Origin of the sequence: Ralstonia sp. TCR112, assembly GCF_007997035.1 — a bacterium.
Taxonomy (GTDB): domain Bacteria; phylum Pseudomonadota; class Gammaproteobacteria; order Burkholderiales; family Burkholderiaceae; genus Ralstonia; species Ralstonia edaphi.
In genome coordinates, this window is the sequence record NZ_VOSS01000075.1 from 1 (window position 1) to 57671 (window position 57671).

Genomic DNA, 57671 nt, shown 5'->3' on the forward strand with positions numbered 1-57671 from the left:
CGCGGGCAGGCGTCGCAGCCGTTCGTCGCCAACTTGGTGACGCAGGTCGACGTGGTGGAGGCTGGCGGTCTGCCGCTGCCCGTGACCATCAACGGCAGTGAGGATCGCGCCGACCATGCCGAAAACGCCTGGGTCTGCTCGCCCATCACCACGTACGGCCGCTATGCGGCGGAAGAATCCGAGCGATTGATGCCGCGCATGCTGCGGCCGGTGCTGCGCGGCGCCATTGGCCTGGCCGATGCGTGGATGCGGCATGCGCAGCTCGACCGTGCGGTGGCCGTCAACAACTGGCTGGTCAGTACGAACCTGTATCCATCGGCGGCGGCCTTCGATCTGGAAGCGCTCGCGCGAACATGCCGCGAGCGCTGGCCGGACCGCGCGATCTGGCTGCGTTCGCTCAACACGATCCAGCACGCCGACTGGCTGCGCGCCGCCACGGCTGCCGGCTTCGATTTGATCCCCACGCGGCAGGTCTATCTGTTCCTGCAGTTGCAGCGTGCGTCGCGCGTGTCGGAACTGCGTCGCGATCTGCGGCGGGACCTCAAGCTGCTCGACGCGACGCCGCTGACCTTCGTGCCGCACGACGCCTTGACCGACACCGACTTCGCGCAGGCCGAGCGGCTCTATGCGCAGCTCTATCTCGACAAGTATTCCGCGCTGAACCCGCGTTACACCGCAGCGTTTCTTCGCGCGTGGCACGCGGCAGGGCTGCTCGAATGCGCGGGTTTTCGGGATGCGCAGGGCGTGCTGCGCGCGGTGGTCGGCGTGTTTGGGCAAGGGCCGTTGCTGACCGCGCCCATCGTCGGCTACGACACGACGTGGCCCCAGCAAGCAGGGCTGTATCGCCTGCTGATGGCGCACGTGCTGCGCCTGACCATCACGCGCGATGCCGAGTTGAACCTGAGCGCTGGCGCCGCGCACTTCAAGCGCCTGCGCGGAGGCGTGCCGGCCATCGAGATGAGCGCCGTCTACTGCAGGCATCTGCCACCCGCCACGCGCCGCGCCGTCGCCGTGCTGCGCACCCTCACCACCCGGATCGGCGTGCCGATCATGCAACGCTTTCAGTTATGACTGCCTGGAACGCCACGCTGCTGCGCGGCTGGTATCCCGTCGCCGAGGCGAACCGCCTGCGCGACAAACCGATGCACGTGACCGTGTTTGGCCGCGCGGTGGTGCTCGCGCGCTTGCCCTCCAGCGGCTTGCTTGCGCTGGACGATCGCTGCCCGCATCGGCATGTGCCGTTGTCCGACGGCCAGCTCGTTGGCGAGACACTGCAGTGCAAATACCACGGTTGGACGTTCGGCGCCGACGGCCGCTGCACCACCATGCCGGGCCTGTGCCCAGGCGCCGCCGTGCCCGCCGTGCAAGTGAATGCGTGGCAGGTGTTCGAGCACGACGGGCTGATCTGGATGAGTGCACGGCCGCCGGGCGAAGCTGCGCCTGCGGCCTTGCCGGCGTTCCTGCAGCGCTTGCCGCCCGGCAGCCGCCGCTTTCTGTGGAGCACGCTGTGGCAGGCACGCCCCGCCGACGCGCTGGAGAATTTTCTTGACCCGCTGCACACGCATCTCGTGCATCCGGGTCTCGTGCGCAGCCATGGCGCGCGCCAGCCGATGACGGTGACCGTCGCCCAGTCGGCAGATGGCCTGCAGGTCGACTACGCCGGCCAGCCGCAGCAAAGCGGTCTGCTGTACCGCCTGTTCGAATCGCCGCGCACGATGGAGCGTGCGCATTTCGGTATCGCCGCGCCTTCCACCGCCCAGCTCGAATACCGCTACGCCAACGGCAGTGCGCTGTATTTCACGCTGCACTTCACGCCCGAAGACGAGATGCGCACGCGCCTGTTCGCCACGCTGCATGTGGAAAACCGCTGGGCGCCGGCCTGGGCCGTGCGCTGGCTCGTCTGGCCGTTCCTGTATCGCGTGGCGGAGCAGGACCGCCGCATCGTGGAAGCGCAGGCCGCCAACAGCGCACGCTTTGGCCGGCAGGACGGCATGTCGACCGAACTCGATCTCGTGCGGCCGATGCTGGATGCGGTGTGGATGCCGAACGGCAAGCCGGTGGAGGCCGGCGAGCGCGTGATGCAGATGTGGCTGTAGCGCCGCGCTGCTACATCGACCGCCCGTCGAAGTGGGTGACCGGCACACTGGCCAAATCGATGTCTTCCAGACAGCGCACGTTGACGGCAATCATGGGCGTGCCGTCGGGCATGACGCCCTCGGCATACGGATGGATGCCGCAGGTGGGGCAGAAGCGGTGCTTGATGACGTGCTTGCGGAAGAGGTAGGTGCTTGCGTTGTCTTCCGGCGTCAGCAGCCGCACCTTGTCGCGCGCCACGAACCACAGCAGCGAGCCCTTGCGCTGACAGATGGAGCAGTTGCACGCCATCGCGCTTTCCGGATGGCCTTCGACTTCGAATGCGACCTTGCCGCAGTGGCAGCTTCCCTTGTGTGTCATGCCGGTCTCCTGTGATGTCGTTTTGTGGCGGGCTTGGCGCGGTCCACTATAGGCGAGCCGGTTTGGGAGCGGCGCCCCGGTTTCTCGGGAATCGCCCTAGGTCTACGCGGCCGCATGCCGATGCGACAATCGCCGCGAGTCGGTCAAGCGACCGCGCCACACGGACTGCCGCGCCTTGACGGCGGCCGCGTCATGAGGAGCCATCATGCATCGCCATCGTCCTGTTGCTGTGATTCGAGCGATTTCCGCTGCCGCTATCTTTGCCGCCGGTGTCGGCGCGTTTGCGCAAGTGCCAGAACCGGCGGCGGCATCGGCTCCGGCCTCGGCACCGCCGCTTGCGGCGCAGATCGTCAACATGGGCGGCATGACGCCGGACGAAATCGGCCCCGTCATCGCCGAGATGGGTACGCTGCGCACCAAGACGCTGGTCACGGCGGCCAACGGCACGGTGGGCGTCCAGGTCGGTACCGTCGCCAAGCACACGCATACGTACGCCGACGAAATCCAGTACGTGATGTCGGGCACGGCCACCGTCTGGCTCGACAGCGCGCCGCGGGAAGTCCGGGCGGGCGATCTGGTCGTGATTCCGCGCGGCGTGGTGCACGGAACACTGACCACCAGCCCGGATTTCAAGTCGATGGCGATCAAGCTGCCGCCGCAGCGTGCGGGCGATACGCACAAGGTGCCGTGATATCTGCGTCGTGATTGGCGACGGGTTGGCCTGGGTCAGGGAAGGATAAAAACACCATCCCTTACAATGGCGCCCTCCTCAAGAGTCCATCGCCATGTCCGCCCCGCTCGCCAACGACACCTTCCTGCGCGCCCTGCGCCGCCAGCCGACCGACTACACCCCGCTGTGGCTGATGCGCCAGGCGGGCCGCTATCTGCCTGAGTACAACGCCACGCGTGCGCGGGCCGGCAGCTTCCTCGGCTTGGCCAAGTCGCCTGCGTACGCGACGGAAGTGACGCTGCAGCCGCTGGACCGCTACCCCTTGGACGCGGCAATCCTGTTCTCCGACATCCTGACCGTGCCCGACGCCATGGGCCTGGGGCTGTCGTTCGCGCAAGGCGAGGGGCCGCGCTTTGCCAAGCCGGTGCGCACGGAAGCCGATGTGGCGGCGCTGTCCGTGCCGGACATGTCGTCGCTGCAATACGTGTTTGACGCCGTGGCGGAAATCCGCCGTGCGCTCGTCCAGGACGGCCGCCAGCGGGTGCCGCTCATCGGCTTCTCGGGCAGCCCGTGGACGCTCGCCTGCTACATGGTCGAAGGCGGCGGTTCGGACGACTTCCGCACCGTCAAGTCGATGCTCTACGCGCGCCCGGACCTGATGCACCGCATCCTGGAGATCAACGCGCAGGCCGTGATCGACTATCTGAATGCACAGATCGATGCAGGCGCACAGGCTGTGCAGGTGTTCGATACCTGGGGCGGAGCGCTGGCCGATGGCATCTACCAGGAGTTTTCGCTGGCCTACATGGCCCGCGTGGTGAAGGGTATTCGCCCCGGGGCCGACGGCCAGCGCGTGCCGGTCATCCTGTTCACCAAGGGCGGCGGCCTGTGGCTCGAAGGCATGGCCGAGACCGGTGCTGACGCGCTGGGCGTGGACTGGACCGTCAACCTGCAGCGCGCTCGCCAGCGAACGGCGGGCCGCGTCGCCTTGCAAGGCAACCTGGACCCCACCGTGCTGTTTGCCGAGCCGGAGGCGATTCGCGCGCAAGCGCGCCGCGTGCTGGAAGACTACGCAGCCGGCGGTGGCAGCGATGGCCACATCTTCAACCTCGGCCACGGCATCTCGCAGTTCACCCCGCCCGAAGCCGTATCGGTGCTGGTGGAGGAGGTGCACAGCTTCAGCCGCGCGCTGCGGTCGAAAGCGAAGTAACACGATCAAGATCAATGCTGCAGTGCGATAGCGTTTGAATCGTGCCGCAATAGTGCGTGAAGTCGGGGGCACGGGTGGAATCTTCGCCGCTTTGGTGCAGTAGGGGTGAGTGACTACTCGCGTGCCGGTGGCCCCATCTGGCCCCAACGGGGTGTCAAGCGATTTATTTCGCGCTTTCTGGTGCGTAAGCCGGCTGTCAAGACTTGACTTATGCACAAAGCTGTCGCGGCTGGTTCTTTCCGCGGCGCAACAGGGGCGGCTCTGTGCACGCACCGCATAAGTGTTTGATTTTTCTGAAAGAAAGCCGCGTGCGCGTAAATCGTGCAAGCTAGAAAAACAGCGCGTCTACCGGCCTTCGCGGGCGCAGCGGCCGACTTTTCAACAAAGTTATCCACAGGCCGTGTGGATAGGCCGGAAAACGGTCGCCGATCAGGGCGCCAAGGCATAAACCTCAAGTAGTACTTGAACATTGAACCGACCATGGCAATGGCTGTGAAGGCAAGGTGAGATGGGCAAGACGCATTTCCCAGGTGCAGGATGCGCCGCTGCATCGCAACAAACTCTTTGCAATTCAACCGTTTGCGCCAAGCATGACCACCGCCCACGTCGACGCCGCGTTTTCTGATGCCCAGGTGTCGGCTGCCATTGCGCGTGTGGTGATCGATACACCGCTCGATGCCGTGTTCGATTACCGGTGCGGGCAACCTGTGCTGGTTGGGCAGCTCGTGGTGGTGCCGTTCGGCAACAGGCGGGTGGTGGCGTTGGTGGTCGAAACTGCCGCAACCACCGATGTTCCGCAAGAAAAGCTGCGCGATGTGGAGCGGGTGCTGGCCTGGGTGCCGCCGCTCGACGCCGAATGGCGGGCGCTCGCCGAATTTGCTGCCGGTTACTACCACCGTGCGCTCGGCGAGGTGACGTTGCCCGCGTTGCCGCCGTTGTGGCGCACGCCGGGCAGCTGGGACAACCTCGCCCGGCAGGCCAACGAAACCGTCTACGTGATGTTTGAACCGGCGCGGGCCGCGTTGCTCGACAGCGTTCCGAAACGTGCGTCCGGCGCCATGCGCCTGGCCGAAGCACTGACCGGCGATGGCGAGCTGTCCACCAGCGCCGCCGTTGAATTGCACGGGCAAGCCGTCGCCAAGCTGCGGGACTGGACGACCGTCGGCTGGCTGCGCGCAGAACTGCGGCCGAAGGCGCTGCTGCCGCAACCGCTCGAGCTGCCGGCGCCTTCCGTCGCGCCCGCCCTGAACGACGAACAGGCCGCCGCCGTGGCGGCCATCGCCCAGGCCGGGGCGGCGGGTACCTTCAGCCCCTTCCTATTGTTTGGCGTGACCGGAAGCGGCAAGACCGAGGTCTACCTGCACGCCATCGCCGACGCCTTGGCGCGCGACCCCGCCGCGCAGGTCCTGATGCTGGTGCCCGAGATCAACCTGACGCCGCAGCTGGAGGCGCGCATTGCGGCGCGTTTTCCCGGCGTGCCCATGGCCGCGCTGCACAGCGGTCTGGCCGAACAGCCGCGCGCGCTGAACTGGCTGGCCGCGCATCGCGGTGAAGCGCGCATCGTGCTCGGCACGCGGCTGGCGATGCTGGCGTCGCTGCCCAACCTCGCGCTCATCCTTGTCGATGAGGAGCACGACACGTCGTACAAGCAGCAGGAGGGTCTGCGTTATTCCGCACGCGACCTGGCGCTATGGCGTGCCAAGCAGCGCAACATCCCCGTGGTACTGGGCTCTGCCACGCCGTCGCTGGAAACCTGGTGGCGCGCCGAGCAGACGGCTACGACGCGCCTGACGCTCTCGCAACGCGCGCAGGCAGAAGCGGTGCTGCCGCGCGTGTCGCTCATCGACCTGAACCTGGAGCGCCGCGCCGGGCGTGCGATTCGTGATGGGCTGTCCAAACCGCTCGTCGATGCGATTGCCGATCGCCTGGCGCGCGGCGAACAAAGCCTGCTGTTCCTCAACCGCCGCGGCTACGCGCCTGTGCTGTCCTGCGACGCCTGCGGCTGGCTGTCGGGCTGTCCGCGCTGCTCGGCGTACCTGGTGCTGCACAAGCCGGAGCGGCGCCTGCGCTGTCACCACTGCGGGTACGAATCGCGCATTCCGCATCACTGCCCCGACTGCGGCAACGTCGACATCGCCCCGCTCGGGCGCGGCACCCAGCGCATTGAAGAAACGCTCGGCGAGCTGTTTCCGCAGGCCCGCGTCGCCCGCATCGACGCCGATTCCACCCGCCGCAAGGGCAGCGCCGAAGCGCTGTTCGACACCGTGCACGAAGGCGGCGTCGACATCCTGATCGGCACGCAGATGGTCGCCAAGGGGCACGACTTCCAGCGCGTGACGCTGGTGGGCGTGGTCGCGCCCGATTCCTCGCTGTTCTCGCACGACTTCCGCGCGGGAGAGCATCTCTTTGCCTCGCTGATGCAGGTGGCGGGCCGCGCGGGCCGGGCCGGCTTGGCCGGCGAGGTGCTGATTCAGACGCGGTATCCCGACGCACCGGCGCTGCAGGCGCTGGTTCGGCACGACTACGACGGTTTTGCGCGCCAGCTGCTGCGGGAGCGCAAACAGGCCGGGCTGCCGCCGTTTGCCTATCAGGCGTTGTTGACCGCAGAGCACAAGGAAGTCGCACGCGCGCTGGAGTTTTTGGGCGCCGCGCGTTCGGCTGGTGAAGCCTTGGCCGCTGAATTGGGCGCGCCGGTGTTTTTGCATGATCCGGTGCCGATGACGATGGTGCGCCTGGCCAACCGCGAGCGGGCGCAGTTGCTGGTGGAATCGGGTTCTCGCGCGGCTTTGCAGAAGCTGTTGACTGCCTGGACTGAGGGGTTTGCGGGGATTGGCAAGACTGTGAAGGGGGTGCGGTGGCAGTTGGAGATTGATCCTTTGAGGATTTGAGCGTTGGTGGTCCACCTCCCTTTCGTTCCCTGCCGGGACCGACTCACTTTTCTTTGTCTTGCCAAAGAAAAGTAAGCAAACAGAAGGCGCGCCCGAGATGGCGAAAAGATTCCTTGAATTTGCGTAACCGGGCGGAGGTGGGGAAAACTCGCTGCGCTCAGACAGTTCCCCACCTTTTTTCCGCCCGCTTACGAAAATTCAAGGCGCCATCAAGGGCTCAACGTCAAAAGAAAAAGGCCAACCCGTCGCGAGGTTGGCCTTGTCTTTTGGGCTTGTGTCCAGATGGTGTGGCTTTTGTCCTTTGACTTTCCTGCCCTAGATGGCGCCTTGAATTTCTGTTGCAGGGAGGAAAAAGAGGGGGAAACTGTCTGAGCGAAGCGAGTTTTTCCCGTCTCCGCCCGGTTACGGAAATTCAAGGAATCTTTCGCCATCTCGGGCGCGCCTTTCTTTTGCCTACCTTTCTTTGGCCAAGACCAAAAGAAAGTAAGTCAGCCCCGGCAGGGGATGAAACAAGCGATGCACCACCAAGCCCCATCCCCAAAATACAAAAAAAACTCAAACAGCCCTAAACGCCTTCCGAGCCGCCTCAAACGTCGCATCCAAGATCGCATCATCATGCGTCGCCGACACAAACCCGGCCTCAAACGCAGACGGCGCCAGATACACACCCTGATCCAACATCGCATGGAAGAACGCATTGAAGCGACCAACATCGCTCTTGGTCACTTCAGCAAAGCTCGTCGGTACGCCTTCACGGAAGTAGATGCCGAACATGCCGCCAACGCTGTCCGCGGCAAACGGCACGCCAACTTCACGTGCGATATCGGCCAGCCCATCCACCAGCTTGCGCGTCTGCGCGGCCAGCCGGTCATGGAAACCATCCGCCGCAATCAGCCGCAACGTGGTGAGCCCGGCCGCCACGGCCAGCGGATTTCCCGACAGCGTCCCGGCCTGGTACACGTTGCCCAGCGGCGCCAGGAATCCCATGATGTCGCGGCGGCCGCCAAACGCGGCGGCCGGCATGCCCCCGCCGATGACCTTGCCCAGGCACGTCAGGTCCGGCTTGATGCCGTACAGTGCCTGCGCGCAACCGAGCGCGACGCGAAAGCCGGTCATCACCTCGTCAAAGATCAGCACGGCGCCGTGCTCGGTACACAGCGAACGCATGGCCTGGTGGAATTCGTTGCTGCCACGCACGAGGTTCATGTTGCCGGCCACCGGCTCGACGATCACGGCCGCGATTTCCTTGCCGTGGCGGGCAAAGGCCTCACGCAGCGCGGCGACGTCGTTGTACGGCAGCACCATCGTGTGCTTGACCACGTCTTCCGGCACGCCGGCGGAAGACGGCGCGTTCTGCGTCGTATCGGCAAACGTCAGCAGGCCCGAACCGGCCTTGACCAGCAGGCTGTCGGCGTGACCGTGGTAGCAGCCTTCGAACTTGACGATCAGGTCACGCCCGGTAAAGCCGCGCGCCAGGCGCAGGGCGCTCATGGTGGCCTCGGTACCCGACGACACGAGCCGCACCTGCTCGATCGACGGCACGAGCTTGCAGATTTCCTCGGCCATGACGACTTCGGCCTCGGTGGGCGCGCCAAACGAGAAGCTGTCAGCGGCGACGTCCTGCACGGCACGGACGACCTCCGGATGCGCGTGCCCGACGATCATCGGGCCCCACGAGCCGACGTAGTCGATATAGCGGGTGCGTCCGCGTCCCACAGGTACGGGCCGGCTGCCTTGGCAATGAAGCGCGGGGTGCCGCCCACCGAGCGGAAGGCGCGCACCGGCGAGTTCACCCCGCCGGGAATGGTCTTCTGGGCACGTTCAAACAGGGCAGCGCTGCGGGAGGAAGTCGACATGGAGGATGTTGGAAGAGAGCGTTGCGCCGAGCAGAACTGTGCTGGGGCGCGGTTTAAGGGCGGTTCGAGGCGATTATGTGGTGGTTTGCCGCAGATCCGGGTTGGATGCAGTCAAACAGCATGTCTGCCCGGCGCCTGTTCTGGCGTAGCCGAGCGTGATTCGGTACCATCTGGCCTGCCATTTTAATAGACGGAACCACCGAAGCTTTGCCCTATGGAACAACAGATTGAATACAAGACGTGGATGTGCCTGATTTGCGGCTGGATCTACGACGAAGAACAAGGCGCCCCGGACGACGGCATTGCGCCCGGCACGAAGTGGGAAGACGTGCCCATCAATTGGACGTGCCCGGAATGCGGCGCACGCAAGGAAGATTTCGAAATGGTGCAGATCTGATCCGGATCTGACCTGTCTCCCGTCAGCAAGTGAGTGTTTGCCCTCTTGCTGACAGCCAAGTATCAGGAAGTGACGGTTCGATGAATCGGCTCGTCGCTTCCATGCCACAAGCGCTCGGCGGACGGCCGGCGCCATTGACGGCGAATAGGTGACTTGTCACACTTCGTCAAATTCTGAGCTTCACACTTCATAAGCGGGCCGGGGGGCGTAGTTTTGAAGTCGTCGCCAGCGTGGGCCCTTTCCGTTTGGAGGGCACGCTGCGCGGCGATTTGCCGCGATCCATCCGGTCAGAATGTCGTGGCGACCCGTGGTCGCGCACTGCGAGAACATGATGCAATCCGCGCGGGTGGAACAACTGGCTGACTCCCAACCGCTGGCGAACTCTCCGCTGGCGCATTCCCTGACAGGCTGCAAGGTGCTGGTAATCGACGATTCCAGCACCATTCGCCGTACCGCGCAGATTTTCCTCACCCAGGCCGGGTGCCAGGTCGTGCTGGCCGAAGACGGCTTCGACGCACTGGCCAAGGTGGGTGACCTGAAGCCCGATCTCGTGTTCTGCGACATCCTGATGCCGAATCTCGACGGCTACCAGACCTGCTCGCTGATCAAGAAAAGCCCAAAGTTTCATGCCACGCCTGTGATCATGCTGTCTTCGCGCGACGGAATTTTCGACCGCGCGCGGGGCAAGTCGGTCGGGGCGGTGGACCATCTCGCCAAGCCGTTCTCGAAGGAAGCGCTGCTGGAGGCGGTCCAGACGCATTTGCCGGTGGCGCCAGCCGCCGCGCAGTGATGGCATCTCTCTTAACGAAGGACTGTTTGTATGGCAATCAAGAAAGTGTTGGTGGTCGATGATTCTCCGACCGAAGCGCTGCACTTGTCGGAGATTCTCGGCAAGAACGGTTTCAAGGTGACGGTCGCTGCCGATAGCGAGCAAGCCATGACCAAGCTCGAAGCCGAAACCTTCGACCTGATCCTGATGGATGTGGTGATGCCGGGCCAGAACGGCTACCAGGCGACCCGCGCCATCAAGAAGGATGAGCGCTTCCAGGGCATCCCCGTGATCATGTGCACGACCAAGGGCCTGGAGACCGACCGCGTGTGGGGCATGCGCCAGGGCGCATCGGACTACATCGTCAAGCCGGTCAAGGCCGAAGAGCTGCTCGAGAAGATCGCCAAGCTGGCGCAGTGATCCTGCGGCAGTTCGTTTAGAAGCGCGACGTCAAGACCGCGCGCAGCAAAGAACCAGCACCGGACAAGAGCCAGACGTGAACGAACAGCGCACCAACCTGACCTCCCGCCAGCGCCTGCATGAATACCAGGCGATGCTGGCCCGCCGCCTGCAGGAGGCGCGCGCCAAGTCGTCGACGGAAGGCTTTCTGGGCGTGCAGATCGGCGAGCACCACTGGCTGCTGTCGCTGACCGAAACCGGCGAGGTGCTGGACTACCAGCCGCCCGCGCGCGTGCCGCTCACGCAGCCGTGGTACCTCGGTCTCGTGAATGCGCGCGGCAATCTGCTCGGCGTGATCGATTTCGGCCTGTTCTGCGGTGAAGCGCCGACGGGTAGTGGCAGCGGCGCCAAGATCGTGGTGCTGTCCAAAGACCCGCAGCGTGCGTGCGCCATCGTCGTGCCGCGCGTGGCCGGCCTGCGCAGTCTGAGCGATCTGCAGCCCGCGGAAGCCACGGTGGAAGAGGGGCGGCCTTGGTTGGGACGCGCCTGGCGCGACGTGCACGGCACGCAGTGGCGCGAACTCGATGTGCGGCAGTTGCTGGCCGATCCGGCGTTCCTGCAGGTCGGCCGCAGCCGCGCATAAAGCGATCGGGCAATCAGGCCGTAGAGCCTTAGAGCAAACAAGAAAGATTGGGCACGCCGCAACGGGAGCGGGGTGCGCAGGGGCAAGAGGCGGTGCGTGGCGCGTGCAACAGGGCGCGCCAGGTGGCCAAGTGTATTCACAGGCACCGCCGAAGGTGCGTACCACGCCGGGTAGAACAAGGCGCGGACGCGGACGGGAAATCCATGCGGCTGATCTCGACAGAACGAGACGGCAGCATCGACAAGAAAAGAGGGTCCTATGGGGTTCAAGTGGTTCAACGCAGGTCGCCGTGCCGGTCAGGCAGGGGCGCCGGAGGTTGCAGCGGAGGGCGCGTCGGCGGCTTCCGTGCAGTTGGCGCAGTTGGACAATGCGCCCCATACGGATGACGACAATCCCGCTGGCCCGCCCACGCAGCTGGGCCGCTCGCCCATGGACGCCGTGGTCGGCTGGATGGAGCGCGTGCCGTTTGCCGCCCAGCAGCGCGTGTTCACGATCGGCCTGGTGGTCGGTCTGCTGGCCCTGCTGATCTCGGTGTACCTGGATAACCGCCAGGCCAACAACGGTTCGGTGCAGATTGAAATTGCCGGTGACACGCTGATGCACTCGCAGCGTCTGGCCAAGGCGGTGCCGGTGGCGCTGCTGGGTAACACCAACGCATTCGCGCAGCTCAAGGAAAGCCGCGCGCGTCTGCAGGAAAACCTCGATGCGCTGAAGAACGGCAATTCCGAGCGCGGCGTGCGCGCCTCGGGTGGCGAGGCCGAAGCGCTGCTCGACAAGTCGATCGAAGAGTGGAAGCGCAGCGACAAGAGCGCCCAGGCCATTCTGGCGCAGGAAAAGACGCTGGTGGCGGTGGGTAAGACGCTGAACGTGTTCAACGCGTCGAACCCCGAACTGCTGGAAGAAGCCGAGCAGATCTCGTCGATGAAGCTGCAGACCAACGCGCCGGCCCGTGAAGTGGCCGCCTCGTCGCAGCTGGTGATGTTGACGCAGCGTCTGGGTAAGAACATGAACGAGTTCCTGGCCGGCGAAGGCGTGAACCCGGAAACGGCGTTCCTGCTCGGTAAGGACACCAACACCTTCCGCGAAACCCTGAACGGCCTGCTCAACGGCTCGGAAGCACTGCGCCTGTCGGCCGCCACCGATGCCGAGACGAAGGGCTACCTGCAAGAGCTGTCGACCCGCTTCGACAACGTGCAGAAGACCACGCAGATCATTCTGGAAAACCTGCCGGGCCTGATCGCCGCCAAGCGCGCCCAGCAGCAGATCTTCAACGACAACGAAAAGCTGCGTGCCGACCTGTCGGACCTGCAGTCTGCCTATGCCGGCAGCGTGCGCAGCCGCCCGGTGACGCTCGGTGCGGTGGTGCTGTCCGCCATCCTGACCGTGGTCTGCCTGGCCGGCCTGGCCGCCCTGTACCTGCGCGATTCGCGTGTGCGTACGATGGAAGCAGAAGCCCGTCAGCGCGAAGCTGAAGAGCGCCGGATGGTGGAAAAGCGCAACAACGACTCCACCCAGGCTGCAATTCTGCGTCTGATGAACGAACTGCAGGACATTGCAGACGGTGACTTGACCAAGCAGGCCACCGTGTCGGAAGACATTACTGGCGCCATCGCCGACTCGGTGAACTACACCGTGGAAGAACTGCGCGAGCTGGTCGGCCGGGTGCAGCAGACGGCCGAGCAGGTGACGCAGGCATCGTCGGCGGTGCAGACCACGTCGGAAAGCCTCGTGGCCGCATCGGAAGAACAGTCGCGCCAGATTCGCCAGACCGGCCAGTCGGTGGTGGAGATGGCGGACCGCATTACGCAGGTCTCGCGCGGCGCTGCCGAATCGGCCAACGTTGCACGCGCCTCGCTGGCCGCTGCGGAGCAAGGTCAGCAAGCCGTGCAGAACGCCATCACGGGCATGAACGACATCCGTGACCAGATTCAGGAAACCTCGAAGCGGATCAAGCGCCTGGGCGAATCGTCGCAGGAGATCGGTGAAATCGTGGAGCTGATCTCGGACATTACCGAGCAGACCAACGTGCTGGCACTGAACGCTGCCATCCAGGCGGCATCCGCTGGTGAAGCCGGCCGCGGCTTCTCGGTGGTGGCAGAAGAAGTGCAGCGCCTGGCAGAACGTTCCGCCGAGGCAGCCAAGCAGATCGGCGCGCTGATCCGCACGATTCAGACCGACACGCAAGACGCGGTGCACGCCATGGAGCGCAGCACGGCGGGTGTGGTGGAAGGGGCGAAGCTGTCCGATAACGCCGGTGCCGCACTGGTGGAGATCGGTCGCGTGTCGCGCCAGCTTGCCGAACTGATTGAGAGCATTTCGCAGACGACGTCGCACGAAGCGACACTGGCTTCGGATGTTGCGCAGAACATTGAACAGATCCTGCACATCACGGAACAGACGTCGACCGGTACGCGCCAGACCGCGCAGTCGGTGCGCCAGCTCACGCAGCTTGCCGAAGAACTGCGTGACTCGGTGGCGCGGTTCCGCATCGCCTGATCTCGTCACCTCTGGATTTCGGGCGGGAACGCCGAAGGGGCCACCCCGGGGCAATCGCGGCAACCGCCACCTGCTTTTTGGAAGCACACATGCGTCATCAATCTTCCGCCCAGCCCGAATCCGCCTCTGTCGAGGCGGTGGGAGCCGCCGCCGGGCGTCAGAATTCCGTCCCGAAGCCCGCTGTGCCCGCGCGTGATCTTTCCGCGCTGGCGTGGGTGGCGCCTAACATGCGCGCCGCGCTGGACGATGCCGTGCGCGAGTTCGGCGAATATGCGGCCGATGTGATCGCCGATCCGGAGGTCATCGGTGCGCGCGATACGACGTCGCTGCGCCTGGCCGGCCAGTATCTGCACCAGGCCGCCGGCGCGCTGCTGATCGTCGGCCTGCGTGGTGTCGACGTGTATTGCCAGGCCGCCAAGCGGCTGCTCGAGGCTGTCGATGCAGGCACCGTCGCCGCCGACGCCCAGACGCTGGACGTGTTCTCGCGCGCCGTGCAGGCGCTGCAGGAATACGTGGCCGACCTGATGGCCGGCATGGCCGAAGAGCCGCTGCGCCTGTTCCAGCCGTATCAAGCCGTGCTCGCCCGCCTGGGCGAGGAACGCATTCACCCGGCCGACCTGTGGGCTGATGAACTGCGCCACCTGCCGGCGCTGCTGCTGCCCTCGCGCGATCTGCCGGGGCTGGCGCGTCTGCGTCGCAAGTTCGAACTCGCATTGCTGACTGCGCTGCGTGCGCCGGCCTCCAACGCCGACGGTGCACAGGTGGACCCGTCCGCCGCCGCTGCGGCCTATGCTCCGCTGGAAGACCTGCTGCATGGCATCCGCGCGCTGGAGCGTGAACCGCGCCGCGCCGGGGACGATCTGCAGCGCGATCTGTGGCTCGTGCTGGCCCTGACCTTTGGCGCCCTGCGTGCCGGCCTCGTGCCGGCCGATATGACCGCCAAGCGCCTCGCGGCACGCGTCAACCTGCTGTTGCGCCAGTATTCGCACAACAACGTCCACCTGCCGCAAGGCCTGCTGACCGACGCGCTGTATTTGCTCGCCGGCATGGCGTACAGCAACGCGCCCGCAACGCCGGTAGGCGACGATACGCTGGGCCAGGACATCGTGGCCTGCGTGCAGGCCTTTGCGATTCCGCCCACGCATGCGCCTGCCGGCGCACTGCACACACGCCAGTACTACGCATTGCTGCCGACCGACGCCAGCGACACGCTGCAACGCGTCGGCCGCTCGCTCGAAACGCTGAGCCAACAACCCGCGCCTGCTGCCGACGAGCTCGACGCTGCACTGCAGACGCTGGCGCTGCATGCCAATGCGCTGGGCCAGCCGGCTCTGTCCGACCTGTCGAACCGCCTGACCGAAGCGGCTGGGCAGGACGTGGCGCCCACACTACAATTCCTGTCGCGCATGCTTGCGCGCCCCTGGGCCCTGCATGGCGAATCTGGCGACTTGCGCAGCGCGTGGTTTGCCGCCCGCTGCAGCGAGCTGGCCGAACACGCCCGCGCCACGCAAGACGGTCACGCCGTGCCGGCGCCGGCCTGGTTGACGCTGCTGGCCGAAGAAGCTGCACAACGCCGCACGCGCGCCGAGCAGGTTCGCGCGCTGCAAACGCTATTGGCCTCTGCCGAAACGCACCTCGACGCTTTCGAGCGCGAGGGCGAAGAAAGCGGCGGCCTGCAGGAAGCGGCCCGCCTGTTCGGCGAGATGCAGAGCGCCTTTGCCGCACTCGACGCCTATGAGGCCGTGCACGCCACGGAAGCCGCGCAATCGACCATCAACGCGCTGCAAGCGGCAGGCGAGGGTGCCACGGCTGATCGCGAACGCTACCTGGCTGCGCTGGCCGCCAACGTCAGCGGTTTGCAGGCCCTGCTCGATGCGCTATCCGGCGGCACGGAGTTGACCGGCGGCCAGATCGACGAGATCGTCATCGAAGGCCAGCTGACGCCGACGGAGCGCGAAACCGCATGGCGCGAGTTCGCCTTCGATACCGAATCCGGCATGCTGGCCCGCCGCGAGCCGCAATCCGAAACGCAGGCCGATGCAGACATCGCCAATGCCGATGCCGCATCGCCGCTGCAATCGCTGCTCGATCGTCTGCTGGCCAAGCAGCCGGTCGACCCGGCCGACCCGCTCGCCGCGGAGTTGCGCACGGCGCTGCAGGAGGCGCGTGACGCCGCCGCCATCGACGACGATCCGGCGCGCCGCCGTCGCCTGGAAGAGGCGCTGGCCCAGTTCGACGCGTGGCAGGTTGGCAGCGTCGGCGCGCTTGAACGCATGCAGGCCGCATTGGCCGCACCGGCCGCCGTGCCTACCGCTGCCGCCGCGCCTGCGCCTGCTGCCGTGCGGGATACGCAATCCATCGATGCCGAGCTGCTCGACATCTTCCTGTCTGAAGCAGAAGAAGTGCTGGCCGGCGTGCGCGCCGATCTGCAGGGCTTGCAGGCCGCTGCCGACATGGGAACGGGCGGCCTGGCTGCCGGCTCTGATCTCGACTTGCTGACGCATCTGCGTCGCGCGTTCCACACGCTCAAGGGATCGGGCCGGATGGTCGGCCTCACGCGCTATGGCGAAGCTGCGTGGGCCATCGAGCAGGTGATGAATGTCTGGCTCGCCGAAAGCCGTGTGCCGACGCATGACCTCGCCGCGCTGCTGACGCGCGCCGAGTCGGAGCTGTCGACGTGGGCCGCTGCCATTGCGCAATCACCGCAAGCCGATCACGCGATTGAACCGCTGGTTGCCGCCGCAGAGCGTGTGCGCCATGGCGGCCCGTTCGTGTGGCTGGAGGCCGTGCCTGAAGCGCAGGCCGCTCCGGAACACGTTGCGCCCCAAACACCCGAAGTACCGGCCGTGGAAACCGCATCGCATGACGTCGATGCGGTGCAGCCGCTGGAGTTGGCTGCGCCGGATGTGCCCGTTGCGGAAGCCGAAGAACCGGCCGCTTTCACGTGGGATGACGAACCTGCGCTGCCCGAAGTCGAGGCGCCGATGCCCGAGGCCACCGCACCGGTGATCGAGCATGAGGCAGTCGAGCCGGTTGCCGGGCCCGTCGAAGAGACGCTTCAGGAAGCGGCCGCTGAACCGGTTGCCGCCGCCGATGCTGACGCCGATGCCAAGGTGATCCCGTTCCCGTTCGCGCAGACGGGCGAGCCGGAGGAAGCCCCGCACGACGATGGCGTGAAGGAGATTGGTCCGGTCCGCATCAGCGTCGCGCTGTACAACGTCTACCTGCAGGAAGCCGATGATCTGATCCGGCGCCTGGGCGTGGATTTCTCGGAGTGGCGCCACGAAGGCCGCACGCCGCCGAGCGAGCTGGCCCTGCGCGCCGCGCACACGCTGCAAGGCAGCTCCGCCGTGGTCGAACTGGAGCCCGTGCGCCAGTTGGCTGGCGCGCTGGAGCAGGTGCTGCTGAACCTGAACAGCCGCCCGGTGGCGATGCATCCGGGCGACTTCCGCCTGCTCGATCAAGCCGTCGAGCGCATGCGCGGCATGCTGCATCAATTTGCCGCCAGCCTCTGGCCCGACGCCGACGAGCCCCTGCGCCGCAGCCTGGACGAACTCTGCGAGCGCCTGCTCGTGCGTCCGCGCCTGCCGCTGGAGCCGGCGCCTGCCGCCTTTACCGAAGCCGAACAAGCCGAGAACGAAACCGCTGGACTGGCTGGCGAGCCTGCGTTCGAGCCGGCGGAAGTCACGCCGACGTTCGTGCCGTCGCTGGTGCCCGTGCACGAGCCGCCGGTCGCCGAGCCGGCCGTGGGCGAACTGGTCCGCCAGGCGCCGACCGATGCGCTCGACCCCGCGCTGCTGGAAATCTTCCTGGAGGAAGCGCACGTTGCGCTGCCCGAACTGGGCCAGCACCTGCGTGCCTGGGAAGCCGCGCCGCAGGACCGCAATGCCGCCGGCCTGCTGCTGCGCAATCTGCACACCGTCAAGGGCAGTGCGCGCATGGCTGGCGCCATGACGCTGGGTCAGGCCGCGCACGAAATGGAAAGCGCGATTGAAGGCGGCCTGCGCCAGAACCGCGTGGACGACGCGCTGTTCCGCAAGCTTTACGTCTGGTTTGACCGCATTCAGGCGCACGTTGATGCGCTCGGCGCGGGCAACGTGCTGCCGCTCGATGCCGGCCTTGCCGATGCAGCCGATGCGCAGCAGACGGCCGCCGATGCGCAGGCATCGTCTTCCGCGTCGATGCTGCCGGCAGTTGCAGTCTCGACCAGCGTTGATCTGACCGGCACGCGCAGCCCCGAAGCCGAGGCGCTGGAAGTGGCCGAACGTCAGCGCGCGATGGTGCGCGTGCAGGCGCGGGCGCTCGATTCGCTCATCAACGATGCAGGTGAAGTCGGTGCGGCGCGTGCGCGCCTGGAGTCGGAAGTCGATGCGCTCAAGACCTATCTGTCGGAACTGAACGACAACGTGGCGCGTTTGCGCGCGCAGGTGCGCGAGATCGAAATCCAGGCCGAAACGCAGATGGAGTCGCGCATTGCCGATGCCGCTGCGCACGATGAATCGTTCGACCCGCTGGAGTTCGACCGTTTCACGCGCTTGCAGGAACTTACGCGGATGATGGCCGAGTCCGTCAACGACGTGGCGACGGTGCAGCAGAACTTGTTCCGCGGTTTTGATCAGGCGTCGCTCGATCTGGAAACGCAGGCGCGCCTCACGCGCGGTCTGCAGCGCAGCCTGATGCGTGCGCGCATGGTGCAGTTCGATACCGTGGCCGACCGTCTGTATCGTGTGGCCCGCCAGGCCGCGGCGGAAACCGGCAAGGAAGTCCGGCTGTTCATCAAGGGCGGTACGGTGGAACTGGATCGCAGCGTGCTGGACCGCATGGGCGGCCCGCTCGAACACATGATCCGGAACGCCGTCGCGCACGGTATTGAATCCGCCGATGAGCGCCGCGCCAAGGGAAAGGCTCCCGCCGGCGAACTGACGCTGGAAGTGCAGCAGGAAGGTAACGAAGTCGTGCTGCACTTCGTCGACGACGGTGCCGGGCTCAATCTCGACCGCATCCGCGCCCGTGCATTGGAGCGTCAACTGCTGGCCGCCGATGAGGAAGCCAGCGACGCGCGCCTCACCGAGATGATCTTTACGCCGGGTTTCTCCACTGCCGATCAGGTGTCGGAACTGGCCGGCCGCGGCGTCGGCATGGACGTGGTGCGTGCGGAAACCGTGGCCCTGGGCGGCCGGATCTCGCTGCAGACCACGCCGGAAGTCGGCACGCGCTTCACCATCCACCTGCCGCTCACCACCGCGATCACGCAGGTGCTGCTGGTGCGTGTGAGCGAGCGTGTGTACGCGATTCCGTCGGGCATGATCGACCACGTGCAGCAGTTGCGCCCGCAGGCGCTGGCCGAGGCGTACAACGCGGCCGCGCTGCAGCTGCCGACCGGGCCTGTGCCATTCCACTACTTTGGTGCGCTGCTTGAAGAAGCGACGTCTGTCACGGGTGGGCGCAAGTACTCGCCGGCCGTGGTGGTGCGCAACGGTGCCGAGCGCGCCGCCGTGCACGTCGACGAAGTGATCGGCAACCGCGAAGTGGTGGTCAAGCACATCGGCCCGCACCTCGCGCGTCTGGAAGGGATTGCCGGTGCCACCACGTTGGGCGACGGCGAGATCGTGCTGATCTACAACCCCGTGGTGCTCACGCAGCGCTTCGAGCGCGAAGCCGCCGCACGCAGCCTGTCCGATCAGGAAACGACGGGCGCCGTGGCAGAGCTGCACCGCGATGGCAGCACCGATGCCGTGCCTGGCCTGGGGACACAGCCGATCGTCATGGTGGTCGACGATTCGCTCACCGTGCGCAAGGTCACGCAGCGTCTGCTCACGCGCTCCGGCTACCAGGCCGTGCTCGCACGTGACGGTGTGGATGCGCTGCGTCAGTTGCAGGAGATCACGCCTGACGCGATGCTCGTCGACATCGAAATGCCGCACATGGACGGCTTCGACCTCACGCGCAACGTACGTGCGGACGAACGCATCGGCGCCACGCCGATCATCATGATCACCTCGCGTACGGCGGACAAGCACCGCCGTTACGCAGCGGAGATCGGCGTGAACGTCTACCTCGGTAAGCCGTACAACGAAGAGGAACTGCTGCAGCATCTGCGCAACCTCATCGGCGAGCGTGCGCCGGCGGCCAACGCCGGCTGACGACACGCCTCGCAGAAACAACAACGGGCCGGTAACACACCGGCGTTGTTTTTGGCGCGTGGCGATCTTCAATCGTCGGGGCTGGCCTTGCTGAGTGCCGCGGCCTCGGCGCCCGATGTGCGATGTGCCTTGGTGACGGCGTAGCGATCGAGCGTCGCGGCGCGCGCGGCCGCATGATCGACGATGGGCAGCGGATACGTCTCCCCCAGTACCACGCCTGCTTCCTTCAACACATTGGCCGGCGCTGTCCATGGCGCATGGATGTACTTGTCGGGCAGCTTCGCCAGTTGCGGAAGGTACTTGCGGATGAAGCGGCCTTGCGGATCGAACTTCTCCGATTGCGTGACCGGGTTGAAGATGCGGAACCACGGCTGCGCATCGCACCCGCTGGACGCCGCCCATTGCCAACCGCCGTTGTTGGCGGAAAAGTCGAAATCGTTGAGCACGTCAGCAAAATACTGTTCGCCGCGCCGCCAGTCGATGCCAAGGTCCTTGATGAGAAAACTGGCCGCCACCATGCGCAGGCGGTTGTGCATGTAGCCGCTCTGGAAAATCTGCAGCATGGCCGCATCGACCAGCGGATAGCCGGTGCGCGCATCCTTCCAGGCTTGGAAGCGCGCGTCGCCAGTGTCGCCGTCTACCCAGCGGATGCGATCGAATTCCGGATGGAACGCAGCGCCGTCGGCCAGATCGGGGCGATGGTGCAGGATCATGAAATAGAAATCCCGCCAGACCAGCTCCGACAGCCACGTCGCCGCGCCCCGGCTGCCGCGCAGCATGGCGGCGTGGGCGCGCGCGGCCAGCGTGCGGATCGACACGGTGCCAAAGCGCAAATGCGTTGACAGATAGCTGGGTCCGCGCACGGCAGGAAAGTCGCGGCGCGCATGGTAGTCGTCCATGCGCTCTTCAAACTCGTCGAGCAAGGTTTGCCCGCCCGACATGCCGCTGGGCAGGGCGATTTCCGACAGGTTGGTGCGTGCGAAGCCCATCGCTTCCAGCGCGGGCGTAGCCTGCGCGAGCGCCTGCGGCGGCTTGGCCAGCGCGCCGAAGTACGGCTCTGTGGGATACGCCCGCAAGTCAAACGGCGTCAGCGCGGCTAACCAGGCATTCTTGTAAGGCGTGAAGACGCCGTACGGTTTGCCTTGCCCGTTCAGGATTTCGTCGCGCTCGAAGATCACCTGATCCTTGAAGTCGAACCAGGCGCACGGCTGCTGGGCGAGCACTTTGCGCACCGCCTCATCGCGGGCCTGCGCGGATGGTTCTTCGTCATGGTTGGCGAAGACGGCCTCGATGTTCAACTTGCGGGCGATGTCGGGAATGGCTTGGCGAGGGTGGTCATGCACGACGATGAGGTCGCCGCCGGCCTCGCGCAGCGCGCTGCGCAGTTCCTCGACCGATGCGCGGATGAATTCGATGCGGCGGTCGGCCTTGAGCCCGCGCGCGAGCAGCGCGTCGAGGATGTCGCGGTCGAACACGAACACGCAATAGACCTGGCGGCAGTGCCGCAGGGCATAATGCAGCGCCGCGTGGTCGAAGTGCCGCAGATCGCGCCGGAACCACACCAGGCCTCGCTGGAAGTGCGCTCCGATGTTGTACGGCTGGCGGCTTGGGGCGGTTGAGGGCATCGGATGGAAATCGGTTGCTCTTTAGACTGGCGGAGCGTATCGCAAAAATCGCCCCTTTTTGTCTTGTTCACGTTGTTGTCATGGCTGATTCCTCTGCTCGTCTTCCGCTGTATCGCATCCTGCAATCCCAAGGCTTCGGCACGCGCCGCTATTGCAAGGACCTCGTCCTCGCTGGCCTGGTATTCATCAACGGCGTCGAGATGGAGAACCCCGACGCATTGGTCGATACCGCCGGCTTGGTGCTGGATGTCGACGGCGAGCGCTGGGTGTATCACGCCCGCGCCTATCTGATGCTGAACAAGCCGGCTGGCGTCGAGTGCTCGCAAAAGCCGAAACATCATCCGAGCGTGTACACGCTGCTGCCGGTGCCGTTGCGCGAGCGCGCCGTGCAGTGCGTCGGGCGGCTCGACCAGGACACCACGGGGCTGCTGCTGCTGACCGACGACGGCCAGTTCGTTCACACCATCACCAGCCCGCGTCACCAGGTGCCCAAGGTGTATGAAATCACCACCGCCGAGCCCGTGACCGATGCGCAGATCGCTCAGCTGTGCGCCGGCGTGCTGCTGGCTGACGAAAATGAAAACGTTGCCGCCGCCTGGGCCGAGCGCGTAGACACGCACCACCTGCGCATGGCGCTCACCCAGGGCAAATACCACCAAGTGAAACGCATGGTGGCCGCCGCCGGCAACCACGTGGCCGGATTGCACCGCAGCGCCATCGGCGGGTTGTCGCTCGGCGATCTGGCGCCTGGCGAGTGGCGCTGGCTGGAAGCCGTCGATCTGGAAGCGCTGAACACCACGCCGCCGCATGCAACCGAGTCAAGTGCCTGAGGCGGCACAATGCGCAATCCCAAAAAACCTTGCGCCGAGAGCCGATTCCTCCAAATGAGAGGGGCAGCGGCCGGGGGCTTTTGGTAAACTCCCCCTCATGGCCTCGCCTGACGCACTCATCAATCTCACGAATCAGTTCCTGATCGCTATGCCCGGCATGGCGGATTCGACGTTTTCGGGCACGGTTGTGTACATGTGCGAGCACAACGAGCGCGGCGCGCTCGGGCTCGTGATCAACCGGCCTATCGACATCGACTTGGCGACGCTGTTCGACAAGATCGACCTCAAGCTCGAAATCCATCCCCTCGCAGAACAATCCGTGTACTACGGCGGTCCGGTACAGACCGAGCGCGGCTTTGTGCTGCACGACGCCACAGGCGCGTATTCGTCGTCGCTGGCGGTGCCGGGCGGGCTGGAAATGACGACCTCCAAGGATGTGCTGGAAGCCGTGGCCCAGGGCGGCGGCCCACACCGCTTCATCCTGACGCTCGGGTATGCCGGCTGGAGCGCCGGTCAACTGGAAGACGAAATCAGCCGCAACGGCTGGCTGACCGTCCAGGCCGATCCCGAGATCATCTTCAACGTGCCTCCCGAAGCGCGGTTTGCCGCGGCGCTGAACCTGCTCGGCATCAACCCCGCCATGCTGTCGGGTGAGGCCGGGCATGCCTGAGCCGGCGCGTCCGGCCCCCGCTTCCATGCCCGCAGAAGGCACCTTGCTGGCATTCGATTACGGCGAAAAGCGCATTGGCGTGGCGCTCGGCAATTCCATCACGCGCTCGGCGCGGGCGCTGGAAACCATTCCGAACCGCTCGGCCGATTTCCGCTTCGCGCAGATCAGCCGGCTGGTGGGCGAATGGCAGCCCGTCGGCTTCGTGGTCGGCATGCCCGTCCACCCCGATGGCGAAGAGCAACCGATGATCAAGCTCGCCAAGCGCTTCGGCAATCAATTGCACGGCCGCTATGGCTTGCCGGTCACCTGGGTGGACGAGCGCTATTCGTCCATCGCCGCACAGGACGCCGGAGCTTCCGACGATGTGCTCGACGCAGAAGCCGCGCGCATCATCCTCCAACAGTTTTTCGACGAACACGCATGACATCGCAAGAGATCGATGCCGAGGCGCTGTACCAGAGCCTCGTTGCACAACTGCGCACGCGGCTGGCCGACGGCCACACCTGGTCGGTGGCCGGCATTGTCAGTGGCGGCGCCTGGATCGCCAGGCGGCTGGCGCATGACCTGGGCCTGCCGGAATACGGCGTCGTCAATGTTGCGATGCACCGCGACGACTACGCCAAGAAAGGCCTGCACGCCAAGGCACAACCCACCACGCTGCCGTTCGACGTGAACGAGCGCCGCATCCTGCTGGTGGACGACGTGCTGGCCAGCGGCCGCACCATCCGCGCGGCCATCAATGAACTGTTCGACTACGGCCGCCCGGCGGCGGTGGAGCTTGCCGTGCTGGTTGATCGCGGTGAACGTCAGTTGCCCGTTGCGCCGGATTACATCGGAGAGCGCATCACGCTGCCCGCCGATGAATCGCTCGTGCTGAGCGAGGCCGGCGAGGGCGCTGCCGCGCGCTTTACCTTCACGCGCGAGCCCAAGGGCACCTGACTTCAAGCGCGCACCGCCCCTGCTTTGACCTGACCTGTACTGACCTCGTCGCCTTTCGTTTCTCCATGCCCAAGACTTTTGCCAACCCGCAGCTCACGAAAAACGGCGAGCTTAAGCACCTGCTGTCGATCGAGGGACTGTCGCGCGACATCCTCACGCACGTGCTGGACACCGCGCAGCAGTTCGTGTCCGTATCGGATTCCGACCGCGAGGTGAAGAAGGTGCCGCTGCTGCGCGGCAAGAGCGTGTTCAACCTGTTCTTCGAGAACTCCACGCGCACGCGCACGACGTTCGAGATCGCGGCCAAGCGGCTGTCGGCGGACGTGATCAATCTGAACATCAATGCGTCGTCCACGAGCAAGGGCGAGTCGCTGCTCGACACGATCAACAACCTGTCGGCGATGCAGGCGGACATGTTTGTCGTGCGGCATGCCAGTTCCGGGGCGCCGTACCTGATCGCGGAGCACGTCGCGCCGCACGTGCATGTGATCAATGCAGGCGATGGCCGTCATGCGCACCCCACGCAGGGGCTGCTCGACATGTTCACCATCCGCCACTACAAGAAGGATTTCTCCAACCTGACGGTGGCCATCGTCGGTGACATCCTGCACTCGCGCGTGGCGCGTTCCGATATCCATGCGTTGACGACGCTGGGCTGCGCCGAAGTCCGTGCCATCGGCCCGCGCACGCTGCTGCCGGGCGGCCTGGAGCACATGGGCGTGCGCGTCTTCCACAACATGGAAGAGGGCCTGAAGGGCGTGGACGTGGTCATCATGCTGCGCCTGCAGAACGAGCGCATGAGCGGTGCGCTGCTGCCGTCCGCGCAGGAGTACTTCAAGGCCTACGGCCTCACGCAGGAGCGTCTGGCGCTGGCCAAGCCGGACGCCATCGTCATGCATCCGGGCCCGATGAACCGCGGCGTGGAGATCGACTCCGCCGTGGCCGACGGCGTGCAATCGGTGATCCTGAATCAGGTGACGTTCGGCATCGCCGTGCGCATGGCGGTCATGGGCATCGTGGCTGGCAACAACGACTAAGAAAAGCAATGAAACTGCATATCAAAGGCGGCCGCCTGATCGACCCGGCCAACGGCATCGACGCCCAACAGGATCTGTACATTGCGGCGAGCAAGGTGGTCGGTGTCGGCCACGCGCCGGCGGATTTCCATGCCAACAAGACGCTCGACGCGACAGGCCTGGTGGTGTGCCCGGGCCTGATTGACCTGTCCGCGCGCCTGCGTGAGCCGGGCTTCGAATACAAGGCCACGCTCGAATCGGAAATGGCTGCGGCGATGGCCGGTGGCGTGACTTCGCTGGTGTGCCCGCCGGACACCGACCCGGTGCTGGACGAGCCGGGCCTGGTTGAGATGCTGAAGTTCCGCGCGCGCAACCTGAACCAGGCGCACGTGTATCCGCTCGGTGCGCTGACGGTGGGCCTCAAAGGCGCGGTGCTGACCGAGATGGCCGAGTTGACCGAATCGGGCTGCGTAGGCTTCTCGCAGGCTGACTCGCCGATCATCGATACGCAGGTCCTGATGCGTGCAATGCAATATGCGCAGACCTTCGGCTTTACCGTCTGGCTGCGCCCGGAAGATCCGTATCTGGGCAAGGGCGGCGTGGCTGCAAGCGGCCCGCTGGCTTCGCGCCTGGGCCTCTCCGGTGTGCCGGTGATGGCCGAGACTGTGCGCCTGCACACCATCTTCGAATTGATGCGCAGCACGGGGGCGCGCGTGCATCTTTGCCGCCTGTCGTCTGCTGCGGGCATCGATCTCGTGCGTCGCGCCAAGGCCGAAGGCCTGCCGGTGACGTGCGATGTGAACGTCCACCATATTTCTCTGACTGACGTCGACATCGGCTACTTCAATTCGCAGATGCGCTTTGTACCGCCGCTGCGCTCGGGCCGCGATCGTGACGGTATCGTGCGCGCGCTCGCCGACGGCACCATCGACGCAATCTGCTCGGATCACACGCCCGTGGATGACGACGAGAAGCTGCTGCCGTTTGCCGAAGCCACGCCCGGTGCGACCGGCCTCGAAACCCTGCTGCCGCTCACGCTGCGCTGGGCTGCCGAGCACAAGGTCGAACTGTCGAAGGCGCTGGCGCGCATCACCAGTGAGCCGGCTCGCGTGCTGGGGTTGCAGGCGGGCTCGCTGGAGGTCGGTGCGATGGCTGATGTGTGCGTGTTCGATCCGGATGCGACATGGAAGCTGGAGCCGCGCACGCTGCGCAGCCAGGGCAAGAACTCGCCGTATCTGGGCTTCGAGCTGGCCGGCCGCGTACGTGCCACGATGGTTGCAGGCCATCTTGCCTATGACGGGCATTGATCAACGCGTGACAAGCGCGCCCACCGAGATGCGCACGCCGCAGCGCAGGCATGTGCTGCGCAAACTGCGATTGCTCATGCATCTGGCGGAAGGCCTGATCACCTGCGCGCTGCTGTTCTGGTGGGTCAAGCCCGAGACCAAACGGACGCTGATCCAGCGCTGGTCGCGCAAGTTGCTCGCGCTGTTCCGCGTCTCGCTCGTCGTGCATGGGGAGCAGGTTGCGGGCAAGGAGCTGGCGGGGTCCATGCTGGTGTCCAACCACGTGTCGTGGATCGACATCTACGCGATCAACAGCTGGTACCCGCCGCGCTTCGTTGCCAAGTCGGAGATTCGCAGTTGGCCCGTGATTGGCTGGCTGTGCGCGCAGACCGGCGTGCTGTTCGTCGAGCGCGCCCGCAAGCGCGATGCGCACCGCATCATGCATGTCATTGCCGACGCGATGCGTTCAGGCGATGCCATTTGCGTGTTTCCCGAGGGCACGACGTCGGACGGGCTGCAGCTGCTGCCGTTCCACGCCAACCTGTTTCAGGCGCCCGTCAGCGCTGGCGCACCGATCCGCCCGCTGGCGCTCCGGTATCGCATTGCCGAGACGGGCGCGTTGACGACCATTCCCGCGTATATCGGCGATCTGTCGATGATGGACACAATCAACGCCATGCTGAATGGGCCGCCGTTGGTGGTGGAAGTTCTTGTAGGCCCCGCCGTGGCCCCGGAGATGGACCGCCGCGCGCTGGCCGCACATAGCCAAGAAGCCGTTGCGACCCTGATTGCCCGCGCGGGCTAAGTCGAACTGTTACTTCTTCTTGTGTGCGAGCGGGTCCTGCGCCTGTTCGCAATCCACCTGGACCACGTCACGTCCCGCCGGGGCCAGCGACAGCTTTGCCGCTGTCAGCTTGCCGCCCCACACGCAGCCAGTATCCAGGCCCATCACATCGTCGCGCATCACCAGTCCGCGCGTAGACCAATGCCCAAACACGATGGGTGTGCCGCGCGTGCGGCGGCCCGGCACGTCGAACCACGGCATGTGGCCATCCGGCGCGCCGTCTGCATCCGTCGTTTCGAACTCCATCGTGCCGTCGGGCTTGCAGAAGCGCAGGCGTGTCAGCGCGTTGATGGTCAGGCGCAGGCGGTCCATGCCGACGAGATCGTTGCTCCACTTGTCCGGGTGGTTGCCGAAGGCGTCAGCCAGGAAGGTTTTCCAATGTGGGCTGCGCAGCTCCCGCTCGACGGCGCCGGCGAGTTCCAGCACGTCGCCTGTCGTCCACTGCGGCAGGACGCCGGCGTGCACCATCAGGAACCCGTTTTCGAAGATGGCCAGCGGCTGGTGACGCAGCCATGTGATGAGTTCGTCGCTATCGGGCGCGGAGAGGATGTCGGCGATCGTGTCTCGCTTGCCGGGTTTGCGCACGCCCGCAGCTACCGCCAGCAGGTGGATATCGTGGTTACCGAGGACGGTGCGTGCGCGCCCGGCCTCGCAAAGCGCGATGACTTGGCGCAGCGTGGCGAGCGACTCTGGGCCGCGGTTGATGAGGTCGCCGACGAAGCGAAGGGGGGTGTTGGCGGGGAGAGCGGCCAGCAGCGACTGGAGGGGGGAGCAGCAGCCTTGGAGGTCGCCGATGGCGTACGAGGCGAGTGACGCGCTTGTCATGTGCAGTGAAGGGCCCGCGTGGCCCATAACGAGACGTCAAGGTCTCCGGTGTTACAACGCGCTACAAAAAGATCGGGCCGTTTAGGAGGGGTAACCCTAGGGTCGGATAGAATACGCCACTTCTCATTACATTTTAACAAAGTCCGTTGCCCTTTAATCGGGCAGGCTCGGACCAAGCCGCGTATAGAGACACGCGACAAGGAGCACAGAGGTTGTCCAATATTCTCGTCACGGGCGGTGCCGGCTTCATTGGCGGTAATTTTGTTCTGAACTGGCTGGCAAATCCGAGCGCTGATGGCATCGTCAACGTCGATAAGCTGACCTACGCGGGCAATCGCAAGACCCTGGCTGCCGTGGAAAGCGACCCGCGCCACGTGTTTTCGCACACGGATATTTGCGATCGCGCCGAGCTTGATCGCCTGTTCCAACAGTACAAGCCGCGCGCCGTGGTGCACTTCGCTGCCGAGAGCCACGTGGACCGTTCAATCCATGGCCCCGGCGAATTCATTCAAACCAATATCGTCGGCACGTTCACGCTGCTCGAAGCAGTCCGCGCCTATTGGGCCGCGCTCGACGCCGACGCCAAGGCGGCGTTCCGCTTCTTGCATGTTTCCACCGACGAAGTGTTTGGATCGCTCAGCGCTACGGACCCGCAATTCTCGGAAACCACGCCATACGCCCCCAACAGTCCTTACTCTGCTTCCAAGGCAGCCTCCGACCATTTAGTGCGCGCATATCACCACACGTATGGCCTGCCGGTGCTGACCACGAATTGTTCCAACAACTACGGGCCGTACCATTTCCCGGAAAAACTGATTCCGCTGATTATTACAAACGCACTCAGCGGCAAGCCGCTGCCGGTGTACGGGGATGGTCAAAACGTGCGCGACTGGCTCTACGTAGGTGACCACTGCGCGGCGATCCGCGAGGTGCTCGCACGCGGCCGTCTGGGCGAGACCTACAACGTGGGTGGTTGGAACGAGAAGTCCAACCTAGACGTCGTGTACACACTGTGCGATCTCCTCGATGAGCTGAAACCTAAGGCAACGGGTTCGTACCGCGATCAGATTACGTTTGTGAAGGATCGCCCCGGCCACGACCGCCGATATGCCATTGATGCGCGCAAGTTGGAGCGCGAGCTTGGCTGGAAACCCGCCGAGACCTTTGAGACGGGCCTGCGCAAGACCGTCCAATGGTATCTGGATAATCAGGTCTGGGTGCAGGACGTGGTGTCGGGCGAGTATCGCAATTGGGTGGCGAAGCAGTATGGCTGATTACGGTACAACGGGGAGACCGGTAATTTTGCTGACTGGCGCACGGGGCCAACTCGGTTTCGAACTGCGTCGGGCTCTGAGCTTGTGGGGCGATGTCGCGGCGCTGGATCGAGCGAGTCTCGATCTGGCGGACGATGTTCGGATCGCCGAAGTCATGCGAAGCCTGCGGCCGCGAATCGTTGTGAATGCAGGTGCCTACACGGCGGTTGACCGGGCTGAATCAGAACCTGAGCTCGCACGCAAGATCAACGTGGAAGGGCCTGCGGCGCTCGCTCAGGAAGCCGCGCGGCTGGGCAGCTTCTTGGTCCACTATTCGACGGATTACGTATTTGATGGTGCGAAAGAAGGGTGGTACCGCGAGTCAGATCGGCCTGATCCGTTGTCGGTGTATGGGAAAACGAAACTCGAAGGCGAGCGTTGTGTTGAGGCGAGTGGCGCGTCGCATGCCGTGATCCGTACAAGTTGGGTGTTCGGCCTGCATGGCGCCAACTTTCTGAAGACGATTGTCGGCACTGCGATGCGCCGCGATGCGTTGTCGATCGTGGCGGACCAGTTCGGCGCGCCAACACCCGCGTCACTGATTGCGGATATCACGGCGATTATGGTCGCGCGTTACCTTGCTGCCCCAGATAGGTTTCCGTCGAGTGTCTATCACGCTGCGGCGTCGGGCGAGACGACATGGCACGCGTATGCTGACTACGCATTGCGCGTGCTGCGAGCGAAAGGGGTGGCATTGCGCGTTGCGGAAGATGCGGTCCGTCCGATTCCGATGAGTGAGTATCCGAGCGCCGCGCCCCGACCGGCAAATTCGCGGCTGGATACGACAAAATTGCGGGAAACCTTCGGCATCGCATTGCCGAATTGGAAAACTGGCGTGGATTACGTTATCGAGCAGCTAGTCGAAACCGCCCAGGTCATGGCCTAACGTCGTTGTATTGCCCCATCTAGAAATCTCATGAAACGTAAAGGAATTATCCTGGCAGGTGGATCGGGCACACGCTTATATCCGATCACCCGATCGGTATCTAAGCAATTGCTGCCGGTCTATGACAAGCCAATGATTTATTACCCTCTTAGCACGCTGATGCTCGCTGGGATCAGCGATATCCTGATTATCTCAACACCACAGGATACACCGCGCTTTTCGGACATGTTAGGTGATGGTCATCGCTGGGGCCTCAATATCGGTTATGCCGTGCAGCCGACACCTGATGGCCTCGCGCAGGCATTCATCATCGGCCGTGATTTCATTGGCAACAATCCGTCTGCACTGATTCTCGGTGACAACATTTTCCACGGCCACGACCTTCACGCACTCTTAGCGGGCGCGACGTCTGCAGAAAGTGGGGCAACCGTGTTCGCCTATCACGTCCATGATCCCGAACGTTATGGTGTCGTCGAATTTGACGAATCGTTCCGGGCGATATCGCTAGAGGAAAAGCCAAAGGCGCCCCGTTCCAACTACGCGGTGACGGGCCTGTATTTCTATGACAACCAAGTGTGCGACATCGCCTCGACTATTCGGCCTTCGGCGCGTGGCGAGTTAGAGATCACCGACGTTAACCTTCACTATCTGCGTGCACAGCAGTTGAACGTGGAGATCATGGGGCGCGGTTATGCTTGGCTCGACACCGGTACCCATGATTCGCTACTGGAAGCGTCGACGTTTATCTCCACGCTGCAGAAGCGCCAGGGTTTGATGGTGGCATGTCCTGAGGAAATCGCATATCGCAACAAATGGATTTCGGTGGACGACCTCGGCCAGCTTGCGCGCGAACTTTCTAAGAACGAGTATGGCCGTTACCTTAGTCGGCTGCTCAAGGAGGCGGTAGCGTGAATTTCACCTTTGAAGCGACTGCGCTGCCCGAAGTCTTTGTGCTGGAACCTAAGTGCTTTGGAGACGCGCGGGGCTTTTTCTATGAAAGCTTTAACGCGAAGGCCTTCAAGGAAGGTACCGGCGCAGACAGGGAATTCGTTCAGGACAACCATTCTCGCTCGGCGAAGAACGTACTTCGTGGGTTGCATTATCAGATCAAGAATCCCCAAGGGAAGCTGGTGCGGGTTGTCGCTGGGCGCGTGTTCGACGTGGCCGTTGACATTCGTCGCAGTTCGCCAAATTTTGGACGTTGGGTTGGGGTTGAGCTGTCGGCGGAAAATCGCAAGCAGCTATGGGTGCCTGAGGGATTTGCGCATGGCTTCGTCGTGCTTTCAGAGTATGCCGAATTCCTGTACAAGACGACGGACTATTACGCACCTCAGTATGAGCGTTCGCTGCTCTGGAATGATCCGGCGCTGAAGATTGATTGGCCGATCATTGAGGGTGAGCCGATTCTCTCCCAGAAGGACCGGCAGGCGCTTACGTTGGCAGACGCCGAAACATTCGAGTAACACCAAGGAAAAATTAACTATGGCCATTCAACTATTTGTTCCGCACTTCCGTGTTGACGAGTGCCTTGAGGCAATTCGCGAGTGCCTAGAAAAGGGCTGGACAGGGCTGGGTTTCAAGACAAACCAGTTCGAAGAGGCATGGAAGACATACACCGGCTTGCCGTATGCGCACTTTCTAAGCTCTAACACGGTCGGGCTCCATCTGGCCTTCGAACTGTTCAAAACAAAGTATGGCTGGGCAGACGGCGACGAAGTGATCACGACGCCGCTGACATTTGTTTCATCGAACCATGCCATTCTTTACTCGAATCTGACCCCGGTATTCGCCGATGTCGATGATTCGCTGTGTCTTGATCCTGCAAGCGTAGAAGCGCGCATCACGGACAAGACGCGTGCTGTCATTTTTGTCGGTATCGGCGGCAACGTTGGTCATTACGAGCGCGTGCTGAAGCTGTGCCGCGAGCGTGGCATCAAGGTCATTCTGGACGCCGCACATATGTCCGGCAGCCGCGTCGATGGCAAGCACGTTGGCCATGATGCGGACGTGACAGTCTTCAGTTTCCAAGCGGTGAAGAATCTGCCGACTGCGGATTCGGGGATGATCTGCTTCAGCGACCCCGACGACGATGTCCGCGTGCGCAAGATGAGCTGGCTTGGTATCAACAAGGACACGTATGCTCGCACTGCGACACAGGGCGCCTATAAGTGGATGTATGACGTCGAGGAAGTCGGCTACAAATATCACGGCAACTCGATCATGGCCGCGATTGGTCTGGTGCAACTCAAGTACCTCGACAACGATAACGCATACCGTCGCCAGCTCGCACGTTGGTATGAGGAATTGCTGTCGGAGCACGCGAACATTCGTCTGATACCGATTACGAAGAATTGTGAGTCGTCGCGCCACCTGTTCCAGATCCGCGTCAAGAACAGGGACGAGCTGATGCTGGCTCTGAACGAGCACGAGATCTACCCTGGGGTCCATTACCGTGACAACACCGAGTACCGCATGTATGCGAGCGGCAAAGGCAACTGTCCGAACGCACACGCCGCGTCCAACGAAATTCTTTCGTTGCCGATGCACATGGGTGTCTCCCGCAAGGACATCGAGCAGATCGCCGAACTGATCGTCCGTTACGCGGCATGAAGCGCGCGCACGAACCGTACGTGCATGGACGCATCCGACTGCGCTTGCTTGCTGAGGACGATCTCCAGACGACGCTCGAGTGGCGCAATCGGGATGGAGTGCGAGAGCAATTCAAGAGCTCCGATCTGCTCACGTATACGCAGCATCACAGTTGGTTCGTGCGCTACACGGAAAAGCCGGATGATCTCGTATTCATCGCTGAGTTGGCTGACACCGGTGAGCGTGTCGGCCAAGTCGCCATCTACGCGATTGATCATGGAACCCGTGTGGCGGAGATCGGCCGTTTTGTCGTATCGCCTGATTTCCAAGGGCGCAAATTGATGAAAGAGGCGATCGACGTGCTGATGCGGTTCGCGGCCCGCGAACTGGCACTGACGTCGGTCTACCTTGAGGTGCTTGAATCGAATGAGCGTGCAGGAATGCTGTATCGGAAGCTCGGCTTCGAGGAGCGGGGCCGAGTCAATGGCCTGATTCGCATGGAACGGAGAATCGATGATTACGTATAACAGTGCTAGTGCGAACTCGACGATGAAGGAGTTCGTCAGTGCTGCGAAGTTGTGGCGTGTGTGGCTTCACATGGGGTTCCAGGACGTCAAGAGCCGGTTTCGTAGTTCGGCCCTTGGGCCGGGCTGGATTCTTGTCAATCTTGCGGCGGTAGTCGGCGCAGTTGGGTTGATCTACGGTCGGCTGTTCCACCAGCCATGAATGAGTTCCTTCCGTTCTTGACGCTCGGCATCGTGATTTGGACATTCATCACGTCGTCGCTTGTCGAGGGTTCGATGGCATTCGTTGTTGCAGAGGGCTACATCAAGCAATTTCCTTTCCCGAAACCGATTTATCTGTATCGGGCACTTGTCCCGTATACGGTCGTATTTACGATCGGGCTTGTTGTCTACTTTGTAGTCGTTGCGTTCTATCAGCGCCACGTCGGATGGGGCGCACTATGGGCAATCCCTGGATTCGCTCTGTTTCTCGCCATCAACTTCTTTCACGTCGTGATTGTTGCGCACGTCGGCGTCCGTTTTCGCGATCTGCCGCACTTGCTAGGCAGCCTGATGCAGATTGCGTTCTACATGACGCCGGTGATTTTCACCGTTGCGATGCTGAAAGATCGCGGGTTATCGTTCATTTACGCGTTTAATCCGCTCTACTACCAGATCGAAATCATGCGCTACCCGCTTCTTAACAGCGAGGCGCCGCCGCCTGAAGTCATCATCGTGGCGCTCGGCTATTGTGCAGTGGTGGGCACTCTTGCGATCGTCGTTGTTAAGAAGATGTCGCGGCGGATCGTGTACGTACTATGACGTCAAACTTGAATATCAGCCTGCGCAATGTGGGCGTTAGTTTCGATGTATCCGCGCGCCAGGATAGTCTCAAGTCTGTCGTGCTCAATGCCCTGCGAGGCAAACGCTCATCTGGTTCCCACGAGAAGCGTTTTGTGCATGCGCTCAAGGACGTCAATCTTGAGATCACACACGGCGAGCGCGTAGGGCTGATTGGCCTGAACGGGGCGGGCAAGAGCACGATTTTGAAAGTGATGGCGGGTATCTACCCGCCGACTTCGGGCGAGGCGCAGATCGATGGTCATGTGTCCGCGATGTTTGAGCTTGCGACGGGTTTCGAAATGACCCAAACAGGTTGGGACAACATTCGCATTCGCGGCATGCTGCTCGGCCTCACGCCCGCGCAGGTGGAAGACCGCATCGACCAGATCGCTGAATTCTCCGAGCTTGGCGAATTCCTTGACTACCCTGTCAAGACTTATTCGGCCGGTATGTTTATTCGCCTCGCCTTCTCCGTTTCCACTGCGATCAACCCAGAAATTTTGCTGCTAGACGAAGTGATGGGCGCCGGCGACGTCCAGTTCGCGAACAAGGCGAAGAAGCGGATGTACGAGTTTATGGAGCAAGGCAAGATTTTGGTGTTCTCTAGCCACAGCCTCGAAATGCTTCAGTCTTTCTGTGAGCGGGTAATTTGGCTTCGCAAGGGCGAGGTTGTGATGGATGGGCCGGCGAAGCGTGTGCTTGAAGAGTACGAAAGACGATCAGGGCAGTAACCGGCCAACGTGAGGGAAAGCAGGTTGTACGGAACCTAGTGTGGTGTATTGAAGGAATGGTGATTAATGAAAGTCGAAACAGTAACGCGTGATACATGCTGGTTTGCTGAGCAGGAGCGCTCGCAACCGGACGTATCCGTGTTGCTGTATGTAGGTGAGACAGGTGTGCAGCAGCTTGCGCGTAGCGTCGAATCAGTGCTGACGCAGACGCTTACTGCCGTCGAACTTATCGTTGTTGACGATACCGCCGACACGGCAGTCGCAGAATGGCTCGATGGCAAGCGCAATCGCGATCCGCGCATCGCATTGGTTCGCCGAGCTAAACCGATCGGTATTCCAGCTGTCGGTTGGATAGAGGCCTTTGCGCATGCCCGGGCACCCTGGATCGTCATCGCCAGAACGAGTGACGAGTTTTATGAGGATGCGCTCGAAGGGCTGCTGAACAGTGCGCGTGCCTACGCCGAAGCGATTCCGTTTGGCTTCGTAGAGACTGCAGTGCGTGACGAGGCGACCGGTAATACGACGAAAGTCTCGGCTGGAGGCGGCGGTGGCGTCTCCATGACCGTGCTGCGCACCCGCAACTTCATTGCGCGCCACGCGTTGTTGATTCCGCGCCGAGCAATTGAGACGCTCGGCTTCGTTGATCCGCACGTGCTTCTCCGCCATGCGGCCGAATGGGATTTCTGGCGCCGACTGTCTGACTGCTTTGAATTGAAGGCTGTCGATGTCGCAGTCGGGGTCACACGTGCGGTGGTGCCGGATACGGAGTTAGACGGCTGGGCGCTCGAGGAATGGATGCGGACGCCCCGTAATGATCGGTTGCTGCCCGGCCGTGTTGGGGCCTACGATCTGACCGCCTCGAATCCGGCGCACACTTGGGCAACGCGGGACGTTTGCACAGATCTCGCCACGCGTCTGGCAGATGGCAGTTCGGCTCTGGACCCACGTTCGGTGGGCAGCACGGACGGCTGCATCTTGATCGTGACTGTGCAGTACGACGCGTCGACCGCGCTTTACTTCGACATGCTCCCAGCGCCCTGGCGGCATCGCGTACGCGTCGTCATTAACGGTCCCGGGTCCGATTTCAGTGCACTCGCGCGTGCGACTGCGTTGATCGTGTCGCGTGCTATCCGGTGCTACCGCCCTTGGCTCGATGCAGCACGCGAGCTGGGTGTGCCGACCTATTACTTCCTCGATGACAACATGCCAGTACTCGCCGAATTGGGCGAGGCTAGCCTGAGCGGCGAGGATTTCACACCCCAGGCGATGCGCAAGGATCTGCGCTTGTTCGATGGCGTGTTGCTGAGTAGCGAGCCTCTGATCACGTATTTTCGCGAACGTAACCTGCATGCGCGGCTGCTGCATTTCCCAGTAGCGTGTGCAGATATCGAAAGCATGCGGGCCCAGCTAACCACTGGACGACGTGCAGCCAATGACGATGAGTTCGTGTTCGCTTTCATGGGCGGCCTGCACCGTTCGAATGCCGTGTGGGCAGTCATTTTGCCGGCGCTCGTCAAGATTGCTGAAGAAGGATACCGCATCCATTTTGTCGCGCCAGGCAGCGGCAGTGATGCGAGCATGCTCGAAGGGTTGCCGTCGACCATGCGCGTGACGCTATTGCCGTGGGACCCTGGTTACGCATTCGCGCTGCGGCGTTTTGCGGCGCTGACGCCAAATTACCTGCTGCTTGCGCCGAGCAAGACGCCCAATAACTCATACAAGACGCTGCACCCGTTGTTGACGGCAGCGCTCGTTGATGCAGTCGCCGTGCTACCCCGCATCGATCCTTACGTGGCGATAGAGGACGGCTCGATTGCGTTGATGGTTGACGAGCCGTTTGAGTGCGACGGGTGGTATGCGGTATTGCGCGAAATTGTCGAGGGCCGTACCAATGCTCAGGCGATCAAACAAGCTAACGAGGCGTTTTGCCGCAGCGCATTTTCGGGCGTGCCGAATGCTTCCGCACTGATGGAGATCGCCTCAGAAGCCCGCGGTGTGCCTTCTTGGCCAGGGCAGTCACGCCGTTTCGACGCGCTTACGCGAGCAGCTCGCGAGCTCGGTTATGACGCTGCTGCGGATAGAGCGTGGGCGAGTAGCCTGGAGGAATTGCATGCGTTGCGCCATATGCGGCGATATTCGTGGCGACATCGTGTGCTGTCGCGGCCATCGGACATGTGGGAGTACTGCGGTCCCGCCTTCTGGCCACTCAAGCGCGATACCGCCAAGTATGGCTGGCGTCGTCGTGGCGGCACGCTCGAGTTCAGCGATAGCCTGCACTGGCTCCCGTATCGCGATTATGACGTTGCGTTACCTGCCGGCATGCTCGGTGGTGTCGCATTCGCGTTCGCGACCGACGGTCACCGTTCTGGCAAGGCGACGGTCGAATTGATTTCACCAACTGGTCAGTGTGTTGCGCGGGCCGAGCGCGACTTGGCACGGGCGGACCTGAGTCAGCCGCTGCGTTTCATGTTCGCCCCCGTCGAAATCGTCGAAGGGACGGTCTGGCGCATCCGGGTGCGATGCCGCACGTCGATGCCAGTGTACGTCTACGAGATCGTGAATCGCCGCCGCCTCGGCATGTTCTATGGGCCGCCGAGCCCGTTTATGGAGATCCTCCCGCCAGATCCTCGTGCAAGGCGGGGTCTGCTTCCGGCGGTCGACATGGACGCTCGTCCAGACGCGCCGCTGATCGACATCAAGTTCGTTGTCGAAGGCGATATCCCAACCAACCAGATCATCCAGCGGCTCATCGTGGAAGCGCTCGGCGATTGCGGCGAAGTCACGCGGTTGCTGCTGCCTCAATTCACCCCCGAAGCGCTCTATGAAGGAGGGCTCGTTGTTCTCAGTCGAACGGCAAGCCCCGCGTCGCTGCCGATGCTCGACTGGATGCGCATGCACGGGATGCCCTATGTCTACTACATCGACGACAATTTCTGGGAGTTGAAGGGTGACTCTCGGATCGCGCAGTTCTATCAGAGCGCGCCTGTCCGGCACACGCTGGATAGGTCGATTCGAGAAGCCAGTTATGTCGTCGTGAATGCGCCGCGGCTCGGCGAGTACATTAAGGCGCGCTATCCGAAGGTTCGGATCGTCCAGTTGAATGCGCCGTTTGATTTTTCGCTGATCGATGATCTGCCGGCGCCGACTAAGTCTGCGGACGAAGTGCGCGTGGGCTTTGCGGGTAGCATTACCCGGGCGGACGATTTCATCGAGATCCTCCCCGCTCTCAGGCGCGTGCTTGATACCTATGCACACGTTACGCTCGTGTTCTTCGGCTATTGCCCACCCGAACTGATTGGAATGGAGCGGGTCACGTTTGTGCCACACGTGGCGTCGTATTCTGACTTCATCAAGATGAAGGCATCGTACGGTCTCGATATTGGTCTCGCGCCGATGGCCGATCTCGCGGCGAATTTATACAAGACTAACAATAAGTACCGCGAATATGGCGCGATGCGAATCGCCGGCATCTACACGAACACATCACCGTACAAGGAGAGCGTGACCAATGGAGTAACCGGCATGCTGGTCGACCATAGCGCCGACGCATGGTATCTCGCTCTGGAGAAGCTGATCGTTGACACAGCGTTTCGCAGGCAGATCGCGGAGGCAGCTTATACGGACGTTCGAACACACTATGCACAGGACGTCGTAGCGAAGCAATGGAAGGATTTCCTGCAGAGGGCCGCTGGCGAGTTGCGATCTGCAGACGTTTCGATGAAGACCGGCCGGGCAAGTGTCGCGTTTATAAGAATCCGACGCTGGCTTGGGCATACGAAGATTCGCGCGCTGGTCTGGCGTGCGCGGATTAAGGCGCAAATCGTACGTGCCGGAACATGGTTCAACCGCGTACGCAGTTAATGCGCGAAAGCCACGCCATCAAGCTTGATTGAGCATTCCTGTTTCTGGATTCTTAGCTCGAGGTATTAGATAGAAATGCCGGTCACAGTGCGAGAGCCAGGTAGCCATGGCGCCAGCGTTGGCGCAGTTGTTGTTAGCTACCACCCGGACTTTGTTGTATTCAATACGCTTCTCGAGGCGCTATCCGGGCAAGTCAATATTATATATGTGGTCGATAATGGGTCTGGCGAAGCGGCTCTTGAGGGGTTGCGAGCCCTGATTACAGGCAAAAACGTTGAGGTAATTGCTCTTCCAACTAACCGCGGAATAGCGGCGGCGCACAATATCGGGATTAGCCGCGTTGTGGAGCGAGGTCTTAAGTATGCGCTCCTCTTCGATCAGGATAGTGTCCCAGCGCCAGATATGGTGGTGCGTCTTGTAAGCGCTCACCAGAGCCTTGATGATCAGGGCGCGAACGTGGCGGCGGTCGGCCCTGTCTCGGTGGACCAACGAACTGGGACTCTGGGGAATTTTGCCCGCATTCGGGCTGCTAGTGTTCAGCAAGTGCCGTGTGCCGACACCGATGATGTTATGGAAGTAGATTTCCTGATTTCATCTGGATGTCTGATTCCTATTGATGCCCTCAATGCCATCGGAGGCATGAACGAAGATTATTTCATCGATCATGTCGATACAGAATGGTGCATTCGTGCGCGCGCCGCCGGCTGGCAGCTGTTTGGCGTATGTGGCGCGAAGCTGTCGCACGCGTTGGGTGACAGGGTAGTACGAGTTTGGCTCGGCCGGTGGAGGGAGGTGTCAGTGCACTCACCTTTGCGTGACTACTATATGTTTCGCAACACCGTGCTGATGCTGAGGCAAGTCCCGATGGCATGGAGTTGGCGTGTTGCGCATCTGCGGCGTATCGTGCTGTTTTTTATATTTTTTGGCTTGATAATTGCGCCTCGTCGAGAGCGGATCGCAATGATGATGCGAGGTATCTGGCACGGCCTTATTGGACGGATGGGAAATTACTGAGAATCTATTGTCCTCTTCTGAACAGCAATGCCTAGGGGCAAGAGAATGGACTGCACGCCGCTATCTGCGTGTGCAGCTCTTCCGCAGTCAGTAAGGTTGCGGAAACGACGCTAAACATCTAAGTGCTGCAATCTTTTCGTCGGCACCTGGCAAGGTTTCTTTCAATCATGAGCCCTCGCCCTATGGTCCTAGATCATCTTCCGGGGGGAATTCCCGTGAGTAAACGGTGATCGTGGCGGGGCCATAGTCCACTTTTCTGGCTGCTGTCGATATACCAAGCAGCGTTCATGTGCAGCGGCTCCTTTTGCGATTATCGAGTAATTTCCTTCGGTGTTGAAAAAAATTCCTTAATTTTTGCACGGATAACGCGCTTGGTAGCCATTTTACATTCAGTAGATTTGATTTCTGGGGAAGAATCGCGTAGCGTGCCTTCGGGTCCTTCAGCGGCCGTCGGATAGAATTTTGGGCCCGAGATGTAACGTAACGACTTAGACGCGATATCACTGACAGAAAATGAGAATTTTAGCGATTTCCCCGACGTCCGGATTGAGCGGCGTCGACCAGACCTTCCGCTATCTTTGCACGGGCCTCGCGTCGATGGGCGCTGAGGTCACTGCTGTACTTCCGCCAAACGCCGAAACTAAGAATGATCTTATAGTCGGAGGCGTTGATGTCGAGGAGGTCCGTCATATGCACTGGTGGTTTCCGGTTGGATTCTCAGACGAAGATGTCTCGCGAGCTGTCGATCGGTCTCGGATTAACGTCCGACAACTCCTGCGTATCATTTCTCAAATTAATCCCGACGTTGTTATCAGCAATACCAGTGTTTCGCTCGACGGGGTCATGGCAGCCATGATTTCGGGGACACCTCACGTAACACATTTGCATGCGTTATTCGTGGATAATATTTTTACGCAAATGTCGGCCAGCTTCAAAAATGCTGTGTACGGACTTCTCGCGGGCCCAGGTTCGGCAATGGTGGTTCCCGCAGCCGAAATAAAAAGACAGATCGCTGAACTGGTGCCGCACAGCGTCGACCATATCTTCCCAATTCCGAATGGAATCGACGTCGAACGGTTCCGCCCGGCTCAGCTGCAGCCGTCTGGAGAAACTCGCATCGTTTCTCTTGGTCACTTTAATGATAACAAGAACCAGTTGATGCTGGTAGATGTTGCGCGCGAAATGAAAGAGCGGGGCGTCGACAACTTTAAGTTTGTCTTGGCAGGGCCGGCTGAGACCGTCTATCTTTCGATGCTTCGGAACCGCATCGACGACAACAATGTCACGAACTATTTTGAAATATTGGACGCGCAGTCTGACGTTCTTCCCTTACTGCAATCGTCGCATATCTATACGAATAGCTCGACGACGGAAACCTTTCCCGTTTCTGTACTGGAGGCGATGGCGTCAGGTCTTCCATGCGTTTGCACCCCGACAGTGGGTGCTCGCGAAATTGTTGATTCTGGTGTAACTGGCTATATTGGCCAGAACGTTCGCGAGTTGGCCGACCACCTTATTATGCTCATCAACGATCCTGGAAAACGCAACGATATGGGTCGTGCAGCGCGGGCGAAAATCGAAACACTGTACTCGTCGGAAGTCTTCGCGCGTAAGTTCTTTGACGTCGTGCGACGCGTTGCCGGCTCAAATAGCCTTCGGCCTACACCGTGGCTTGGTAAGGTTTTTTTTGGGAAGCCGTTGCATTTTGACGTTGGGGACGTGAAACGTATTGCAATCATCATTCCGGATTGGTCTCTTACGTCTTGTGTGCTGTTAATTAAAAAGCCTTTCGAATATATCAAGGAAAGAAATTTCGATATTGATGTTTCGGTGTATTCGTACGGCGAAATTCAGAATATCAATTTGGACGAAATTGATCTTCTATACGTCTTTCGTCTATATGTCGATCCTGTTCCTACCCTGGTGAAGCAGGCGAAGTTGAAAGGGATTCCTATAATTTTCGAAACCGATGATAATTACTTTGCTCTGAAATTTGAAGCAGGTGAGGTTGTGCACGGCTCCGTGAGTAACCCGGCGTTGGAAAGCGTATTGGAGGACGCTGACACAACAATTGTCTATTCTCCGACAATGCAAGAGGATGCACTTCGCTTTACGAAATGTGTCACTCGTCTCCGACCGTATCAACTCATCGGCGACACACCGGCCAAGGGCGATAACGGGCAAATAATCGGCTTCATGGGGACGCTGAAGAAGGACGTGGATTTCGAATTTATCGTTCCTGCTCTGCAGCGCTTACTGGAGGAAAGGCCGCACCTACGACTCGAATTCTTTGGTTTCGTACCGGATGCGTTGAGCAACAATCCACGCGTATCTCAGAAGCCGTTCGACCCAAATTATGATAGCTTTATTCGGTTCTTCCGTAGCCGTCGATGGACGGTCGGTTTGGCGCCGCTGGCCGATAATGCATTCAATCGTAGCAAAACAAACAACAAGTATCGCGAGTATTCGGCCGCCGGATATGCTGGCGTGTATTCGAATGTGCCGCCGTACGCAGACTGCGTCATTGATCAGGAAACGGGATTGCTGGTCAACAACGACACTGAAGCTTGGTACGACGCTATTGTTCGGCTACTCGATGATGCAGAGTTGCGATCGAAGATAATCGACAGCGCTTATGATGACGTTAAGAAAACCTATCGATTCAAGGATCATGTTAATAGTAAGCTTGAGATTGTTAGAAAGCTTCTTGACTCGAGGGCCAGGGAGGGCGCCGGTTTAGAAGCGAGGTTCTCGCGCGCTGCAAGGATGGAAAGAACGTGGTCGGCTAAATCCACTAGTCGTCTTTGTTGGCCGGTTACTATTTCAGGAAGACCTTTCCATTCCCTGGTGATGAGTTTTAAGGGGGTGATTGCGGGTATTGAGCTGATTCCGCTTGATTTCATAAAATCTAGCGATTCGGAGATCGGCGTTGAGGTCGTGTACGAGAACGAGATCATCGCTCACGTAACTAAACCCACCGTAAGCATGGAAAGAAAGGAGCTAACTTCGTTTGCCTTTGGTAAGCCTGTGGCCGTTGATGGGGTAGTCGAAATCAGAGTATTTGCGCGATCTCCTGTTGCAAGGACGAAGATAATGGGTGTACTGGGTCGGCGTGGACCTAGGCCTCTGCTGGCATTGTTGCACTAGAAAAACGACCCCTTCATTCAGGGGGGGTGAGCACGGCACCATCTATTTGATTGCAAGGCGCAAAGGCCGGGGAGCATTTTCTGCGGCGGGTCAAGCGAGCCCAAAGGCTCGCAGCCGCATGTGACGTCTTCCTATTCGAGCACTGTAAGGTCCCATCAGCAACTGGGAAAGATATGCCAACAGGCACGCCTCAATAGGCTGGATCTGCGGCGCTAACATCCTCCGTTGGTCCAATCACATCTTGGCAACACGTGAACATTGAGGTTGGCCGCAGCTTCGATTCGTTTTTTAACGTTGATCAATGGCGTCATATCTCACGGGCTTCGTGAGAACTGAAATCGACGATGAGATACTGCTCCTGCGGGGAGCGCCGCTATCAAGCCGACCTCCTCATCCTCTAGGTTTGCAGCAATCCGCTCCTCGCCGAGTTTCTTCCCTCAATGTGAGGCAACGATTCCCCACTGACCCGCGCTGTGCAGAATCAGTTGCGTAGTTCCGGCGCGGCGCATGACAATGCGCATACAACAGAGCGGATTGCGCCAAACCAGACACTCGCAGGTGTATATCACTGCAATCTGCACGGGCTGAGAATTTTGTCTGTGTACCCCGCAAACTTTGCTACACCCTTTGGCTGGTATTTCGCCGGATGGGCACCCCACGTACTTGAGCAGTGATTTGATTGATATGTCCAATATTGGTGTCCGGGACGGTGATGCCGGAGACCACGAAAGCAGTGTCCCGGAAATCACCATCTCCATCGTGAGCCACCGCCAGGCTGCCTTGGTGAGACCGCTGCTCGCGCAATTGCGTGCATTGAGCGCCAAGGCCTCTCTACACGTCATCGTTACGCAGAATCTGCCGGAAGATAGGATTCCGGTCGAGGAATCGGACACATTTCAGGTGACATGGCTCGTGAACGCAGTGCCCGCAGGTTTCGGCGCAAACCATAACGCAGCGTTTGCGCACTGCCAATCCAATTGCTTCTTGGTGCTGAACCCAGATGTCAGGCTGGGCGACGACAGTGTTCTGCGCCTCGTTTCCCACCTCGCAGAACACCCGGGTGTCGTGGGGCCGCGTGTTGTGACGCCCTCGGGCAGTCTTGAGGATAGTGCTCGGCGAGTCCCCACTCCAGCGCGACTGGTTAGGCGCTGGCTACTGCGACGGTTCGAGCCGGATTATGATGCATCGATTCAGTTCCAGCCCGTCGATTGGATTGCTGGCATGTGCATGGCGTTCGATCGCGACAGCTTTTCGAGTGTGGGGGGGTTCGACAACCGGTTTCATTTGTATTGCGAGGATGTGGATATCTGTCTGCGGTTGCAGCTGTCAGGACTCCAGGTTTCCTGGCTGCAATCGGCCGTTGTAGTGCATGATGCGCAACGGGCAAGCCATCGCAAATGGCGTTACCTCGTCTGGCATCTGCAGAGCATGGCTCAGCTAATGACGTCGGTTGCCTATTGGCAGTTCCGCCTCCGCGGGCGACATTTTTCCTAATTCGATCTTCTATGTTCGACTTCTTTTGGGTGCCGGCAACCTCGGCCCTGGTGACGGTGATCGCTGTCTTGCTGCTGCGCCCTCTGGCCAAGCGCGGTGGTCTGCTGGACCGTCCGGGCGGCCGCAAGCGCCATGATGGCGATGTCCCACTGGTTGGCGGTCTTGCGATTCTGATCGCAGTGAGCGTTGGAGCCATTCTTTTTATGCGATCGCAGGGCTATTACGTTGCCTTGTTTGGTGGCTTGGGTGTTTTGGCTTTTGTTGGCTTGATCGATGATCTCAAAGGAATGTCTCCTTTGACCAAGCTCGGTGCGCAATTGTTCGCCGGTGTATTGATGACTTCGTGGGGCGGGGTTTTCCTGATGTCGCTGGGCGATCTCTTGGGAAAACGGGATGTCGATCTCGCAAACTGGGGGATCCCGCTGACGCTATTTGCAGTAGTCGCTGTTATCAATGCGGTCAATATGTCGGACGGGCTTGATGGGCTCGCCGGCGGGTTGTCTGCCATCGTAGTGGGCTGGCTCGCTTATCTTGCGGGGGAGGTCGGTAACAACGCCGCTCAGCGGATCTGCATGGTACTAGCCGGCGCGCTGGTTGGCTTCCTGGTGTTCAACATGCCTAACCCGTTGCGCCGCAGTCGGCGCGTATTTTTGGGGGATGCCGGAAGTCTTATGCTCGGCTTGGCGATTGTCTGGTTTGCGGTCGAGTTGTCGCAGCGTGCGTACAATTCCGGACGGCATGTGCCGCCTGTCGTGATGCTGTGGGTGGTCGGGGTGTTACTGATCGATTTGCTTGCCGTGGTGACGCGTCGCGTGTTTTCCGGACGGAACCCTTTGTCGGCCGATCGAACACACTTGCATCACATCCTTTCACGTATGGGTATGTCGCAGAATGCGGTTATCTGGGCGATTCTGGGTGGTAACGCAATCCTAGGTTTGATCGGCGTGGTGGCTTGGAAGCTTGGTGTGCCAGAGTCTTGGATGTTCCTGTCACTGCTCATTTTGACCGTGCTACATCTATTGATCATGAGCAACGCGTCGCTGTTTTTGCGCCGCGGGCGAAGGCTCTTTTCACGATGGCATAGGTAAGTCAGTGCTTCTGTAATCAACGCCCGCGCAATAGCCCTTTCATCATGCTAAAAGCGGTAGCAATCCATAGGCGTATCGAGCGCTGGGCCAACGCCTCCTTCAGGAGGATGCCTGCCGTCCCGTAATAACCCTCCCTTCGCCCCTTGGCTTGGCCCTGATGCACTCGATAGCGCAACAACGGCTCGGCCAGATTGGCGAACCTGATAGATGGGTCGCGCATAAGACGCAACCACAGGTCAAAGTCCTCGCAATATCTGACGCCTTCATAGCCACGGGCCCGTAGCAAAATTTCTTTACGAACCATTACGGTTGGGTGACAAAGCGCAAGGCGAAAAGGGAGAGCGCGACGAATGGCTAGGTCGGTTACTGGCAGCTTGCAAATACCGGATTCCGCGCCGAAGCGCTCGAACCAACTGCCTACCACGGCGACGTCCGCATGCGCATGCAGAAACTCCAATTGTTTCTGCAAACGCTCTGGATGCGCAACGTCGTCAGCATCCATACGAGCCACATACGCCCCCCTCGCTTGCATCAGCGCATAGTTGAGATTGAACGGCAGTTGTGCAATGCTGGTCTGGAACGCACGCACGCGTGAGTCGGTGCTGGCGACTTCTTGAATGACATGCCATGTCCGGTCGGTGGATCCATTCTCGACCACGATGCATTCAAGAGTGAGGTGCGACTGATGCAGAATGCTCTCGATCGCTTCCGCGATGTGCGCTTCGGCGTTATGCGCGCATAGCAGTACGGAAATCAATGGCGAGTCGGATGCCTGCGTGTCGTACATGATGGAAGCACGGTTGCTTGCGGTGAGTGGTGCGTGTCAGCGTGCACCAAACCCGGTCAGGATCGTCTGGATGGTTTTCGCGCCAATCAACAGATCGAGGGCCAAGGAGCAATGTTTGACGTAATACAAGTCATAGCTCAGTTTGGTTACTGTTTCCTCGTCGTTGCTCACATAGCCCTGTTGGACCTGTGCCCATCCTGATAATCCCGGGCGCACGAGATGGCGATACGGATAGAACGCAATCGTGTCTGAAAAGCGTTTGACCATAGGGACCTGCTCTGGCCGAGGGCCGATCATGCTCATGTCGCCCTTCAGGACGTTCCAGAGTTGTGGTAGTTCATCAAACCGATATTTGCGGATCAAGCGACCTACGCGCGTAACGCGTGGATCGGCGTCCGCTGCAAACTGAGCTGGCGCGGCTTCATCCATTCTCATGCTGCGGAACTTATACATTGTGAACGGGGCACCATATAGGCCGGCGCGCGCTTGCCTGAAGATCGCTGGCCCCGGCGACTCCAGTCGAATCGCAAAGGCCACGACGAGCGCTAGCGGTAAGGCAATAGGGAGCAGTACCAAAACGGAGGCCACGTCGATGATGCGTTTCATGAGGCCGTAGAAATAGTGATCTGCGTAGTCGTCCAGGAAGTTGTCGTCGATATGTGAGAGGCCGACGCGACCGGTCAAGAGTTCCGATAGCTTCTCGATCGAATAGATGCGGACGTGGCTTAGTTTGAGCCGGGCCAGGGTGCGTGTACGTTCCGGGTCGGAGGCGGAGAATCGGTCGACCAGTAGACCGTCACAGCCGACGGCTCCGTCCAACGATTCCAACTGCCGCAACTGACAAGATGAGCGCGCAGCCCGTGTGCCGGCTGCCATGAGCAATTGTTGCAGATGGTCGAGGTCGCTTTGGTTGGTATACCCGTAGACCGGAACGTATTGTTCTACGTAGTTGCGGTAGCCCTTCTGTATCCACAGCAGAGTCGTCACGTAACCCAGGAGGACGGCGCCTCGAGAGTAGTCCAAGTGGAATATCGCAAATAACACTAACAGGCAGATGAACGGCACCAATGTGACCGTCACCACAATACTGTTGCCCTCGATAGGCGGAATGTGAAGCGTGTTGTCTAGCAGTACAAAGGAGAGCCAGTAGGGGGCCATTGTCCAGAGAACCGTTTGTGCGAACACTGGCGTTACCCAACCCAACTGGTGAGCGAACATCGCTATAGCGAGATTGAGCGCGATGGTCACGTGGCCTGCGATCGCCCAGCCGAACATCCGGCCGCGTCGCCTGGCGGTCTCCGATCCGGTCGAATGGAACATGCGTGAGAGGAAGTTCATGGCAGACGACGGACTGGCAATTGTGACCTGCGTTGGTGTTGCGAGTCTTGCAAGACTTGCTGGTAGAGAGAGTAGGTACGCTCGACCATGTCGGAAGCGTTGAATAGCGTTTCGTACCGGCGCCGCGCGGCCGCACCGAGGGATTGCCTAAGTTCCGCGTGGGTGCAGAGTATATGTAGCGCATCTTGAACCGCGATTGTGTCATGGTGGTTGACCAGCCACCCAGATTCTCCATGCACGATTAACTCGCGAATACCCGGTAGGTCGCTGGCTAGTATGGGCAATCCAGCTCGCATCGCTTCCAGGATAGAAATCGGCAGGCCCTCATGGTCGGATAAGAGGACGAACAGCTGTGCCGTGGCCAGGACTTCGTGAACATTCTGGATATTGCCGGTGAATATCACTGGCACGGTGCACTCTGCTGCAAGCACTTCCAGGCTGGCTCGCAGCGGTCCGTCGCCAACCAGAACCACGGAGGCGTGCGAGGGGAGGGCCCCGCTGGCGGCTGCCCGAATTAGTACATCCGGACGCTTCGGCGCCGCCAACCTCGCGGTCATGATGACCCGGGTGAGTGTCGATCCGGCATTGCCCCGTGGGCCGATATCGCAAATACCGTTGCGGATTACATGAACCCGTGTTTGCCGAATCGGCAGAGCTGAGGCCATGCGGGCCTCAGCTTCGGATACGCAGATCATCTGGGTCGTCAACGGCGCCAGAATGAACTCCGCCAGTCTGGCGGCCCAACGTTGAGGCCATGGTGCAGCCGCCTTGAATCCGAACCCGTGAACGGTGTAAATGACCGGTATTTTCAGGCGGGCGCCCACTAAACGTGCAACCGCACCCCCCTTTGCGCTGTGCGCATGAATCAGGTCTGGCCGATTCGCACCCAGTACGGTACTCACACGCCGTACCGTACGCAGCAAATGGATAGGGGACAGCGAGTTGTTCAACGCGTCAATGCGACACGTGGCAGCCCCCTGCGCGGCCATTTGCCCGAATAGAGGGCCTTCGCCCCCTGCTAGGAGGACGGCATCGAGGCGGTCGCATATACCAGCATAGAGATCGCGTACGTGCGTTTGCGCGCCGCCGATCTCACTTTCCGTGATGACATAGGCCACTCGTGGCCGCCGCTCAACTGACATGCTCACGACTTGAACAGTCGAACCGGCGTCAGCAGTTGCTGTTTCACCCACGCACGTAACTTGTACTGCCACGGAATCCAACTGCCGTTGAAATGGTGCATGCTGTACGACCCAGGCCGGTAGTTGCAGAATGTATGGGTCGGATAGATATGTAGGTCGTCGCCAACGACCTGTTCAATGTCATCTAAGCGTACGCCATGGCGCTCGATCAGGTTGGCCGTGATTCGGCGGGTATTCGTGTAGAGCGATGCCGAGCCGTCCTTGCTCGAGAGAAACGCTGCCTCGTCGTATTCACCGAGCAGTTCACGAATCCACGGGTGATCTTTCTCGGCACCCATCACCGCGGTGATAGGCGAGAGCGCGCCCTTGAAGTTTTCGAAGCCGGTGAACGCCCGGTGTCCAAGAAAACGGTCGAATGAGCGGAATACTTCGACGTCGGTGTCCAAATAGATGCCGCCTTGCGTAGCTATCGCATGGAGCCGCACATAGTCGGAGACAAACGCCCACTTGCGTGCGTTGTACGCTTGTCTTACATAAAGGTTTGCCTCAACATCAAAGCGCTGCTCATTCCATTCCACGATTTCGTAGTCGGGGAGGTGACGGCTCCAGGAGGCCATGCACTGTTCGATCAGCGCGCTCTTGGGGGCGCCTCCGAACCAGCAGTAGTGGATAGTTTTCGGAATCATGCCTGCGGATCGGAAGATAACTTGCGGACGACTATAACCAGCGCAAGGAAATGGACGAGATAGGCCCCGAGGCAGCTTGCGAGCATGCCGTGGGCGCCATGGAACCTTCCGGCGGTCGCTGCGAGGCCAAGATATGCCAGAGTCCAGGTAGCATTGCATACAGCGGCGGCCCGCATGGCGTTGTGTGTGACTAGGAAGTTGCCCAGCAGCCCGTTGATCGAGAAAAAGAAACCCGTGACGGCTGCAATACGGAAGATGTCCGCTGCGTCTTGAAATTTGGGGCCATAGAGCAGCGCGATCGACGGTGCAATCATGACAAATGCAATACAGAGCAACATGATGCCGGTGAGCACGGGGAACACTCCGCGGTGTGCCCAAGCCATCATCGCCCGGCTCCCTTGCTGATGCATCACGCTGGTCAGCATAGGGAGTAGGGTGCCGGCCAGGGCCGTAGGCACGAAGGCGATCAGTTGTACCCAGAGCAGGCCCGTCTGGAACCAACTGACCTCGATGGCGTTACGCCCGACAGAGTCGAGGATCAGCAGTGCAACTGTGTGAGCAGGAAAAACCACGAGCGTTGCAGCGGATGCAGGGATAAAGAAGCCTGCAATGTCGCCCAGTGCCCTCCAGGCTCCCGTCCACTGCAAGTACATGCCATGCGATTTCAACAGGCGCCCGAGCATCAGGTGATTAAGGAACGCGACAAGCATGTTGCCGGCGACCCACGCCAGTAGAAATGCGGAAAATGAGCCTGTGCGCGCTATGGCGAACTGTAGTGCCAAGCTTGCGGCACCCGACAGCGTTTGCACCAGCGCCGAAGTGCGAAATGCTTGCAAACCGGCAAATATGCCACCCTGCACGCTGATCAGCACAGTAGTGATCAGCAGGCCGCTGAGCGCGACGATCTGCCCGTATTTGGTTTCGTCTTTGAGCAGCAGACCGGCAATCGGCTCACTGGATACACACAACAATAGCGCGAGCATGGCGCTGCACGTCACGCTGCCCAACAGGATGCCGGACATAACCTTGCTGCAACGTTGCTTGTCGGTGGCGGCCAGTTCGGCGGTAAAGCGCGTGGCCGCGAGCCCCAGGCCAAACGAGGCGACGGTGAACAACGTCGTCAACGCGTTCTGCAGGGTGTTGAAGTCGGCGTACTCGGAGTTGGTCAGCAAGTGGGCAAGATAAATGGACAGCGCCAGGGAGACGCCTCGATAGACCGCGTTGGCCCAAAGGTTCCAGAACGTGCCTGCCATCAAGCGGGTGAGTGCTGGGCGGGAGGTGGTGGTCTCCGGCTGCATGAGTCTTATCGCAGGGACTCAGAGAGCACGGTGGCGATGCGCTGCGAGGCGAGCCCGTCCCCGTATGGATTGGCCGCGCGGGCCATGTCCGAGTATGCCGTTGCATCATCATATAGGCGGTTGACCTCTGCACAAAGCTTGGCGTGTGTAGTGCCCACCAATCGCGCGACACCCGCCGCAATGGCTTCGGGGCGCTCAGTGGTGTCACGCATCACTAAGACCGGCTTCTTAAGCGATGGGGCCTCTTCCTGAATGCCTCCACTGTCGGTCAGCAGCACATGCGCTCGATTGAGCAGGTAGACAAACTCGAGGTAGTCGACTGGCTCAATCAAGTGCACGTTCGGACGGGCTGCTAACAGCGACTCCACTGGGCCCCGGATGTTCGGATTGAGGTGGACTGGGTAGACGATCTCGATGTCATCCCGCACCGATAGATCGCGCAGCGCAAGGCATATATTGCGGATACCGTCGCCAAAATTTTCACGGCGGTGGCCGGTTACCAGTAGGAGCCTGCGATCGGAGTTGAGAAAATCGAATTGCGCTTCCATTCGCTGGCGCAGCGATATGTCCTGCGCCAGCTTGTCGCTGATCTGGAGTAAGGCGTCAATGACAGTGTTGCCGGTCACCCAGATATCGTTCGGGGAAACGCCTTCCGTGAGTAGATTGTTTCTACTTTGCTCCGTTGGCGCAAAATGCCACGTAGCTAGGGTGCCGGTGATGTGTCGATTTTTTTCTTCAGGCCATGGCGAATAGCGATTCCGCGTACGAAGGCCTGCTTCGACGTGTGCCACGGCAATCCGTTCGTAAAAAGCCGCCAGGGAGGCCGCCATGGTTGTCGTCGTGTCCCCGTGTACCAGGACGACATCTGGGCGAAACTCGCCCAGCACCGGGCGTATGCCTTGCAGAACGTTGCAGGTAAGGTCCGTCAGGCTTTGATCAGGCTGCATCAGGTCGAGGTCATAGTCGGGAGTGATACCGAAGACGTCGAGTACCTGATCGAGCATATGGCGATGCTGCGCCGTCACACACATACGGACATCTAAGCCCTGGACAGCTCGTAACGTTTGGTAGACCGGCGCCATCTTGATGGCTTCGGGTCGCGTTCCGAATACGAGGAGAATTTTCTTCATCAGGCCGAGTGGATCGTGAGAGACGGACGGCTACGCCGCAATTAACCCGACATTATATCGTTGACGTGACTGGCGAACGTCCTGTGCTGGGGCGCTTGGCCGGCGTTACCAAGTCGATCCGTCGCAGCGTTTACAATCGGCAATATTGAACATTCTTCCCGTACACCCATGAGCAGCATCAACCCCACCATCTTCAAAGCCTACGACATCCGCGGCATCGTCGGAAAAACCGTCGATGCAGAAACCGCGCGCCTGATCGGCCGCGCCTTCGGCTCCGCAGCACGTGCCAAAGGCGAATCCGCCGTCGTCATCGGCCGCGACGGTCGCCTGTCGGGCCCTGAGCTGCTGGCGGCGCTGGCGGACGGTCTGCGCGCGAGCGGCGTCGATGTGATCGATCTGGGTCTTGTGGCCACGCCGATGGTCTACTTCGGCACGAACATCGAATTGGCGGGCGTCGCGCCACGTCGGGCGTGATGGTCACGGGCAGTCACAATCCGCCCGATTACAACGGCTTCAAGATGGTGCTGGCGGGCCAGGCCATCTACGGCGAACAGATTCAAGCATTGCGCACGCGCATCGAGCAGGGCGATTTCACGGAAGGCGCGGGCGATTACGTCCAGGTGGACATCCGCCAACAGTACATCGACCGAATCGTCTCGGACGTCAAGGTGAGCCGCCCGATGAAGATTGCCGTGGACTGCGGCAACGGCGTGGCAGGCGCCTTTGCGCCGGAGCTGTTCCGTGTGATGGGCTGCGAGGTGACGGAGTTGTTCTGCGAGGTGGATGGCCATTTCCCGAACCACCATCCGGACCCGGCCCACGTCGAGAACCTGCAGGACCTCGTGCGCACGCTGCAGACCACGGACTGCGAACTCGGCCTCGCGTTCGACGGCGACGGCGACCGCCTGGGCGTGGTGACCAAGGACGGCCAGGTCATCTTCCCCGACCGCCAGTTGATGCTTTTCGCGCAGGAAGTCCTGTCGCGCAACCCGGGCGGCGAAATCATCTTCGACGTGAAGTGCACGGGCAAGTTGGCGCCGTTCATTCGTGAGCACGGCGGCAAGGCCACGATGTGGAAGACGGGCCATTCGCTCGTCAAGGCGAAGCTTAAGGAAACGGGCGCTCCGCTGGCCGGCGAGATGAGCGGCCACATTTTCTTCAAGGACCGCTGGTACGGTTTCGATGACGGGCTTTACACGGGTGCGCGCCTGCTGGAAATTGTCTCGCGCCTAGCCGACCCGAGCGCCACGCTCAACGCGCTGCCGAACTCGCACTGCACGCCTGAGCTGCAACTGAAGTGCGCCGAGGGCGAATCCTTCGAACTGCTCGACAAGATCAAGGCCAACGCCACGTTTGCCGGCGCGAAGGAAGTCAACCGCATCGATGGCGTGCGCGTGGAATACGAAGATGGCTTTGGCCTGGCGCGTCCGTCGAACACCACGCCGGTCGTGGTGATGCGCTTCGAGGCTGACAACGATGCCGCGATGGCGCGCATCCAAGGTGAATTCCGCCGCGTGATCCTGGCCGAGAAGCCGGACGCGCAACTGCCGTTCTGATCGCACGGTCCGCACTCATGAAGTTGGGGGAAAGGGTGACGGCATGCGTGTGCTGATCGTCAAGGTATCGTCGCTTGGCGATGTGGTCCATTGCACGCCGGTCGTGGCCGATATTCTGCGTGCGTATCCGGATGCCGAAATCGACTGGGTAGTCGAGGAGGGTTTCGCCGGCATCGTCCGCATCGTGCGTGGCGTGCAGGGCGTGATTCCGTTTGCGTTGCGGCGGTGGCGCAAGTCGCTGGGCTCCGGCAAGACTTGGGGCGAGGTGGCGGCGTTCCGTCGCGCATTGCGTGCAAAGTCGTACGATGCGGTGCTCGAGACGCAAGGTCTGATCAAGACGGCACTCGTCGCGGCGCAGGCCAAACTGGCGCCGGGTGGTTTCGTTGCGGGCTTCGGCAATCGGACGGAAGGCGCCGGCTATGAGCCGCTTGCGAAGCTGTTCTACCAACGCAAGGTCGAAATGGAACCGCACATCCATGTGGTCGAGCGCTCGCGCCGTATGGTGGCGGAGGCGCTGGGTTACGCGCTGCCCGACACCATCGATTTTGGTTTGCAGCCGCCGGCCGACTTGCCGTTCAATCTGCCACGTCCGTACGTGGCGCTGGTGCATGCGACTTCGCGCGCCGACAAAGGGTGGCCGCTGGAGGCGTGGGTGGACGTTGCACGCGCGCTGCTTGCACGCGATTACGCCATCGCCTTGCCGTGGGGCAGTGAGACCGAGCGACGCACGAGTGAATCCATCCGCGAAGCCATCGTTGCGGCGGTGCCGGGTACGGTCGGACGCGTCGTAATTCCGCCGCGCATGTCGCTTCCCGATGTGACGGCGTTTCTTGATCAAGCGGCTGCGGTAATAGGTGTGGACACCGGTCTTGTACACATTGCAGCCGCGCTGTGCAAACCGACCGTGGCGCTCTACAACTTCACCACGTCGTGGCGCACCGGCGGTTATTGGACGCCGAACGTGCACGACATCGGCAACGCTGAAGCCCATCCCACCAGCGCGCAGGCGCTTGATGCGCTGCGTGCGCTGAGTGTGCTCTGATGCTGCGCCTCCTGTATCGCTGGTTGTGGCGCATCGCGCTGCCGTTCGCATTGCTGCGCCTGTGGTGGCGCGGTCGCAAGGAGCCCGGTTATCGACAGCACGTCGGCGAGCGGCTCGGCTTCTACCCGCCGCGTCCGAATCCGGATCGTCCGTTGCTGTGGGTGCATGCCGTGTCCGTTGGCGAGACACGCGCCGCACAGCCGCTCATCGATGCGCTGTTGGCGCGTTTTCCGCACCACGCGGTCCTGCTGACGCACATGACGCCGACGGGCCGCCGCACCGGCGCCGAATTCGCGGCGCAACGCAGCGGTCGCGTCATCCAGGCGTATCTTCCGTACGATTTGCCGAGCGCAGTCGATCGGTTTCTGCGCCATTTCCAGCCGCGCCTCGGCTTGCTGATGGAGACCGAGATCTGGCCGGTGCTGATCGACCGCGCCTATACGGCCGGTGTGCCGATGGTGCTCGTCAACGGGCGCCTGTCTGCGCGCAGCCACCGGCGTACCGCACGTCTTGGCGATGCAGCCCGCCAGACGTACGCGCAACTCGCCGCGGTACTGGCCCAGACGCCCGACGATGCCGATCGCTACCGTTCGCTTGGCGTGCCGCGCGTGCGCGTGACGGGCAACCTGAAGTTCGACATCACACCGCATGTGGACCAAATCATGGCCGGCCGCGCGCTTCACGATGCGCTGCGTGGCCGATCGGCATGGGTGGCGGCCAGCACGCGCGAGGGCGAAGAGGCGCTGCTGTTGGATGCCTGGCAGGCGCATCGCGCGCAGCATGTGGGGCGCCGGCACGCGTTGTTGATTCTCGTGCCGCGTCATCCCCAGCGTTTTGATGAAGTGGCCCAAGCTGCAGAACGCGCAGGCTTGCGGGTGGTGCGTCGCAGTGCGTTGTCGGTGTCGGCGGCGGGGGTGGCAGAGGTCGATGCGCTTGCCGATGCTGACGTGCTGCTCGGGGATTCGATGGGCGAGATGGCGTTGTATTACGCGGCTGGTGAAGCGGCGTTTATCGGCGGCAGCCTGCTCCCGCTGGGTGGGCAGAACTTGATCGAGGCTTGCGCGGTTGGCACGCCCGTTGTCATCGGCCCGCATACGTTTAACTTCGCGCAGGCGACACGCGATGCCGTCGCAGCAGGTGCGTGCGAGCAGGTAGCAGATGCCGCTGCGGTGATACGTGTGATCGACGCGTGGCTCTCGGATGCCGATGCGCGCGAGAACGCATCGCGTGCCGCGCTGGCGTTTGCGGCCACACACGGAGGTGCAACGGCGCGCACGGTAGAAGCGGTGGCGTCGTTGGTCTTGCCCACGTTGTAAGGCGGCGCACCTCCGGCACGAAAAGTGCGAACTCATGGCGGGCCGGGCAGACTAACGGCTCTTCATGTGGTTTGCATTCCGTCACTGTTCACGACCCGTTCATGTCCCAACCGAATCGTCCCAAGCCGAGCCTGTTGCAAACGCCGCGCCGCGTGGTGCTGACCGCCGTGGCGCTGGCCGCGATGACCGCCGCCACCATCATCGGTGCCGGCTGCATGACACCGACGCCTTCATCCGCGCCGTCTTCGGCGGCCCCCGTTGCCGCATCAGCGCCGGTCGCTGAAACCAAACAGACGCCCGCCAATGCAACGCCCAATCCGGGCCAGGCGACGCTGGCGCAAGCGCAGGGCGAAGGCCGCTCGCGCTTTGTGCTGGTGCGTTGGCAGGAGTCGGGCGCCGCGCCCAAGGAATTGCCTTCCGCGGAAGGCGACGACGCTGATCCCGCTACGCAGCCGATTTCCATCGAATTCAGCGCCGGCCTGGAGGCAGCCAACGGCGTGGTGTCCGGCTATTCGGGCTGCAATCGCTTCTCGGGGCCGTATGAGAAGCTGGCCTCCGGCATGCGGTTCGGCAATCTCGTGTCGACGCGCATGGCGTGCGACCCGGCCCGCATGGAGCTGGAGACAGCGTTCCTGGAGGCGCTCAAATCACCGCTGGCGACCGTCGGTATGCAGCCGTCGGCCAACGGCAAGCAGGGCCGCCAGGTCATCTGGAAAACGAGCAGCGGCGCGCTGCTGCAGTTTGCCGAGCGGCCTCTGCCACCGCGCGGCCAGACCCACTGATCAGCGTTTGGCGGATTTGCCGGCAGGTTTCGCCGATTCAGGTTTGGCGCTTGCCGGCGGCAACGCGGTGATATCGCTCGAGCCGTTGGCCGTGAGCAGCGTGTTCACCTGGATCACGTCTGCCTCGGTCAGCGAGCCGGCGGCGGACTTCAGCCGCAGCCCGTTGACGATGGTGTCGTAACGCGCGCGGGCCAGATCGCGGCGTGCCTGAAAGAGCTGCGCCTGCGAATTCAGCACATCGGTGCCGATGCGTACGCCCACACCGTAGGCGAGCTGATTGGAGTCGTACGCCGTGCGCGCCGACAGCTCGGCCGCTTCCAGTGCTTTCACCTGCGCCAGTCCGGCAATGACGCCGATATAGGCTTGCCGCGCGCCTTGTTCGGCAGAACGGCGGGCGAACTCAAGATCGTTTGCGGCCTTGGTTTCCAGCGCGATGTTTTCACGCACGCGCGACTGGATCGCACCGCCTGCAAAGATCGGGATCGACACCTGCACGCCAATCTGTGAACTGTCAAAGCGCGCACCGCCCGGCAGCGACGGCAGGTATTGGTTGCCGCTGGCATTGGTGTGACCGGTCTGCGCCACGAGGTCGACCGAAGGCAGGTGGCCCGCGGTGGCTTTCTTCACATCGCGCTCTGCACTTTGCAGGTTGTATTGCGCCAGTGCCACCTGCAGGTTGCTGCTGCGCGCCTGGTCCACCCAAGGTTCCGCTGAAGCAGGCTCCGGCTGGGGGATCGTGACGCCTGGACGCACGCCGGCCAGCGTGCCAACGGGTTCGCCAATGATCTGCTTGAGCGCTGATTGCTTGATCTCGAAGTCGCTGCGTGCGGCGATGACGCTGGCGTCGATCGCGTCGCGACGTGCCTGCGCGTCGTTCGCGTCGGTGATGTTGGCGTTGCCGACGTCGAAGTTGCGGCGCGCCTGTTCGTATTGCTGCTGGATCGCATCGCGCTGCGCGGTGGCGAGCTGCAGCGTGTCCTGGGCGTTGAGCACGTCAAAGTAGGCCTGCGCCGTGCGCGTGATCAGGTCGAGCTGCGCCTGCGCCAGCGAAGCCTCGGCGGCTTGCGCGGCAATCTCGCCTTGCTTGTAGGTTTCCCAGCGGTCCCAACGGAAGAGCGGTTGCGACAGCGACAGCGTCCAGCCCGTCGACGAGAACGTCTTGTTG

At 61.6% G+C, this 57671-nt stretch carries 44 protein-coding genes and 2 pseudogenes (1 of these 46 running past the window's edge); 35 read left to right on the forward strand and 11 right to left on the reverse strand.

The window, feature by feature from the left end; genetic code table 11:
* Positions 1-1071, forward strand: a 1071-nt coding sequence (locus FUT88_RS26255; RefSeq protein ID WP_186829264.1) for a hypothetical protein, incomplete at its 5' end; no start/stop codon positions are given.
* Positions 1068-2096, forward strand: coding sequence for a Rieske 2Fe-2S domain-containing protein (locus tag FUT88_RS17005; RefSeq protein WP_147214711.1), 1029 nt, complete (start codon positions 1068-1070; stop codon positions 2094-2096). The genes FUT88_RS26255 and FUT88_RS17005, both read left to right, overlap by 4 nt.
* Positions 2097-2106: 10 nt before the next feature.
* Here the strand turns inward: FUT88_RS17005 and FUT88_RS17010 are convergent, their stop codons facing one another.
* Positions 2107-2454, reverse strand: coding sequence for a GFA family protein (locus FUT88_RS17010; RefSeq protein WP_147214712.1), 348 nt, complete (start codon positions 2452-2454; stop codon positions 2107-2109).
* Positions 2455-2659: 205 nt separating this feature from the next.
* Here FUT88_RS17010 and FUT88_RS17015 point away from each other — a divergent pair, with 205 nt between their 5' ends.
* From FUT88_RS17015 to FUT88_RS17025, 3 genes are all read left to right on the forward strand, one after another.
* Entirely contained in the window at positions 2660-3145 is a 486-nt protein-coding gene (locus tag FUT88_RS17015; protein WP_147214713.1) for a cupin domain-containing protein, read from the forward strand.
* A gap of 94 nt (positions 3146-3239) precedes the next feature.
* Positions 3240-4334 (forward strand): uroporphyrinogen decarboxylase, encoded by a 1095-nt coding sequence (gene hemE, locus FUT88_RS17020; protein WP_147214714.1) that lies wholly within the window; start codon positions 3240-3242, stop codon positions 4332-4334.
* 590 nt (positions 4335-4924) lie between these two features.
* Positions 4925-7222, forward strand: coding sequence for a primosomal protein N' (locus FUT88_RS17025; protein WP_147214715.1), 2298 nt, complete (start codon positions 4925-4927; stop codon positions 7220-7222).
* 555 nt (positions 7223-7777) lie between these two features.
* On the opposite strand, the pseudogene hemL reads toward FUT88_RS17025, so the two are convergent.
* Positions 7778-9078, reverse strand: a pseudogene (hemL, locus tag FUT88_RS17040) (glutamate-1-semialdehyde 2,1-aminomutase).
* Between the two features lie 214 nt (positions 9079-9292).
* Between hemL and FUT88_RS17045 the strand changes: the two are divergent.
* From FUT88_RS17045 to FUT88_RS17070, 6 genes are all read left to right on the forward strand, one after another.
* Positions 9293-9475 (forward strand): rubredoxin, encoded by a 183-nt coding sequence (locus FUT88_RS17045; protein ID WP_003261842.1) that lies wholly within the window; start codon positions 9293-9295, stop codon positions 9473-9475.
* 292 nt (positions 9476-9767) lie between these two features.
* Positions 9768-10265 (forward strand): response regulator, encoded by a 498-nt coding sequence (locus FUT88_RS17050; RefSeq protein WP_147216854.1) that lies wholly within the window; start codon positions 9768-9770, stop codon positions 10263-10265.
* Positions 10266-10295: 30 nt separating this feature from the next.
* Entirely contained in the window at positions 10296-10664 is a 369-nt protein-coding gene (locus FUT88_RS17055) for a PleD family two-component system response regulator (RefSeq protein WP_004629647.1), read from the forward strand.
* Between the two features lie 76 nt (positions 10665-10740).
* The gene (locus tag FUT88_RS17060; protein WP_147216855.1) at positions 10741-11286 is read left to right on the forward strand and encodes a chemotaxis protein CheW; all 546 of its coding nucleotides are present in this window, start codon (positions 10741-10743) and stop codon (positions 11284-11286) included.
* A gap of 258 nt (positions 11287-11544) precedes the next feature.
* Positions 11545-13782 (forward strand): methyl-accepting chemotaxis protein, encoded by a 2238-nt coding sequence (locus FUT88_RS17065; protein ID WP_102064666.1) that lies wholly within the window; start codon positions 11545-11547, stop codon positions 13780-13782.
* 89 nt (positions 13783-13871) lie between these two features.
* On the forward strand, positions 13872-19925 hold the full coding sequence (locus FUT88_RS17070) for an Hpt domain-containing protein (protein ID WP_147216857.1): 6054 nt from the start codon (positions 13872-13874) through the stop codon (positions 19923-19925).
* Between the two features lie 68 nt (positions 19926-19993).
* On the opposite strand, the gene FUT88_RS17075 is transcribed toward FUT88_RS17070, so the two are convergent.
* Positions 19994-21550 carry a cryptochrome/photolyase family protein gene (locus FUT88_RS17075; RefSeq protein ID WP_147216859.1) on the reverse strand — a complete coding sequence of 519 codons (1557 nt, stop codon included), beginning with the start codon at positions 21548-21550 and terminating at the stop codon, positions 19994-19996.
* Between the two features lie 80 nt (positions 21551-21630).
* Here FUT88_RS17075 and FUT88_RS17080 point away from each other — a divergent pair, with 80 nt between their 5' ends.
* The 7 genes from FUT88_RS17080 to FUT88_RS17110 all read left to right on the forward strand — a co-directional run bounded on the left by FUT88_RS17080 (position 21631) and on the right by FUT88_RS17110 (position 27096).
* Positions 21631-22380 (forward strand): pseudouridine synthase, encoded by a 750-nt coding sequence (locus tag FUT88_RS17080; RefSeq protein ID WP_147216861.1) that lies wholly within the window; start codon positions 21631-21633, stop codon positions 22378-22380.
* Positions 22381-22477: 97 nt separating this feature from the next.
* Positions 22478-23050 carry a YqgE/AlgH family protein gene (locus FUT88_RS17085; RefSeq protein ID WP_009238898.1) on the forward strand — a complete coding sequence of 191 codons (573 nt, stop codon included), beginning with the start codon at positions 22478-22480 and terminating at the stop codon, positions 23048-23050.
* Entirely contained in the window at positions 23043-23474 is a 432-nt protein-coding gene (gene ruvX / locus FUT88_RS17090; RefSeq protein WP_147216863.1) for a Holliday junction resolvase RuvX, read from the forward strand. The genes FUT88_RS17085 and ruvX overlap by 8 nt, the downstream gene beginning before the upstream one ends.
* Positions 23471-23989: a bifunctional pyr operon transcriptional regulator/uracil phosphoribosyltransferase PyrR gene (pyrR, locus tag FUT88_RS17095; RefSeq protein WP_147216865.1), complete on the forward strand. Its 519-nt coding sequence runs from the start codon at positions 23471-23473 to the stop codon at positions 23987-23989. Before ruvX ends, pyrR begins: the two co-directional genes overlap by 4 nt.
* A gap of 65 nt (positions 23990-24054) precedes the next feature.
* Positions 24055-25026 (forward strand): aspartate carbamoyltransferase catalytic subunit, encoded by a 972-nt coding sequence (locus tag FUT88_RS17100; RefSeq protein ID WP_027678022.1) that lies wholly within the window; start codon positions 24055-24057, stop codon positions 25024-25026.
* A gap of 8 nt (positions 25027-25034) precedes the next feature.
* The gene (locus tag FUT88_RS17105) at positions 25035-26312 is read left to right on the forward strand and encodes a dihydroorotase (RefSeq protein ID WP_147216867.1); all 1278 of its coding nucleotides are present in this window, start codon (positions 25035-25037) and stop codon (positions 26310-26312) included.
* Positions 26299-27096, forward strand: coding sequence for a lysophospholipid acyltransferase family protein (locus FUT88_RS17110; RefSeq protein ID WP_147216868.1), 798 nt, complete (start codon positions 26299-26301; stop codon positions 27094-27096). The genes FUT88_RS17105 and FUT88_RS17110 overlap by 14 nt, the downstream gene beginning before the upstream one ends.
* Before the next feature lie 9 nt (positions 27097-27105).
* On the opposite strand, the gene FUT88_RS17115 is transcribed toward FUT88_RS17110, so the two are convergent.
* Entirely contained in the window at positions 27106-27960 is an 855-nt protein-coding gene (locus FUT88_RS17115; RefSeq protein WP_147216869.1) for a symmetrical bis(5'-nucleosyl)-tetraphosphatase, read from the reverse strand.
* A 212-nt stretch (positions 27961-28172) separates the two neighbouring features.
* Here FUT88_RS17115 and rfbB point away from each other — a divergent pair, with 212 nt between their 5' ends.
* The 13 genes from rfbB to FUT88_RS17180 all read left to right on the forward strand — a co-directional run bounded on the left by rfbB (position 28173) and on the right by FUT88_RS17180 (position 45429).
* Complete coding sequence (gene rfbB / locus FUT88_RS17120; RefSeq protein ID WP_147216870.1) at positions 28173-29234, forward strand: dTDP-glucose 4,6-dehydratase; 1062 nt, start codon at positions 28173-28175, stop codon at positions 29232-29234.
* Positions 29227-30159: a dTDP-4-dehydrorhamnose reductase gene (gene rfbD / locus FUT88_RS17125; RefSeq protein ID WP_147216871.1), complete on the forward strand. Its 933-nt coding sequence runs from the start codon at positions 29227-29229 to the stop codon at positions 30157-30159. Before rfbB ends, rfbD begins: the two co-directional genes overlap by 8 nt.
* A 30-nt stretch (positions 30160-30189) precedes the next feature.
* A complete protein-coding gene (gene rfbA, locus FUT88_RS17130; RefSeq protein WP_147216872.1) occupies positions 30190-31071 on the forward strand; it encodes a glucose-1-phosphate thymidylyltransferase RfbA in 882 nt (293 codons plus the stop codon).
* Complete coding sequence (gene rfbC / locus FUT88_RS17135; protein WP_147216874.1) at positions 31068-31622, forward strand: dTDP-4-dehydrorhamnose 3,5-epimerase; 555 nt, start codon at positions 31068-31070, stop codon at positions 31620-31622. Before rfbA ends, rfbC begins: the two co-directional genes overlap by 4 nt.
* 19 nt (positions 31623-31641) lie before the next feature.
* Complete coding sequence (locus tag FUT88_RS17140; protein WP_147216876.1) at positions 31642-32769, forward strand: DegT/DnrJ/EryC1/StrS family aminotransferase; 1128 nt, start codon at positions 31642-31644, stop codon at positions 32767-32769.
* A complete protein-coding gene (locus tag FUT88_RS17145) occupies positions 32766-33275 on the forward strand; it encodes a GNAT family N-acetyltransferase (RefSeq protein ID WP_147216878.1) in 510 nt (169 codons plus the stop codon). The genes FUT88_RS17140 and FUT88_RS17145 overlap by 4 nt, the downstream gene beginning before the upstream one ends.
* A gap of 195 nt (positions 33276-33470) precedes the next feature.
* Positions 33471-34073, forward strand: coding sequence for an ABC transporter permease (locus FUT88_RS17150; RefSeq protein ID WP_147216880.1), 603 nt, complete (start codon positions 33471-33473; stop codon positions 34071-34073).
* 8 nt (positions 34074-34081) lie between these two features.
* Positions 34082-34825: an ABC transporter ATP-binding protein gene (locus FUT88_RS17155; protein WP_261797201.1), complete on the forward strand. Its 744-nt coding sequence runs from the start codon at positions 34082-34084 to the stop codon at positions 34823-34825.
* Between the two features lie 66 nt (positions 34826-34891).
* Positions 34892-38686 (forward strand): glycosyltransferase, encoded by a 3795-nt coding sequence (locus FUT88_RS17160; protein ID WP_147216884.1) that lies wholly within the window; start codon positions 34892-34894, stop codon positions 38684-38686.
* A gap of 75 nt (positions 38687-38761) precedes the next feature.
* The gene (locus tag FUT88_RS17165; RefSeq protein WP_147216886.1) at positions 38762-39700 is read left to right on the forward strand and encodes a glycosyltransferase family 2 protein; all 939 of its coding nucleotides are present in this window, start codon (positions 38762-38764) and stop codon (positions 39698-39700) included.
* Positions 39701-40246: 546 nt separating this feature from the next.
* On the forward strand, positions 40247-42847 hold the full coding sequence (locus FUT88_RS17170) for a glycosyltransferase family 4 protein (RefSeq protein ID WP_186829322.1): 2601 nt from the start codon (positions 40247-40249) through the stop codon (positions 42845-42847).
* Positions 42848-43531: 684 nt separating this feature from the next.
* Positions 43532-44341, forward strand: a complete 810-nt coding sequence (locus FUT88_RS17175; RefSeq protein WP_147216993.1) for a glycosyltransferase — start codon at positions 43532-43534, stop codon at positions 44339-44341.
* Between the two features lie 11 nt (positions 44342-44352).
* Positions 44353-45429, forward strand: coding sequence for an MraY family glycosyltransferase (locus FUT88_RS17180; RefSeq protein ID WP_147216890.1), 1077 nt, complete (start codon positions 44353-44355; stop codon positions 45427-45429).
* 16 nt (positions 45430-45445) lie between these two features.
* Here the strand turns inward: FUT88_RS17180 and FUT88_RS17185 are convergent, their stop codons facing one another.
* Genes FUT88_RS17185 through wecB form a run of 6 tightly spaced genes read right to left on the reverse strand, consistent with a single transcriptional unit; the run spans position 45446 to position 51810 of the window.
* Positions 45446-46216 (reverse strand): glycosyltransferase family 2 protein, encoded by a 771-nt coding sequence (locus tag FUT88_RS17185; RefSeq protein WP_147216892.1) that lies wholly within the window; start codon positions 46214-46216, stop codon positions 45446-45448.
* Between the two features lie 36 nt (positions 46217-46252).
* Positions 46253-47554 carry an exopolysaccharide biosynthesis polyprenyl glycosylphosphotransferase gene (locus FUT88_RS17190; RefSeq protein ID WP_261797202.1) on the reverse strand — a complete coding sequence of 434 codons (1302 nt, stop codon included), beginning with the start codon at positions 47552-47554 and terminating at the stop codon, positions 46253-46255.
* On the reverse strand, positions 47551-48672 hold the full coding sequence (locus FUT88_RS17195; protein ID WP_261797203.1) for a glycosyltransferase: 1122 nt from the start codon (positions 48670-48672) through the stop codon (positions 47551-47553). The genes FUT88_RS17190 and FUT88_RS17195 overlap by 4 nt, the downstream gene beginning before the upstream one ends.
* Before the next feature lie 26 nt (positions 48673-48698).
* Entirely contained in the window at positions 48699-49382 is a 684-nt protein-coding gene (locus FUT88_RS17200) for a glycosyltransferase family 32 protein (RefSeq protein ID WP_186829323.1), read from the reverse strand.
* On the reverse strand, positions 49379-50680 hold the full coding sequence (locus tag FUT88_RS17205) for an oligosaccharide flippase family protein (protein WP_147216898.1): 1302 nt from the start codon (positions 50678-50680) through the stop codon (positions 49379-49381). Before FUT88_RS17205 ends, FUT88_RS17200 begins: the two co-directional genes overlap by 4 nt.
* A 5-nt stretch (positions 50681-50685) precedes the next feature.
* On the reverse strand, positions 50686-51810 hold the full coding sequence (wecB, locus tag FUT88_RS17210) for a non-hydrolyzing UDP-N-acetylglucosamine 2-epimerase (RefSeq protein ID WP_147216900.1): 1125 nt from the start codon (positions 51808-51810) through the stop codon (positions 50686-50688).
* A 168-nt stretch (positions 51811-51978) separates the two neighbouring features.
* Between wecB and FUT88_RS17215 the strand changes: the two are divergent.
* From FUT88_RS17215 to FUT88_RS17230, 4 genes and pseudogenes are all read left to right on the forward strand, one after another.
* A pseudogene (locus FUT88_RS17215) lies at positions 51979-53366 on the forward strand (phosphomannomutase/phosphoglucomutase).
* Positions 53367-53409: 43 nt separating this feature from the next.
* On the forward strand, positions 53410-54408 hold the full coding sequence (waaC, locus tag FUT88_RS17220; protein WP_147216902.1) for a lipopolysaccharide heptosyltransferase I: 999 nt from the start codon (positions 53410-53412) through the stop codon (positions 54406-54408).
* Positions 54408-55724 (forward strand): lipid IV(A) 3-deoxy-D-manno-octulosonic acid transferase, encoded by a 1317-nt coding sequence (gene waaA, locus FUT88_RS17225; RefSeq protein ID WP_147216903.1) that lies wholly within the window; start codon positions 54408-54410, stop codon positions 55722-55724. Before waaC ends, waaA begins: the two co-directional genes overlap by 1 nt.
* A gap of 101 nt (positions 55725-55825) precedes the next feature.
* Positions 55826-56506, forward strand: a complete 681-nt coding sequence (locus tag FUT88_RS17230) for an META domain-containing protein (RefSeq protein ID WP_147216905.1) — start codon at positions 55826-55828, stop codon at positions 56504-56506.
* On the opposite strand, the gene FUT88_RS17235 is transcribed toward FUT88_RS17230, so the two are convergent.
* Positions 56507-57671: the 3' portion of a TolC family outer membrane protein gene (locus tag FUT88_RS17235; RefSeq protein WP_147216997.1), read on the reverse strand. It continues 272 nt past the right edge of the window; the window shows 1165 of its 1437 coding nt (coding positions 273-1437); the start codon falls outside the window, past its right edge; its stop codon occupies positions 56507-56509.

Bases quoted from the DNA above. Each gene is read 5' to 3' on its own strand.
- FUT88_RS17005 (WP_147214711.1), top strand. From the start codon at position 1,068: ATGACTGCCTGGAACGCCACGCTGCTGCGCGGCTGGTATCCCGTCGCC.
- FUT88_RS17010 (WP_147214712.1), bottom strand. From the start codon at position 2,454: ATGACACACAAGGGAAGCTGCCACTGCGGCAAGGTCGCATTCGAAGTC.
- FUT88_RS17015 (WP_147214713.1), top strand. From the start codon at position 2,660: ATGCATCGCCATCGTCCTGTTGCTGTGATTCGAGCGATTTCCGCTGCC.
- hemE (WP_147214714.1), top strand. From the start codon at position 3,240: ATGTCCGCCCCGCTCGCCAACGACACCTTCCTGCGCGCCCTGCGCCGC.
- FUT88_RS17025 (WP_147214715.1), top strand. From the start codon at position 4,925: ATGACCACCGCCCACGTCGACGCCGCGTTTTCTGATGCCCAGGTGTCG.
- FUT88_RS17045 (WP_003261842.1), top strand. From the start codon at position 9,293: ATGGAACAACAGATTGAATACAAGACGTGGATGTGCCTGATTTGCGGC.
- FUT88_RS17050 (WP_147216854.1), top strand. From the start codon at position 9,768: ATGTCGTGGCGACCCGTGGTCGCGCACTGCGAGAACATGATGCAATCC.
- FUT88_RS17055 (WP_004629647.1), top strand. From the start codon at position 10,296: ATGGCAATCAAGAAAGTGTTGGTGGTCGATGATTCTCCGACCGAAGCG.
- FUT88_RS17065 (WP_102064666.1), top strand. From the start codon at position 11,545: ATGGGGTTCAAGTGGTTCAACGCAGGTCGCCGTGCCGGTCAGGCAGGG.
- FUT88_RS17070 (WP_147216857.1), top strand. From the start codon at position 13,872: ATGCGTCATCAATCTTCCGCCCAGCCCGAATCCGCCTCTGTCGAGGCG.
- FUT88_RS17075 (WP_147216859.1), bottom strand. From the start codon at position 21,550: ATGCCCTCAACCGCCCCAAGCCGCCAGCCGTACAACATCGGAGCGCAC.
- FUT88_RS17080 (WP_147216861.1), top strand. From the start codon at position 21,631: ATGGCTGATTCCTCTGCTCGTCTTCCGCTGTATCGCATCCTGCAATCC.
- FUT88_RS17085 (WP_009238898.1), top strand. From the start codon at position 22,478: ATGGCCTCGCCTGACGCACTCATCAATCTCACGAATCAGTTCCTGATC.
- ruvX (WP_147216863.1), top strand. From the start codon at position 23,043: ATGCCTGAGCCGGCGCGTCCGGCCCCCGCTTCCATGCCCGCAGAAGGC.
- pyrR (WP_147216865.1), top strand. From the start codon at position 23,471: ATGACATCGCAAGAGATCGATGCCGAGGCGCTGTACCAGAGCCTCGTT.
- FUT88_RS17100 (WP_027678022.1), top strand. From the start codon at position 24,055: ATGCCCAAGACTTTTGCCAACCCGCAGCTCACGAAAAACGGCGAGCTT.
- FUT88_RS17105 (WP_147216867.1), top strand. From the start codon at position 25,035: ATGAAACTGCATATCAAAGGCGGCCGCCTGATCGACCCGGCCAACGGC.
- FUT88_RS17110 (WP_147216868.1), top strand. From the start codon at position 26,299: ATGACGGGCATTGATCAACGCGTGACAAGCGCGCCCACCGAGATGCGC.
- FUT88_RS17115 (WP_147216869.1), bottom strand. From the start codon at position 27,960: ATGACAAGCGCGTCACTCGCCTCGTACGCCATCGGCGACCTCCAAGGC.
- rfbD (WP_147216871.1), top strand. From the start codon at position 29,227: ATGGCTGATTACGGTACAACGGGGAGACCGGTAATTTTGCTGACTGGC.
- rfbA (WP_147216872.1), top strand. From the start codon at position 30,190: ATGAAACGTAAAGGAATTATCCTGGCAGGTGGATCGGGCACACGCTTA.
- FUT88_RS17140 (WP_147216876.1), top strand. From the start codon at position 31,642: ATGGCCATTCAACTATTTGTTCCGCACTTCCGTGTTGACGAGTGCCTT.
- FUT88_RS17145 (WP_147216878.1), top strand. From the start codon at position 32,766: ATGAAGCGCGCGCACGAACCGTACGTGCATGGACGCATCCGACTGCGC.
- FUT88_RS17150 (WP_147216880.1), top strand. From the start codon at position 33,471: ATGAATGAGTTCCTTCCGTTCTTGACGCTCGGCATCGTGATTTGGACA.
- FUT88_RS17160 (WP_147216884.1), top strand. From the start codon at position 34,892: ATGAAAGTCGAAACAGTAACGCGTGATACATGCTGGTTTGCTGAGCAG.
- FUT88_RS17165 (WP_147216886.1), top strand. From the start codon at position 38,762: ATGCCGGTCACAGTGCGAGAGCCAGGTAGCCATGGCGCCAGCGTTGGC.
- FUT88_RS17175 (WP_147216993.1), top strand. From the start codon at position 43,532: ATGTCCAATATTGGTGTCCGGGACGGTGATGCCGGAGACCACGAAAGC.
- FUT88_RS17180 (WP_147216890.1), top strand. From the start codon at position 44,353: ATGTTCGACTTCTTTTGGGTGCCGGCAACCTCGGCCCTGGTGACGGTG.
- FUT88_RS17185 (WP_147216892.1), bottom strand. From the start codon at position 46,216: ATGTACGACACGCAGGCATCCGACTCGCCATTGATTTCCGTACTGCTA.
- FUT88_RS17190 (WP_261797202.1), bottom strand. From the start codon at position 47,554: ATGAACTTCCTCTCACGCATGTTCCATTCGACCGGATCGGAGACCGCC.
- FUT88_RS17200 (WP_186829323.1), bottom strand. From the start codon at position 49,382: ATGATTCCGAAAACTATCCACTACTGCTGGTTCGGAGGCGCCCCCAAG.
- FUT88_RS17205 (WP_147216898.1), bottom strand. From the start codon at position 50,680: ATGCAGCCGGAGACCACCACCTCCCGCCCAGCACTCACCCGCTTGATG.
- wecB (WP_147216900.1), bottom strand. From the start codon at position 51,810: ATGAAGAAAATTCTCCTCGTATTCGGAACGCGACCCGAAGCCATCAAG.
- waaC (WP_147216902.1), top strand. From the start codon at position 53,410: ATGCGTGTGCTGATCGTCAAGGTATCGTCGCTTGGCGATGTGGTCCAT.
- waaA (WP_147216903.1), top strand. From the start codon at position 54,408: ATGCTGCGCCTCCTGTATCGCTGGTTGTGGCGCATCGCGCTGCCGTTC.
- FUT88_RS17230 (WP_147216905.1), top strand. From the start codon at position 55,826: ATGTCCCAACCGAATCGTCCCAAGCCGAGCCTGTTGCAAACGCCGCGC.